Here is a 56,312-nt window from a genome sequence, read left to right as displayed (position 1 = left end):
AAAACTGGCGCTCAAGAAATGGCAGGCGTGGCAGGACAGCCATGTGACCGGCGCTTTTCTGATGGTGCGCGCCGCTGTGCCGCTCCTGCGCCAGCGTAACGGAGCGATCGTCATCATGGCGTCGACCCGCGCGATCCAGTCGGAACCCGATACGGAGGCCTATGCTGCGGCCAAGGGCGCGCTCTGCGCCCTGACCCATGCGCTGGCGATCAGCCTTGGCCCCGCCATCCGCGTCAACGCCGTTTTGCCCGGCTGGATTGAAACCCGTCCCTGGGCAAAAGCACAGGTGCGCGAAGCGGTGGAACATCGCGCTATTGATCGGGAGCAGCATCCGTTGGGCCGGGTCGGCGAACCGTCCGACATCGCGGCCACCGTCCTGTTTCTGGCGTCCGAAGGTGCGGGCTTCATCACGGGCCAGCAGATCACCGTCGATGGCGGCATGACCAGAAAAATGATCTACGCGCATTGACGGGTCGCTATATCCGGCGGCTTCGATCTCGTGCGTCGGCGCGCTGGATGTCAGTCATGCGGGCGGCATCCTCAGGCGTCCCAAGGATCAATGGACGACGCCATTGCGCGATCTGCGCCAATTGGTCGCCAAAGCTGGCGAATGGCGACCAATTTCCATCTTCCTTCTGAAACACCGAAGCGCCAGATGCGTGCGCAAGGGCTATTCCCCCGGCGACATCCCAGATGTTGGGTGTCGCGAACCTGGCGACTTGTAGCAGGCCTGCGGCCACGAACGCACATTCGATCGCAGCCGATCCTGTCTTGCGCCCATCCCATGGCCCGACGCCAGACTGGCCATGCGGGTCGCCCGCGAGCCGTTTGCGAACGGCGGGGTTGGGCATGCGTGAGACCTGTTCGCCTTCGAACCGCAAACCCGCGCCGCCGCCGCTATGATAGACGCCAGGCGTCAGCAAATGACTGGTGCTGCACCATAAGGCGCCCACGACCGGAACCCCCCGGTACAGGACGCCGACGGATGATGCGAATAAGGGGAAGCCGTTGATGAAGTTGCTTGTTCCATCGATCGGATCGACCGCCCAGACGAAATCACTGTCCAGCCCCGGCTGGACGGCCATTTCTTCACCGATGATGCCATGGTCGGGAAAATGATTTACCAGATGACTACGGATCATCGCTTCGACCCGGCTGTCGACTTCGCTCACCGGATCGCGCATCAAGGCGATGGCGTCGTCATCCCCCTTATATTGCACGGCCATAAGGCTGCCCAGCGTAGCCAGGATTTCTCGGCCGCCGATCGTGGCCAGTTCCACCGCAACAGCTTCCATGCGGGCAAGTAAATCCGGTGTTGGCATCGGCTTAGCAGGTGTCATCGTCATGTCCCGTCATGCTGCTCGGCACCAATATCGTCACCGGCTCGTCGTCCAGCCGTACTTCTACCGTCCATGCGTCGTCGGGCATGTCGATGGGGCGGTCGTCGATCCGGGGGCAAAGCCCGCTGGCTTGAAGTGTGACGACGCAGCCGGTTTCCAATCGGGCCGGTGGCGGGCCGGAGAAATGTTCGGCCCACCCGACCATGGCGTCGCGATCAACCTCGCCAACGAGCAGGATGTCGAGCAGCTTATCCTGTGTGTCCGCCCTTGGCGCGAAGGGGAGCCGTGGGCCGATTGCGCCGATGTTGAGTATTTCTACAAGCAGCCATGGCCCGTCGAAACGGCGTCCATCGATATCAACGACGCACGCGATCGGCTTGGCCGTGCGCAACGTCTCCCGAAATGCCGCGCGGCCGTTTTCGCGCTTCTCCTCCGGGGTGTCGGGCGATTCATCGACAAGTTCGATGGATTGATTGAGCGCGCCAATACCTACCGCTTCCAGAAAGCCTTTCCGCCCGAACGGCCCCGTGACGCTGCCTACGGTCAGCTTCTTTTCGCGCGCACTGTCGAGACCAGCAATGACCGCTTCGGTCGATTGACGAATGCCCAGCGCCCTTGCGACATTATTGGACCCGCCTATCGGCAGGATCGCAATGGGTACAGATCGGTCGGGTATCTCGGTGGCGACCGAAGCTACGGTCCCATCACCGCCAGCGGCGATCGCCATTTCCATGCCGTTCATCCCGGATCGAATATCGTCCTGGCCATGTTCGCAATAGTGGATGGCAAAGCCAGCCTCTTCCAATTGACCCATGAGCGACCGGATCGGCCCGGGCTTTGTTCCCGCATTGGGGCTATAGACCAAGAGCGCCTTCACGCGAAATATCTGCCATTCAGCCCATATCGCGTCTCCGACATACCAATCATAGCTGCGCCCCAAACTCTTCCAAAGCAGTTGTCACGACTTCGATCTTTGCATCATCCTGCAAATCGATCGAAACCATGATGCCGCCAGCAAGAGGGACATCGTCCCTTTCCTCCTGATCGACCATTTCGCTATCTGCGCCTCCGGTTCGGTTGCCTGCGCTGTTGTCTGGTCCGGATGCCGCCACGAAAATATCGGTGCGTTCGATGCCGATTTCCTGGACCAGCCGTTCCACGGCCATGTCCGCCTGGTCCCGGCTATCGAATGTGCCTGTCAATGTGGTGCTCATGGTGATCCTTTCGTCAGGGCTTGGAATCGGCGCGATCGGCCTCTGGATAATCTTCCGGTTTTACCGTGCCGACGGAGGGACGATCCTCGACATCCTCCTGCGACTTGCCGCCGCTTGTGCGGGGATCGGGATCATCCTCATTGGGTTGCACGTCACCGACAGACCCACGACGGGGCAGCTCGTCCGATTGACCCTGTTCAGGGTTGAGACCATTCTCGTTTCCAGGCATCAGCTTGATCCTTCCTTTCCATACCCCATAGCCGGAGGCTATCCACGGCTTTGGTATGAAGCGCCGATCGAGCGATCGGTTGCATTCCTTCTCCAACCTTATTGCAGGAACCACATGCTGCGTGGACGGTTGTATCTGAACATATCAAGAACAATAAAGCTGTCATGACCGACCATTCCCGTAATCCCAAACTCGACGAGCACCCGGCTTCGAACGCTGAGAATGATCCAGCAGATTGGGTGTCGGGCAATGAACCCATCACCGGCGCGCAGGCGTCCTATCTAGCGACCTTATGCGAAGAAGCGGGTGTGGAACTGCCAACCGGAGATCTGAAGAAAGCAGATGCATCGCGTCAGATCGATGAGATGAAAGCAAAGCTTGGGCGCGTCTGACGGACTTGTAGTTCGAACCATTTGTGATGGTTCATGCCGGGAATCGCACCACATGATCTAATTTTGATGGAGGGGGCCGGGCCTGCCACAGCGTCACGTCCAATCCTCAAACTGATGTCGATCAGATAGATTTTCCAACCGACCGTGGGACCCATCCGACATCCAGGCGTTGTCCGCTCATACCGAAACGCAGCCCCCGAACGATCGGACTGCTCCGTGCGGACATTATAAGAATAGCTGGAGAAAATCCATGACGATGGCGACAGACGACGCTCCACCGACGACATCGAAATTGAACGAAGAGCGTGCGAGCGCCATCGAGGCCGTGACGCGACCCAAGGGTGACGACCCGATCGGGCGCGCGGTCACGATCAACCGACCTCGCGACGAACTCTTCGCCTATTGGCGCGATTTTGCCAATCTGCCGTCGTTCATGGACAATGTCGAACGCATCGACATCCTGTCCGCCACGACCTCGCATTGGGTGGTGAAGGCGCCGGCTGGACGCATCGTGGAATGGGACGCGACCATTACGGAGGAGAAGGCTGGCGAATTGATTGCCTGGACCTCTGCCGAAGGCGCCGATGTCCCCAATAGCGGCCGCATCGAATTTCGCGATGCCGGCGATCGCGGGACGATCGTTACGGCAACCATCGCCTATGATCCGCCCGCAGGCGTGGTGGGCAAGGTGATCGCCAAGCTCTTCCAACGGGAACCCGCCATCCAAGCGCGACGCGATCTGCGCCGGTTCAAGCAATTGATGGAAACGGGCGAGATCGCAACCGCAGCCTGGACCCAAAAGCAACGTGACGAGGAGAAAGCCTGATGCGCGCGCTCACATGGCACGGCAAGCATGACGTCCGCGTCGATACCGTCGACGATCCCGAAATCCTCAACCCGCGCGATGCGATCATCAAAATCACGTCGACAGCGATCTGTGGGTCCGACCTCCATCTGTATGACGGCTATATTCCGACCATGCAGGCGGGCGACATATTGGGCCATGAGTTCATGGGCGAAGTGGTCGAAACCGGTCCCAAATCCACATTGCAAAAGGGACAGCGCGTCGTGGTGCCCTTCACCATTGCCTGCGGCAGTTGCTATCATTGCGGCAAGCATCAATATTCCGCCTGCGACAATGGCAACCCGGCCGACAATCAGGACATCGGGCAGGAGATGTACGGCCAGCCGATGTCCGGGCTGTTTGGCTACAGCCATCTGACCGGCGGCTATGCAGGCGGCCAAGCTGAATATGTCCGCGTGCCGTTCAGCGATGTGGGACCGATCGTGGTGCCGGATGGGCTCGAAGATGACGAAGTGCTGTTCCTATCCGACATCCTGCCGACCGGCTGGCAGGCGGCAGAGAATGCGGATATCGAACCGGGCGACACGGTGGCGGTGTGGGGTTGCGGGCCGGTCGGACTGTTTGCAGTCCAATCCGCTTTCCTGATGGGCGCGCATCGCGTCATCGCGATCGACCATTTTCCGCATCGGCTGGAACTGGCGAAAAAATTCGGCGCGGAGACGATCAATTTCGAGGAATCCAAAACCTACGAAGCGTTGATGGAGATGACCGGCGGCATCGGGCCTGATGCGGTGATCGACGCGGTGGGCCTAGAAGCCCATGGTTTCTTCGTCGACAATGTGGTGGATCAGATCAAGGCGTCACTGTTCCTGGGGACCGATCGCACCCATTCGATCCGGCAGGCGATCCATGCCTGTCGTAAGGGTGGGCGTGTGTCGATGCCGGCCGTCTATGGCGGCTTCGTGGACAAGTTTCCCTTGGGTGCTTTCATGGAGAAGGGGCTGACACTCAAGACTGGCCAGACAAGTGTGCAGCATTATATGCCCGCCCTGCTCAATGCCATTCTGGAGGGCAAGATCGATACGACCTTCCTGATCTCCCATCGCATGGGGCTGGAAGACGCGCCCAAGGGCTACAAGATGTTCCACGACAATCAGAATGAAGTGACCAAGATCGTGCTGAAGCCCGGTCTTGCCGCCGCCGCGCAATAGGAGAGACAGACATGGCCAATAAATTCGCGATCGTCACCGGCGCCTCCACCGGCATCGGCTTTGAACTCGCCTCCATCGCCGCGGAAAATGGGTATGACTTGCTAGTCGTGGCCGACGAACCGCTGATCGACGCCGCAGCGCAGGATTTCAAGCAGCATGGCGTCGAAGTTATCTCGGTCGAGGCCGATCTTTCGACATTACAAGGCGTGGACACGCTCCTCGCCGCGGCCAATGGTCGACAGGTCGATCTGCTATGCGCCAATGCCGGGCGCGGGCTTGGCCACGCTTTTCTCGATCAGGACGTGAGCGACTGGCGGCGCGTCGTAGACACGAACATTACTGGCACCCTGTATCTGCTGCAACAGGTCCTGAAGGCCATGGTGGCGCGTAACGACGGCAAGGTGTTGATCACCGGATCAATCGCAGGCTTCATTCCAGGCAGCTTCCAGGCTGTCTATAATGGCAGCAAGGCGTTCGTGGACAGCTTTGCCGATGCGATCCGTAACGAGATCAAAGACAGCCAGGGCGTCACCGTCACGACCCTGATGCCAGGTCCGGTCGAGACGGAATTTTTCGATCGCGCCGACATGCTCGACACTAGCGTGGGATCATCCGACAGCAAGAGCGATCCTACCGACGTGGCGCGCGATGGCTGGGATGCGCTTATGAAGGGCGAAGCGCATATCGTATCCGGGTGGAAGAACAAGGTGCAAGTGGCCGTCGCGCATGTCACCCCGGCCTCGGTGCTGGCGGAGCAGCATCGTAAGATGGCGGAACCGGGGTCGGCCCACAAAGGCTAGAGCCCTGTGCAAACCTATCACTTTTGCTCGGTAGACGACCGGGATTGGAAGCTGCGCTCCCTTTTTCGCTGAAGAAAATCGATCTACCAAATTATCGAATTTGCCAAGATGGGTAGGCGGGCTTGGAGGGAGGCTGGCCATCCTCATCTTTGCTCACATACTGTTTTAGAAGAGATTCGTTGGTACAGCTCAAATCGATGGAGCCTGCAAACGTCGAATTACGGTAACCAGCCTTCGCACCACCGCATCGAAACAAGGTATTTCGGTGGATTGCCACCAGAACCGGACGTTCCGCAGCCGGGATACAAAAATCCGCTCCTGAATGTCGGATTTGGGTCGATTTCACCCGGGGCTAACGCTGCGTCGTGGGACAATTCTGCCGTTCCCGCGCGGAATGTGCAGCGGCAGGTTCAGTGCCAAAACCCGACAGTCGATCGTCGGCTCGCTTCGCCTGACGGGCTACCGAAAAGGGGGTAGCAGCGCACTGGCGCCGCGTAGATGCGCTAATGAAAACGGCTGGCATTCGTTTAGCAAGTTCTGCTACAAAACGTAAACAAGTCAAACGCTCAAGTCCTCGCTACGATACTGTGTGTGAACCGTGCCGGTTGTCGTTCTCGACGTACGGCGCGCTGCGGCCAGTGAATTTTATTCCACAATGATTTGGTGACACTGCAGCTAAAAGCCATGATACGCCTCGTTCATGGACGAATCCAAAACAGAGCTTGCGAAGGATCGCACTGATCTGGCCGAAGATCGTACTCTTCTCGCAAACGAGCGGACCTTCGGCGGCTGGGCGCGGACTGCAATGGCCTCGATCGGCATCGGCATCGGCTTTAATGCACTGTTTAAGCCCGTCGAGCCAACATGGGTCGCCAAGGCGATCGCTACCTTGTTCATCGTCCTCGCCGTGTTTCTTGTCGTATCCGCCGAGCGGCGCGCATGCCGCGTGCAGGCTCGTCTCAGCGCCCACAGTGTCACAGACGTGGCCACGACCAATTTCAAAGTCATGGCGATTGCAATCTCAGTTGGCGCCGCCAGTTTGATCGTGGCGATCTGGTGGCTCAGCTAATATTTGTCTTCGCCGAGCTCAACAGCTGACGCCTTATGCTTATCCTGTTCTGACGCCAGCTTCCGCTCTAACGCAATCGGCAGGGCTTCCTTGAAGGTCAACGTTCGATATGGATAAGGGATCTCCATCCCCGCATCGTCTAAGGCCCGCTTGATGCTACGAAGAACTGCATCACGGCTGGCGTGCGCCTCGTAAGGTTTCGAGCCCGCCCACCATCGTACAAGAAAATTAACTGAACTGTCGCCAAACTCCTTGGCGAATATGTCGATGCGTTGCTCACTATCGACTCCATCAGCACGACGCACCGCTGCCTCGATCACACCGTGCGCTTCGTCCAGATCGACGTCGTAGCCGACGCCCACCTCGACTTGATGCCGGCGCGTCGACGAGTCAGTCAGGATCTTCACGGGGTTTTTGAACAGGTATGCGTTGGGCACGAGCACTAGCTCGTTGCTGAGATGCCGCAGATAGGTGTCGCGCAGCGTTATGTGTTCGACCTTGCCCGAGACATCCTCGCACTCGATCATGTCACCAATGCGCATCTTTCGCCTCAGCATTATGAGTATGCCGGCGAGGAAATTCTCAAAAATGTCCTTAAACGCAAATCCGACCGCGACCGAACCTAGTCCGACCAGTGCAAGCAGGTTGGCGGGCGTCACCCCCGGTAGGACAATTGAGCTGGCGATCATCAGACCAATCAGCCAGATGATCACGCCCGTGACCGTCTCGAACAGGTTGATCAACGTTCCCCGGATATCGGTGTGGCGAAGTAGCCGCTCAGCAATGCGGCGCGCGAACTTGGCGGCCAGCCAGGTCAGCATCAGCACGACCAGCGCGATGCCGAGTTGCGGCAGCACGCGAATGAAATCGGCTAACATCTGCTGCAGGCGATTTACCAGAATTTCGACGAGGTCCATGCTGATATCTTTCGGATATTCTCAATTGGCCGTCAGTAGAGGCCGTATCGATACACTAGCAGCGCAGAGAGGGTAACAATCATCAAGCCAACTAGTGGCAAGCCGGTTCGGGTATAATCGCCAAACTTATAGTCGCCTGCCGACATGATCAGCATATTGGTTTGATAGGCGACCGGAGTGGCGTAGCACAGATTGCAGCCGAACAGGACCGCGAGCACGAGCGGCTCAACGGGGATATTCAGTTGCTGCCCCAGACTGAAGGCGATTGGCGTACCGACCGCTGCAGCGGTGGTGTTCGACGCAAAATTCGTCAGCAAGGTGACGAAGAGCATCACAGCTGCCAAAACTCCTGCTGGCGGTAGAAACTGTAATCCCAACGCGAGCAATTCGCTCAGCCAAGTAGCCGCGCCGGTTTCTAGCACGACGCGGCCGATCGCGATGCTCGCGGCGACCAGCACGATCACCTTGGCCGACAGTGCGCGTCCAATTCGATCAAATCTCACGCAGCCAGTCACCAACATTGCGATGGCGCCCCCCAGCGCCGAGATCGCAATCGGTACGATCCCCATGCTGGCCGGTATCACCGCACACGCCATGATCGCCAGCGCCAGCGTGGCCTTTGCGGTGCGGGGCATCTCCTTTGCACCGTCGAGTATTAGCACGTTCTCAGCTAATGACATTTTACGGATGTTGGCGCGCGTTCCGGTGACCAGCAGGATATCACCTTCATCGAAAGCAGTTTCGGATATAACGTCAGTCGATGGCTCCGCCAACCACGACCGGTGGGCGCGATGTACACCCAGAATGGCGGTATTATAGCGTTCCGCGACGTTGGCCGATGCGACGCCTCTGCCGATGAGTCCCGAATCCTTCGGTATCGACAATTCGACGACAGTGAGATCTTCGCCGGTCCGGGCGTAACCACCGCGTAGCCGCTCCATCAACCATGCTGGGGCCGCAGTGGCGCCGAGCACGCGCATCGTTTCCTCTAGTGCCACATGCGTTGCTCGCACCAGCATCCGGCCATCGCCGCCTGGCTCGCTCAGAATCTCAACTCCCGTCGGCAGCAGTGCGTCCAGTCGGCTGCGCGGCACATCCCAGGCAACAGAACTGCCCCCGAGACGCAGCAGCGCGGTAAACTGGCGCGGCGCGTGCCCGGCCACGACCGAGTTGTCGGGTAGCAATCGTGGCATCACCAGCCAGATGAACGGCAATGCCACCACTGCCGCCATCATTACGATCGGCGTGAAATGGAACACCGTCATCGCCGGCAATCCCATATCGCCAGCGATCGACACCACCAGCAGGTTAGTTGAAGTGCCGATAGTGGTCGACATGCCGCCGATCAAAACTGCGCTATTGATCGGAATCAGCGTGCGCGATGCAGGCATTCCACCGTTGGCTGCGATCGCCGCCATGATAGGCAGCATCAACACGAGCACCGGTGTGTCATTGACCATCATGCTCATACCGAGCGCCAAAACCAAAGTAACAAGCAGGCCGATTTGTTGGTTAAACCGCCAAACCCGTGTCAACAGACGAGAGACAGGCTCTAGCGCTCCAGTCGTCACCAGCCCGCGCCCCAGCACCATCAGTGCGCAGATTGTGACGAGGGCATAATGGCCGAACCCCTCAAACGCGAGCTTTAGCCCTTCCGTGGGCGCCCGACCGGGTAGTGGGAACGAATAGAGGCCGAGGGCGATAGCGCTGATCGTGAGCAGCGAGATGATCTCGACGCGAGCACGGCCCGATATAAAGCCGTAGAACATGGCGCCGGTCAGCAGCATTGCTCCAACGGCATGGAAGGAAGGCGCGTTTATCATCACTCTGCATAACCGGTGCCGTTTGGATTGGCGATATTAAATGGAAGGCAGCATTCGGGATTTCGATCCGGCGTCTCGAATGGCAGCGAAAGGACGCTTTGCTGACTGTTGGCATTGCCCGGGATTGACCTCTGTGGATGGCTCCCGCGTTGCAAGCACAAAATCGATAATCTGGCGGTTGGTCGGGTGCAGACTTCTGTCTGGCCTGTTGGTGCAGTCGTCAGAAAGACTGCTGGCCCTGATGGTATCCGCGAACTGGGTCCCACACTGCTTTGCAGGCTATAGCGCCTTCGTCATTCGCTGGGTTGTCCCGGTTCCCGGTCTGACCGGTTCGCCATCATCTCGCTTTGCTCTCACAACTCCTTGAGCTGTCTCCTCAGCTAACTCATCGTTCTATGCCGTTAGCGCTGGCACGTGATGCTCTTTGTAGACCTCACCCCGCACCATGACCGCCCAGACGATCCGGGCGGTCTTGTTCGCCATTGCGACGGTCGCCACTCGCATCGGCTTTCGTGCCAGCAGAGTGACGAGACGTGGATCTACCGCCCGGGGCTGATTTTTAGCTCGCCGCACCAGCGACGTCATGCCCACGACGAGCAACTTGCGAAGATATTTGTCGCCCATTTTGGTGATGCGTCCAAGCCGTTCCTTACCGCCGCTCGAGCTCTGCAGAGGCGTCAGGCCCAGCCAAGCGGCGAACTGTTGCGCAGAGCGGAACTGGTGCGGATCAGTGACTGACGCCGCCAGCGCTGTCGCTCCGATAGGGCCGATGCCCGGTATCGTCAGGAGACGAGTTGCGAGGTCGCTTTTGCGTTGCCAGGCGAGCAGGTCGCGCTCGATTTCTCGAAGCTGGGCATGAGCGTCCAGCGCTTGTTGCGATAGCCGAGCAACGACCTTTACGGCGTCGGGCGGCACGTCTGGAGCCTCTCCCTCGACGATCGCGCGTGCCATCTCCAATGCGCGGTGAAGACCTTGTGGAATATCGATGCCGAACTCGGCTAGAACTCCGCGCATCATGTTGACCAGTTGCGTGCGCTGCTTGACGAGCAAATCTCGACTCCGGTGCATCGACAACGCTGCCTGCTGCTCCGGTGATTTGACTGGCACGAACCGCATTGTTGGACGGGTGACCGCCTCGCATATCGCTTCTGCATCCGCCGCGTCAGTCTTGCCGCGCTTCACATACGGTTTGACATAAGCCGGCGGCATTAGGCGAACGTCATGCCCGAGCTTGATTAGCTCACGCGCCCAGTGATGCGACGTGCCGCACGCCTCGATGCCGACGAGACAGGGCGACAGCTTCTCGAAAAACGGTAGCACCTGCGCTCGACGCAATGCCTTGCGGACGACGGCCTTGCCCGCCGCATCAACACCGTGAACTTGGAAAACGGTCTTGGCCAAATCAAGGCCGATCGTCATAATCTCCATCGGGTGGCTCCCATATGCTCGTGAATGCCTGATAGCCTTCACACCTTGGCACTTAGATGCCGTGAGCGGGAGCCATCCAACCCATCTGCTTTCGGCTAAAGACGACTTCCGACTGCGGATGTGAGCGACCGGGTCTGGTGGGCAGTCGCTCCGAGACCATCCTGCTTATCCCACGCCAAAGCGTTCTCCGGACGGCCACCCTGGCCATCGGAGAATGATCATGGAGATGCCTGAAACTGAACCCGCCACCACCAAACGCCCCGTTTGGAATGCGGGAAGAACCGTCGGCGCGAAACGCGCGCTGAAACCGAAGCAAATCTGGGAGATCCGATTCTACCTCAATCAGCGCCGCCGCTTGCGAGATCGGGCACTATTTGACCTGGCGATCGACAGCAAACTTCGGGGCTGCGATTTGGTGCAGATGAAGATCGGCGACATCGTCAGCGGCGGGCAGATCCGAACGCGTGCGATCGTCATGCAGCAGAAAACAGGTCGACCCGTTCAGTTCGAACTGCTGCCAGACGCACGGGCTAGCCTGCTGGCTTGGCTCGATCGGCGGGGCGGCACGGTCAATGACTATGTCTTTCCAAGCCGGGTTGACCAAAACGGGCATCTTAGCACCCGCCAGTACGCCCGGCTCGTTGATGAGTGGGTGACAGGCGTCGGCCTGATGCGAAGCGAATATGGCACGCACTCGCTTCGCCGGACGAAGGCATCGATTATCTACAGGGCGACCGGCAACCTTCGTGCCGTCCAAATCCTTCTCGGTCATAGCAAGATCGAGAACACGGTACGCTATCTCGGGATCGACGTAGAAGACGCGCTTGCCCTTGCCGAGAATACGGAAATCTGACCCGTCGGCTCCTCGCCTCCGGCGAGGGGCCGCTTAACCGCGCTTGGGACAAAGGGGCCATTCGCTGCGCCTCCCGCGAACGGCAGCTCAACAACCAAAACCTGATTTTCAAACGGCGCGGGAAGCATGGGCTCGGCTATGCCATGACTGGTCAGAAGTTGAGCGCCCGGTTTTGAATGAGCGCACCGGCAAACCGCCATTTTACTCTTTACGATTGCGGTCGGACGGCATCACTGCGACGAGCACTACCAGCATCACGTCGTGCAAGCTCGATGCCTCGATCACCGCAGAGAGATCGTCGGCAAGCGCGTCATAGTCGTAACCGCCCCCATCGGTCGGCCGACCATGACCCCTGCGATCATAGGCGATGGCCCGCAGGCTCGCAGCGTTCAGCCGCAGCATCGTCTCGCCCCAGATGCGCGAGTCCATCGCCCAACCGGCTAGGAGAAGCACCGGCGGACCGCAGCCCCAGTCGCGCACGAACAGGCCGTGGCCATCGCCGCGTGCAACGAACGCCGAGCTCATGCCGCGCCTCCGTCGAGAAAGCCGATGACCTCCCCGATGCGGCCGTCCGCATCCAGCCGCACGACATCGGTGCCCGCTGCGACGGTCGCGCCGCCGTCAGGGGCGAGCGTCCAGGAAAAGCGCACGAAATCGCCGTGACCGTCGGGCGTGCCAGCCAAAGTGAAGCTGTGCCCGGGAAACTGCACGCGCGCGCCGTCGATCATCGCGGCAATGCCGTCGTGGCCGGTGCCCTGCATCATCGGATCGGCATAGCGGGCATTCGCACTCCAGCCCTTTGACAGGCGGTCGCGGCGCGACGCATCATCGGCGTCGTTCCACAAGGCGATATACGCGCGGGCGATGGAATGTGGGTCGGTCATGGTTGGTCTCCTCTGCTGTCCATCGGCTATGTGGCGCGCCACGTGGAGCGATGCGATTACCTGTCGGGTAATGGCATCGACACAGCCGGATGATAGGAGACGGCCCCATGGCAACGCGGCTTGAAAATGTTGGGGACATATTGCGCGACTGGCGGGGGCGGCGTCAGCTGAGCCAGCTCGACCTCGCCGGGGAGGCGCAGGTCTCCACCCGGCACCTCAGTTTCGTCGAGAGCGGCCGCGCCGCGCCGAGCCGCGACCTGTTGCTCCGCCTTGCCGAGCCGCGGGCGCTACCGCTGCGCGAGCGGAACAGACTGCTGCTGGCGGGCGGATACGCGCCGATCTATTCGGAGCGTTCGATCAACGAGCCCGACATGGCGGTGGCACGGCAGGCCGTCGATGCCGTGCTGCGCGGGCACATGCCGTATCCGGCACTGGCAGTCGACCGGCACTGGAACCTCGTACTGGCGAACGAAGCCGCCGGCTCGTTGCTGACGGATGTAGCGCCCACCCTTCTCGATCCGCCGGTGAACGTGCTGCGCGCCAGCCTTCATCCCGGGGGACTGGCCCCCCGCATCGTCAACCTGCCGGAGTGGCGGCATCATGTACTGACCCGGCTGCGCGACGAGGCTGAGCGCGCCGGCGATCCGGTGCTGGCCGCGCTCCACGCCGAACTTCGCGCCTTGCCCACCCCGGCAAGCCGCCATCCTCCCGGGCCTGGCGGACGCATCGCGGTGCCTCTGATTCTGCGTGGTGCCGATAGTAACCAGAACCTCAGCTTTATCTCCACGACGACTGTCTTCGGGAGCGCCACCGACGTAACGCTCGCCGAATTGACGCTCGAATGCTTCTATCCTGCGGACAACGCGACCCGACTGGCGTTGTCGCCGACAGGTGAGCGGGCATGACCGCTTTGATCCGATGCGGTTGGTCTGCGATCGTGCCTTGCACGGCTTAAATTGGTCGCGTGCTGTCGAAAGGGGAAGCAAGGGCATGCTCCCCCTCTTACGATCCTATGGCTTCGCGGCGACCGGCAGGCGAAATGGCGCGCCGAGGCGATTGAACGCGTTCATTGCTGCGATCACTAGCGTGAGATCGACCAAGTCCTTTTCAGCAAAAACGGCCGCGGCGGCGGCATAGGCTTCGTCCGAAGTATGGGTCGTGCTAACATTCGTCACTTCCTCCGCCCAGGCCAACGCTGCTCGATACTGGTCAGAAAACAGGTGCGGCACCTCCGCCCAGACGGGGACGAGGGTAACCTTGTCGATCGCCATGGTCTTGAGCAGGTCGCGCGTATGCATATCGATGCAATGGGCGCAGCCGTTGATTTGCGACACTCGTAGAAACACCAGATGGATCAGCTCTTCAGGAAGGGCTGTCTTCCTGGTCACATAATGATGGATACCGAACAGAGCCTTGGCGCCCTCGGGCGCGATTTCCGACCAGTTCAAACGCTTCATCTCGGTCATGCTGCTTTCCTCGTAATCGGCGCCGAGCATCGGCGCTCGCTGACTTGACGAGGTACGCCGGTGCATCGTGACATTATGGCGCAGATATTTTTCGTTCCCGCCGTCGTTTCATGTCACACCGGAGGCGGCCATCTCGTCATGCAGGCAGACACTTGCATCGGAGACAGTGACATGAAGATCGTTATTATCGGCGGCACCGGACTGATCGGTCGACCCCTCGTCGGACTGCTGCGGGCCGAGGGTCATGAGGTAGTCGCCGCTTCACCGAGCACCGGCATCGACGTGCTGACCGGCGCCGGCCTGGCACAAGCGCTGAATGATGCCGCCGTCGTGGTCGATGTCAGTAATGCCCCGTCCTTCGAGGACGAGGCTGCTCTCGCCTTCTTTCGTGGCACGACAACCAACTTGCTGAAAGCAGCGCGCGACACGGGAGTGCGTCACGTCATCGCACTTTCGGTCGTGGGGACCGATCGCCTTCAGGCATCGGGTTATTTTCGCGCCAAGCTGGCACAGGAGCACCTGATTGCCGGCAGCGGCATGCCGTACACGATCGTGCGCGCCACGCAGTTCTTCGAGTTCCTATCCACCATCGCGGATGGCTACACACGGGACAATATAGTGTACCTGCCGGGCATCGCGCTCCAGCCGGTCGCCGCAGCGGATGTCTCGGCCCTTCTTGCCGAGATCGCCACAGCCGCCCCGGTCGGCGGCATCATCGAAGTGGCAGGACCGGAGCGCGCGCCGCTGGCCGAGTTTACCGCCAGCTGGCTCGGGGCACGCGACGATCCGCGCCGGATCAGCGTCACCGCCGATCATGACTATTTCGGCGTGGCCGCCGACGACCGCTCGCTGGTTCCGGACGAAAATCCAAGGATCGCGCCAACGCACTTCGATCAGTGGCTTGCCGCTCAAGCGCAGGAGAGCCTCGTATGAGCCGGCACCTTCCGCTGACACTTGCCACAGTCCTTGGTCTCGCATCCGCTGTAAACGGCGCGTTTATGCTGATCTCACCAGCAAACCGGTATTTCGCCGTGCCCGGGGTCACCACCACCGGTCCGTTCAACCAGCATTTTGTGCGCGACATAGGCCTGATCTTCTTGCTCGTCGCAATCGCGATGCTCGCGGGTGTCTTCCGGCCCGTGGCACGCGTTTCTCTGTGGTCCGCCGCCGCGCTCTGGCTTGCGGGACATGCGCTGTTCCATTTCTGGGAAGTGGCGGTCGGCATCTGCGGTCCTAATGCATTGGCCCAGGATTTTCCTGCGGTGACATTACCGGCTATATTGACGACCGTTCTTGCCCTCTGGGCGTGGCGCGACGCCAAGCGCAGTCGCCGAACACATTCGGCGGGGAACAGTCTTGCTGCACAGTGACGAACGTCTCGCCGATTTTGAAACTGAGCGACCAAGGCTGTTGCGTCTTGGCTATCGAATGCTTGGTTCACTCAGCGAGGCGGAAGATATCTTGCAGGACGCGTGGCTGCGTTGGGCGACAACGACGCAGAGCGTTGACACGCCGGCAGCCTATCTGACTCGCATCGTCACTCGGCTTTGCCTCGATCAGCTCAAGTCCGCCCGCGTGCGTCGGGAGACTTATGTCGGTGCCTGGCTGCCTGAACCGTTGATGGGGACGACTGAGGAAGGGGAGACGATCGCCGACGACGTGACGCTCACACTGATGCTCGCGATGGAGCGCCTGTCTCCCCTGGAGCGTGCCGCTTTCCTGCTTCACGATGTGTTCGACATGGCGCTCACCGACGTCGCGACGACATTGGGCCGCGAGCCTGCCGCCGTCCGGCAGCTTGCCTCGCGCGCACGCAGGCACGTCCAGCATGCGCGACCGCGTTTCACGGTTGAGGCAACTGAGGCCGATAGGATCGCGCGCGCCTTCTTCGCTGCTGCCCGCGACGGTGACATAGTCGCATTGTCTGCACTGCTGACACGGGATGTCGAAATTCATTCCGATGGCGGCGGTAAGGTGATTGCCTTCCGCAATGTGGTGCGTGGCATCGAGCGAGCGCTTCGCCTGTTCGCCGGGCTGCATCGGAAATACAGTTCAGCGCCCACGCTCCTGCGGACAGCCACGATCAACGGCCTGCCCGGCTACATCAGTATCGATCGTGGCGACGTGCTGCAGACCACCGCGCTCGACGTGCGCGATGGCCGCATCGCAGCGATCTATATAGTTCGTAATCCCGACAAGCTCCGTCATCTGGTGGGAGCTTTCGGCACAGACGGTCCTCCACAGCACGGCCACTAAAGGTCGTGAACTGGTCGCGACCTGCCGAAAACGGGCTGTCGGCACCCAGGAAGCAAAGTCGACTTTTGGATAGCTTCTAAGGGTCGAAATTTCCGGATGCCGCTGAAGCATCTGCAAATTAGCGAAGCGCGGCGCGCACGGCGCCGCGCTCTATTCGTTCACGCCTTCCCAGCTACGGCTTGCCTCAATTCGCCACTTTCCGTGACGGGCGCAGTGCTTGCTTGCACGGCCGGCACCGCCGGTTTCGGTTTTGCCGCTTTCGTGGCCACCTTCTGTGAGCTTGGAGCTTTCCTGGTCCTCTTTGGCTTGATCGTTTCAGCCTCTTCCCCTGGTGAAACCGTTTCAGCTTTCCTGCCAGCTTTGGGCGCTGGCGCTTGCTTATCGTCCGTTGGTGTAGCCATCGACAAACGGTTTCGCGATGTTTTCTTGACTGCCGATGGTTCCATTTTTCCCGGCTTGGCCGAGGCAGTCTCCGGAGCAGCCATCTTCGTCGTCTTTGATGCCGTCTTTGCCCCAGCTGACTTACCTGCCTTTGCGCCTACACCGACCGTTTCAGCAGCGTCCTTCATGCCAGAGGGAACTGAGTTGATCTTCGAAGCCGCGTCCTTCGGCAAAGCGCCATCGGCGCCGTTCTTGGCAATCTTCGCGGGCTTTCTACCCAGACCAAGCTTTTCTGCGACGGCTCGCCGAGCATCAGAATAGGCCGGGGCGACCATAGGATAGGACCTGGGCAGATTGAACCGATCGCGATACTGGTCAGGCGTCAAACCATGATGAGCCAGATGCCGCTTCAATGTCTTATAGGGCTTTCCGTCGATCAGGCTCAGAATGAAATCGCGCGAAGCAATGCTTCTACGGATCGACACGGCGGGCACAGAGACTATTGCTTCCGGCTCGGCCTCGCTCGCGACTAAATTGGCGGCCAATGCCGCACGGGTCGACTTGATCAAATCAGCCAGACCGTCGGCGGGAACCGTATTGTTGGAGACAAAGGCACTCAGTAGCTGGACGGTGAGTGTTGTAAATTCATTGGGTGTTTCATCGACCATTTATGCGAACCTGTGATCTGTAAGAACGAAAACAGATACTGCGCGTGCAGGAAGAAATTGTAAATGCCCTGTCCTCACCGACGGGCTTGGCGTCTTATCAAGGTTGGCCGGGCATCGCCACATTCCCCGCCCGTTGGGTCAGTGGACACCCAGGCGGTGGACGATGGCCTTGCCCGCAAGATCAAGGTCAATTGTCATGTCTCCGCCTGTTCCGCGCCGCCGCAACGGTGGAAATGGCGACGCGAAGAGTATTGTGCACTCGGCTGCGGGTTATCCCGAATCGACGGGCGATCTTGCCGGGCGGAACATGGTGATGCGCTCAGAGGATCAAAACGCCCCCGGGGAGAGTATCCATTTTACCTATCGCGCGAAAGGCAGCGGGTAAACCAGGCGTTGGTTCCCCAAGGTCCGGCGCGCGAGACCTGACCCTATAGCTGGAAGCGGGATGCTGGGCCGGGTCGCTACAACTGAAAACAAGTCTGCTCAGAGCTACGATCGGAAGAATCGCAGGATGGCTCGGGGAGATTCGCCATATATAAGCCTGCATCTTCTTTGCCAAAACCACTTCCCGATTATGGAAGAGACGGCACACTGGGATACTGGCAATCTGCCAGAGCAAACGGCGTGGATTCGGCCATGGTTATGATCCATTCCGAAAGGAGGGAAAAATTGCGTCAGAAAAGCGCCACCTATGCTTCCCCCTCCTCTCCTATCGCTCCAGCTTGGCAGGACAGACAGGAGGCCTCGTCGTTAGCCGCCTGAGCAAGCATGATCCCTCAACTCGTTGCCGAAATGTCACTCTCCGCCGCAGACACTTGGGCAGCAGTTGCTTTCACATTTCAATTTGAAGACACTAGTTTCTCATCGCAACGGGTTGACCGTCCCACCTGTAAGTATGCCTCGACGGTCCGCCATGGTGAAGGGTCGCATCACCGTGCCAGAGCAAAACATCCCCGCTGAACTGGAGCCCTATCGCGCCGCCGTCGCACAACTGACTGATCGGCAGCGTGAATGCATGGCCCTCGTCGCTGAAAACCTCACTTCCAAGAAGATCGGTAAGGAGCTGGGAATCGCGCCCAATACAGTGGACAAACATGTGAAGACGGTTCGGGCCATGTTCGGGGACATGGACAGGTTCGATGTCGCCAGGATCATTCGCTCGGTTGATGAGGCCGTAGCGGCTGCCGGATTACCCCCCCAAAATTTGGGTAGTCAATCAATCGGACTGTCTCCACGTTCCGTAATTGCGCCATCTGGGCCTAGCGACAACGATGCGGACGCACAGTCTGAAATGGATCGGAGCACCACTCTGGGAAAGCGGGTTCAACTGCTCACCAGCGAGATGCCAACCCTGCTCAACCTGCTGCCTCTCCGCACTTCCAGGAGGCAGAGCAATGACCTGAACCGATATTATCTTTTGATCGCCTTTGCGGTTCTGAGCGCCTGGTCCTTGGTTTCCGTTGGCTCGGCCGCTTCGCTTCTGTCGTCGCTGGGCAGCTTAGCCCGCGACTAGAGAGCATTCCACATTCCGGATCATTCGACCATGCGGCCCCTCAGGGGACGCAGGAAAGGAACACTCATGCCCAAACACCGTCTCGCCATAGCCCATTCCATCGCACAGCGCCTCTACGCTGCCGAGGAAGCACTGGATCTGGCCGCCGCGCGGATTGCAGAACTGAACGCCGCCTTGCCCCTGGCTCGGCTCGATGGCCGGCTCGCGGCTTCGATCGGCCAGGATGCCTTTCGAACATCGGCAGATGCGATCGTCCTGGTCGCAAAGACGCGCAACAAGATCGTCATCACGCACGACATGCTCAAGCAGGTCAGCGACGATATCGGCCTTGGCCAGCAGGCCTATGGCGACGTGTTCAAAGTCGCCGAGAACCGCCAGAGCGTCGCCGACGTTCACCGTCTCGCGGCCTGATCGTCGTCGCTAATTTATTGACGAAACGAAACATGTTCTGTTTCAGTGGGTGATGACCAGGCAAATGATCTTCGTGTGTCTTTTGATCCTGAGCACGCTCTATGCCGTTACACGGGGTGGCCGGCCTGAACAGATCGCGGCGGCCACCCTTGTTCTCGGCGTCATGGCGAGCGTCGCCAGTGCCCATCATGCACCGCTGCGCTTTCACGAATTCGAAGCCGGTATATTGGCGGTGGATCTGGTCATGGTCGGCATTTTTCTGGCTTTGTCGTTTCGCAGCACCCGATTCTGGCCGATTTGGATTGCAGGCATTCTTGGGGCGGAGACGATCGTTCACATCACGCGAGCGATGGTTCCCCATGTCGTACCGCAAGCCTATGTCGATGCTGCTGGTCTGTGGAGTTGGGCAATCCAGACGATTTTGATTGCGGCGACGTGGCGACATCGGAACCGCCTGCGGCGAAATGGTACCGATGCGGCTTGGCGAGTAGATTGACCATCGCTTGTCGATGGCCAGATTAGCCGTCGCCGAGTAATTGAGCCGCGACCGGGCCAGCAGATTTTATGACCCAAGGCGCGAAAGGGCGCGCACATCTGTCGAGGCGTCTTGCATCCATCGGTTTTGGTCCAAGGCCTCCATGACTCGATGCGAGGGTGACATTGCCACGCCCTGGAGCAAACGCGTCAGGATCGCCGGAGCCAGGATGCGTCTTCGAACTTTGACGATAGGAGTAAGATCGATGCCGCAACTGACGCGCACTCGTTTGGAGATGTGCCACAGACTGATCGCGTGCCGCAAAATCGTGGGCGATCGGCTGGGCTATGGCATGTGTCCCAGCCCTATCCTTGACATGCTGCTGGAGCTGTTCGTCACCACGCATGAACGGCGACCTGTCTATTCATGGTCGCTCTGCATGTTCGCGCACGTCCCGATTTCCACAGCTCTTCGCAAGATGGAAACGATGGAACAGGAAGGAATGGTAATCCGCGAAAAAACCGGCCGGGACCGGCGCCGAATTCAGGTGTGCCTAACGCCTGAAGGCCGCGCGGCAGTCGAAGGGCTGCTCGATCGACTGGCGCAGATTTACGCCGGTGAACCGCTTTCAGCGTCGGTCCCGCCGGGACCCCGGCATCTTCCTGCGAGCGGCGCTCTGTCTTCCCAAGATTAGCTGTTGCGCTCCGTGCACCTTGGCCTGAACAGCTCCGATTGGGCACACCACACAGAGTGTGCTGTTGTGTTTATGGAAAAAATCTTGCAATGGGTGCTCGATTAGCACTTGTGTCTCGCGGCTACCATTGCCCTGAGCCGATTTTTGGCGGGCAAGCGCTCTCATGCGGATGCCTACCCACTGGCTCAGCCCGCATGTGCACCCGCGTTGTTGAGTACAAAGGCAAAGACGTCGGCGAACTGGGCATCGACTTGCTGACGTGTAGAGCCGACACCATGGCCCGCATCGAAGTCGACGCGCAGAAGGACGGGACCGCCTGTCGACGCCTTTTGCAATCGTGCAGCGAATTTGGCGACATGCCAAGGGGCCACGCGCGGATCCGTAATACCCGTCATCGCCAGCACGGCCGGGTAGCGGACCCCGTCCTTGATCTTCGACATCGCATCCATGGCAACGAGGCCACGATACTCAACTTCGTCGGAGGGATCGCCAAATTCCGGGAAATTCGGCGCGGAGTTTTGCTCCACGCCCGCTCGCGCGGTATTGGTCCAGCCGACATTGTCAATCGCACCTGCAAACAGGTCAGGCCGCTCGGCCATGGCATTGCCGACAGCGATGCCGCCTGCGGACGTGCCCATGATCGTCAGTTTGGCAGAAGACGTCCAACCGTTGCGAATCACCGCTTCGCAGCCGTCAATGAAGTCTCGCCATGTGTTGGGCTTATTGGCCTTCTGTCCAGCTCGCCACCACGGCGCGCCGAACTCGCCGCCGCCGCGCGCGTGCACCTCGAACATCACGCCTCCCTTTTCGAGAAACGCGAGGTAGCGCGGCGAAAATACTGGCGCTGCTGATATACCATAGCTGGAATAGCATTGGCCAAGCGCCGGTGCCGACCCGTCCCGGCGCAAACCTTTCTTAGCGATGATGGACACTGGCACCTGGGTGCCGTCGCGTGAGGTCGCCATGATCTGCGTCGATTCATAGTCGGCCGTGGAGAAGGCAGGCCTTGGGCTTAATCCGGTGTCGACAAGTGCGCGACCGGCGTTTGACCTATAGATGCCGAACGGCTGCACCCAACCCGCCATGCGCACATCCACGCCGTCTGCTTCGGTAGAACCGAACAATCCGTAGATGCCCGCGCCGAACGGCATTGTGATATTCGTGACATTGCCTTGCGGATCCAGCCGGTGAAGCGTCATAGGGCCGCCATTCTGCCGTGCGAAATACACGCCGTCTTTCGTGGCGACGAGCCCAGTATCGGCCGTCTCGATAGGAGTCTTGCCTTCGGGCACCACTATCTGCGGTAGGATCAAGTCCGGATTTGTGGCATTCACCTTCACGATCTGGCCAAGCGGCGCACCCTTCTCCTGCACCAGGTAGACGTCTTTCCCGCGCAATGCGAAGCTGGTGACCTGATCCTCCATGCGCGCCACCGTCTGCCACTTGGCGTTCCCAGTCATGACCTGCGCCAGTGGCGCTGCGAACAGAGCATTTTCGCGGCGCACGCCGCCGTAGGGAAGGAGCAGCGCGATATCCGACCCCGGCGTGGTGACGATGAACGGAAAATCGATCGGCAATATGGTGTAGCCGTCCACTACGTCACCACCCGCCGCGATGCGTACATCTTGCTTGAGATCGGTGCCCAGCTTGTGAAGCCATGCGACGGCGTTGGCGAAATAGTCCGCAGAGCCCTTCACCGCACCTTCGCGCAAGCGCACGTAGAAGAAGCCGGAACCATCGGGCAGCCAATTGGGATTGCCGAACCGGGCGCGATCGATCGTTTCAGGAAAATGCGACGTATCGGAAACGCGCATAATCCGCATCACCGATTCTTCGGAGCCAGCTGGCGAGATGCCATAAGCGATCAGCGACCCATCATCAGAGACGCTCCACCAGTCGAGGCTGGTATGGGCGCCGCTGGCATCCTTGATCGCTTCGGGATCGATCAACAGGCGTTGCTCCCCTCCCGGTCTTTCGAGCAAATAGAGCTTTGCAACGTTCGCCCCGCTGGGGCGGAACTCTAAAAATGTTCGTTCTCCTGAGCGCTTGACGCGGCTGGCGACCGGGAGGTCCCCGGTAAGCTCGCCTATGCGACGGGCAAGCGCGTCCCGTCCTGGCATGGCGTCGAGCATCCGCCGCGCGTAAGCGGCATGCGCCTTCATCCAAGGCAGCCAGTCAGGATCGGTGGGATTTTCCATCCAGCGATACGGATCGGGAATGATCGTGCCGAAGCGACCGTCAGCAATGTTGACGATTTTGGCGAGCGGCGGCCGGTCGGCTTGGGCCCATGCCATCTTTGAAGTTCCAGCAGCAAGAAGTGCAGCGGTTGCGCCCAAAAAATGACGACGGTCCATCCATACCTCCTTGCGTGGTTGAGCCATAGAGCGACTCAGCTATTGAGGATGCGACCATCTTGTTCGCAACGTGATGACACGCGGTGATGACGCTGTCGAGTACGCCTACGAAAAAGCATCGTTGTGAATCGGCAAGTGCCAGGGTTCTGTTGATTGGCGCTGAGCAGTGATGGAGTGGCTGCCCCCTCCCGACGGCATCGACTGTGCCAAAATGATGTTTCCAAACATCATAGCAGAAGAGAAGGCGTCCATGGGCGAAGTTAGTATCATCGGTCTAGCGGCAGGCCAGGCTCCAACACATGGGCGTCAAATATCGCGACAGTCAGCCATTCAATGGGCCACTCGACCTGGGCAACATTGCTCTTGCAGCGGACAATGCCGGTGCCGTCGTGCGCCACCTTCCAGCGACACTGCATGGCTTGATCATAATAGCCCATGAGCAAGCTGCTGTCGCTTTAGACCCCCTAAAAACCGCTCATCGTCATAGGGTGCCGTCAGCATGGTCTCGACATCGTCAGCAACCTGAAGGCGTACGCTATCTGGAAAAGGAGTGAGGGAACCGGACATCACAAAAATTTCTCTTTCCTACATGGGAACATATAGCGAACATATAGGTCAGGAAAGGAGTCGGCAGTGATGATAATCGACGGATCATTTCTTCTTGGGATCGCAGCGGTGCTGACGAGCATCGCGACTTTGTGGCGCAGCCTGAAGGGGCGGAGATAAGGATCAGGGGCGGTACGATTTTGCCGCTCGACGACGAGACCGGACCGTCGCCGGTGCAGGCTGTCTTATTTGGCGTGCCTGTCGCCGGACGATCTGGGTTCGAGCGCAACCGCCCCGTCACCGGCGCGTTAAATCCATTCGAGGAGAGAATATATGACATATCGGCTTTCCGTGCCCCCAGGTAGCAGGGCACCCTATCCCGCACACCCGGCGCCGCATGCCGAAGGCATACAGGCAGATCATCCAACAACCGGTTCGAGCGAAGGCGAACAGGATGTGCACCTATCTGGCCCGGCGAAGTTTTTGGGTGCCGCAGTCGGGATAGGGTCAGCCGCTATTGTCGCAGCGCTTCTTTACGCGCGGCAACGACGCATCTGAATATGAACATGACGGCTGGCTGCGCTATGGCGCGAGTCAGGCCGTTTGATCGGGCTTCTTGTCGAGCAGCAGTCGCTCGCCCTGTTGTTGAGTGATCGCCTTGATCGGTGCTGACATGAGGCTGAGCAAGGCCGGCAATTGCACGGTGACGTGCAGGGAAGTTTCGTGCGCATGAACCGTGCAGGGCACTTCGACGCCCATTGTCGCGACGGTCAGCGATAATTGATCCTGGCTGGGCCAGCTATGGGTGACGGTCGCCGCGCCGCCGGGAATGTGGGAGGCGAGCTTGCCTATCCCTGTCGCCATGCGGCGCCTTGCTTCTTCACGGCCGAGATCATGCGGAATTTCAATGATCGTTAGTCCTGCCATTTTTGGTCGACGCGCCGCCCGCTTGGTGGTTCCGCTTTGCCTTCCGAAATCGTCAGTGATGACCCAAGCTCAATAGGCAAATTTTGGTCGATAGGCGAACGTCGGGTTCTGGTGCTGGCTCGTTCGCGCGGCGTCAGACCGCAACTAACGTCGGTCATTCACTTTGTCTTTGGCAGTCGACGGCCCGCCTTGTTGAGCAACCTCTAATCGGACCGTTCAAAGCGCACGATCAGCAGATTTTGTTTTTCTGGTCGTTCAGCCCAACCCGGCCCAGCCCTCAAAACCCTTGATCGTTTATCTGACCCACTGCGACGAAGGGCTGCTTTAAATGCCAAAGCTCTGAACAAGCCACTATTAGGCTCAGGACCCATTGATTGGCTGAGAGCGATGTGATTCAGGCTCCGCGAGGAGATTGAGCATGAGCGACCTGTATTGGCTGACGGACGAGCAGATGGCGCGCCTTTTGCCATATTTTCCCAAGAGCCACGGCAAGCCCCGGGTCGACGACAAACCGGTACTGAGCGGGATCATCTTCGTCAACCGGAACGGGCTGCGCTGGCGGGATGCGCCCAGGGAATATGGGCCACACAAGACATTGTATAACCGCTGGAAACGGTGGGGCGAAATGGGCATGTTCACGCGGATGATGGAAGGCCTGTCCGCCCAGAGGGCCGAGCCGCAGACCGTCATGATCGACGCAACCTATCTCAAGGCCCACCGCACGGCTTCCAGCCTTGGGGTAAAAAAGGGGATCTCGGGCGTCTGATCGGACGGACCAAAGGCGGCATGAATACGAAATTGCACGCCGTCACCGATTCCAACGGCCGACCTTTGAGCTTCTTCATCACGGCCGGCCAAGTCAGCGATTACACCGGTGCAGCGGCCTTGCTCGACGATTTGCCCAAGGCCAAGTGGATGCTGGCCGACCGTGGCTATGACGCTGACTGGTTCAGGGATGCGCTGGAGCAAAAGGGCATCAAACCGTGCATTCCGGGCCGCAAATCTCGCTCTTTGCCCGTCAAATACGACAAGCGGCGGTACAAACGGCGGAACCGCATCGAGATCATGTTCGGCCGTCTGAAGGACTGGCGCCGCGTGGCAACGCGATATGACCGTTGCCCAACCGTCTACTTCTCCGCACTCGCACTGGCCGCCACCGTGCTCTTCTGGCTGTGATCAGTGAGTCCTGAGCCTAATCTGGAACCTTCACAAGTCCCGCCCGTTCCCTTTCATCGTCGGAAGGATTAGAACCGCGTTCGCGCCAACATCTCCAGCACGGGCCCTCGGGCCATGCCTGGCCCTTCGCGCCAAAAATGACTTTCGTCGACAGGAATGTATAGCAGTGCTGCTGACACTTAGTTGATGGGATCGGGCTTTCGCTCCGGACAGCGCTGCTGACCACGCCTCTAACGCGTAAGAAGGGCAGCACATGACTAGACCACGCTCCTGGCCAGCGTCGATCCTAGGATCACTGATTGGTCTGATCGGATTAGTTCTCGCTGTCGGTGGCATCTGGCTCGCTGTTCTGGGCGGTTCACTCTATTATTTTCTAACCGGCGTGGCGATGCTCGTGGCCGGTGTTCTTCTTTTCAGAGGGCGAGTGACAGGCGCATGGCTGTATATCGCCATATTCGCTGTCACCTTGCTTTGGGCATTCTGGGAAGTCGGAGGGAATGCCTGGGCACTCGTGCCGCGGGTTGTGGCACCGCTAGTGCTGCTGATCGCAACGATCCTCATCATTCCGACGTTGACGCAGACGCGATATCGCTGGCGCTTTGCAGGGGTTGGCGCGTTTGGTGCCGTGGTTCTCGCGGCTATATTGTTTACATTTCTGGGCACGCGGCCGCGATCGGTCGCCATGCTTCCAGCGGCCAGCAGCAATGCGATGGCCGATCCATCGGGGCAGGCAACTGGTGCCGACTGGCCATCCTATGGCGGTACGGGCGCAGCGCGGCGCTATTCGGCGCTCAGCCAGATCAACCCCGCCAATGTCGGCAAACTCGAACGCGCCTGGCTTTTCCATACCGGCGATTTGCCTTCGGCGCGCGCAGAGGGAACCTATGGCGCAGAGACGACGCCGCTCAAGGTCGGCAACACCCTGTATCTGTGCACCCCCAAAAATATCATGATAGCACTGGACCCTGTAACCGGCAAGGAACGCTGGAGGTTCGATCCTCAAGTTCCCGACGAAGCCATCCCCTATACTGCAGCATGCCGCGGTGTGGTTTACGCCACCACGACGGGCGCGTCATCCAACGCCGCATGCGCAGCGCGCGTTATCGAAGGTACGCTGGACGCCCGCTTGATCGCCGTCGACGCACGGACCGGAAAACCCTGTAGCGATTTCGGAACGAACGGCCAGACCGACACCAAGATCGGCATGGGTAAAACGCCTCCGGGTTATGTCTCGATCACTTCGCCTCCGACGCTCGTCAAGGGCGTTCTCGTTGTCGGGCATCAGATTCTGGATGGGCAGAACCGTTGGGCACCCTCTGGCGTAATCCAGGGATTCGACGTTGTTACGGGCAAGCTGCGCTGGGCGTGGGACATGATGCATCCCGAGTGGGACGGCTATCCGCCCGCCGGCCAGGAATGGGCACGTGGCACACCCAATATGTGGACGATGGCGAGTGGGGACGAGCAGCTTGGACTGGTCTATCTGCCCATGGGCAATGCGTCTGCCGACTATTTCTCCGGCTCGCGTAGGCCTCAGGAAAATCAGTTCGCTACTTCACTGGTTGCGCTTGACGTCACCACGGGCAAGCCCCGCTGGCGCTTCCAAGCGGTGCGGAAGGACGTGTGGGACTATGACTTCGGGGCGCAGGCCACGCTGGTTGATTATAAGGGCGTGCCCGCCCTTGTTTTGCCTTCCAAACAGGGCGACATCTATATCCTCAATCGGGCAACCGGCCGACCACTGACTCCCGTGGGGACCATCAAGGCGCCAGGAGGCGGCGTCGAGCCCGCTGAGCGTGCGAAGACACAGTCCGTGTCGCTATGGCATACATTGCGGCAACCCGACCTGACGGAGCGGGATATGTGGGGCATGTCCCCGATCGATCAGATGATATGCCGCATCCAGTTCCGCAGTGCCAGTTACAAGGGATTCTTCACGCCCCCAACCAGCGAGAGGCATTCGATCGAATATCCCGGTTATAATGGCGGCACCGATTGGGGTGGCGTTGCGGTAGACCCCGCGCGCGGCGTCATTGTCGCCAATTATAACGACATGCCGAACTATGTCCGGCTCGTTCCCCGCGCCGAAGCCAACAAGCGTGGATGGGCGCCGCGTGATCAGGCGCGTGGCAAGATCGGCGGCGCCGAAGGGGCCGGTGATCCGCAAGCCAACACACCCTATGCGATCAACGTCAATGCCGGGTGGCGGCTGCCATTCACCGGCATGCTGTGCAAGCAACCTCCTTACGGTGGGATTCGCGCAATCGACATGGCAACGGGCAAAACCATCTGGGACCGACCGCTAGGTACCGCGCGCACCAATGGGCCGTTCGGCATACCTTCCATGCTACCACTGACGATCGGCACGCCCAACAATGGTGGATCGGTCGTGACGGCAGGTGGCGTTATCTTCATCGCGGCCGCGACCGATAATCTCATCCGCGCGATCGACATGCGCACGGGCAAGACCTTGTGGCAGGACGTGTTGCCGGGTGGCGGTCAGGCTACGCCGATGGTCTATCAGGGGGCTGATGGGCGCGAATATCTGGTCATCATGGCTGGCGGTCATCATTTCATGGAGACGCCGGTTAGCGATGCCCTTGTCGCCTACGCGCTTCCGCGATGATCAATTTGCGATGCTATAGTCCGAGGAAAGGAGCGGCATGATGTCATACACGCGCTTCGCCGCGATGATCGCGGTCTCGACGCTCGTGATGTTCGGTTTGATGTACTTGAACACCTATGTGTTCGGGCACGTCCTGTTCAGTCAGACCCGCATGTGGATGGCTCTGCTGATGGGGTCCGTGATGGCCGTCCTGATGATCGCATTCATGTGGGGGATGTATCCCAATCGACGCTTCAACATCGGGATCGTCATTGGCAGCGTGATCGTGGCCCTAGCATCGCTCTGGCTGGTTCGCAGCCAGGAGACCGTGTCTGACGTCGCCTATATGAAGGCGATGATCCCGCATCATTCCATTGCGATCATGACCAGCGAACGGGCTCACATCAAGGATCCGCAAGTGCGACGTCTCGCCGATGGCATCATCGATGCACAGATCCGCGAAATCGCCGAAATGAAACAGATGATCGCGAGATTGGAGGCACAACCGGCCGGAGCTGGAGCAAACGACCTGCCGTCCTACCGGGATCGTGATGTCCCACCCCCTCCGCCACAAACGGACGCCAGCACGGGGATCGACACGCTAGCACCGATCCAGTGATGCCTAAATGACCGAAAGGGCAAGCGAAACAGGCGTGCGCAGCAGCATTCGGGCCAACATCGTGCTGATTTGCGCGCTTGTTGCAAATGTCGGCATCGCGATCGCGAAGTTCCTCGCTGCGGGAATTACCGGATCCTCGTCAATGCTCTCCGAAGGTGTTCACTCTCTCGTCGACAGCGGCAATCAGATACTCCTGCTCTACGGCCAGCATCGCGCCAAGCGGCCGTCGGACATGCGGCATCCGTTCGGCTATGGGCGGGAGCTTTATTTCTGGGCGTTCGTGGTCGCGATCCTCATTTTCGCGCTTGGCGCGGGCATTTCGGTCTATGAAGGCTGGCAGCATATTCGCGCGCCCGAGCCGCTTAGCGATCCCACCGTCAACTATGTCGTTTTGGCCATCGCGATGCTGCTCGAGGGCACATCGTGGACCGTTGCAGTCAAGGAATTTGCCAGCGTCAAGGGCGATTTAGGTTGTGGGAGGCGGTGAAGCAATTGAAGGACCCGGCAGCGTTCATCGTCCTGTTCGAAGATTCGGCGGCTCTCGCTGGCTTGTTAGTGGCGGCTGCCGGTGTGTGGGCGAGCCATGCCTGGCGCGATCCGCGGATCGATGGCGTTGCATCCATTGTGATAGGGGTCATTCTCGCTGCTGTTGCCGTGCTGTTGGCGCGAGAAGCCAAGGGTCTTCTTATGGGGGAACGCGCGGACCCGCAGGTCGTTGAACGGGTGCGAACGCTCGTTGCAGGTAGCGCCGGGTTGACAGCAGTGAACCATGTCCGCACGATCCACACAGCCCCGGATTCCGTGTTCGTCGCGATTAGCGCTGATTTCGACGATGCGCTTACAATGGGTGAGGGCGAAGCGCTGATTGAGCGGATCGAGGCGCGCCTTCGCGAAGAATTCACGGAATTATCTTCGATATACATAAGGCCGGAAAGATCGGAGGATGCGCTGGCTGCAAGGGCGAACAGGAAAGCCAGCGCACAGGAGTCGACCCGGTACACTGTGGGTTCATCCGAATCCGACAAGAATCGCGGAGCCGGACGATGATGACGTTGGCGCGCAGAATTGCGGCATCTGGCCCGCTTCTCGCCCTTGGTGGTTGCGCCGCGTTTAAGCTCGGCGCGATGAATGCGGCAGGACCCATCGCCGAAGCAGAATGGAATCTCTATACGGTGGTCGCCATCGTGCTGATATTCGTCGGCGGGCCGGTGCTGCTACTCGCCCCGATCATCGCATGGCATTATCGCCGTTCCAACACAGAAAGCGCGTTCAGGCCCGAGTGGAATTTTGCCTGGCCGCTCGAATTTTTGATCTGGATTCCGCCCACCGCAATCGTGGCCGGACTTGGGATGTTGCTGTGGCGATCGACCCACCGGCTGGATCCCTATCGGGCCATTTCATCCTCCCAATCGCCCATGATTATCCAGGCAGTCGCGCTCGACTGGAAATGGCTATTCATCTACCCCGACGCGCATATCGCGACAATCAACCGCATGCCGATACCGGCAGGGCGGCCGATCCGCATTGAGCTGACCAGCGGCACCGTCATGCAATCGCTGTTCGTTCCAAGGCTCGCCGGCCAAGTGTATGCGATGGCGGGGATGCGGACCGAACTCAACCTCGCGGCGAGCAAGCCCGGCGTCTACCGGGGTGAGAACTCGCAATATAATGGCCAAGGCTTTGCGCGACAGAAGTTCGACGTCGTGGCTTTGCCGCCAGCAGACTATCAGCATTGGGTAGAGCGCATGCAAACGCAGGCCAGCGCATTTGATGGAGCAGTCTATGACCACTTGTTCAAGCCGTCGATGCTTCCCAAGTCAGCCTATTATTCCGCAGTCCCAGATGGCGTGTTCGGTCGCATCCTTGACCGCAGCCGGATGTCGATAGCGGCGGCGCGGAGATGACAGGCGGAATCCGGCCCGCTCTGCTCGGCGGTCTCGACTGGCAGTCGCTGGCGTTTGTGCGCGCCTGGCAGAATCCGTCGCTCAGCGAATTCATTGGTGCGGGTGCGGCGGCGTTGGTGGTGGTCGGCGCGGTGGCGGTCGTGGCGATGATCACCGTGCTCGAAAAGTGGCGATATCTGTGGCGCGAGTGGTTCACCAGCCTCGATCACAAGAAGATCGGAATTATGTATGTGCTACTATCCTTTGTGATGCTGTCACGTGCGCTTGCCGAAGCCGTGCTTATGCGCGTTCAGCAGGCGACGGCCATACAAGCTCCCGGCGTCGTTGATCCTGAGCACTTCGCCCAATTGTTCAGCACGCACGGCACCATCATGATCTTTTTCATGGCGATGCCGTTCCTGACCGGCATCATCAATTATGTTCTTCCGCTCCAGATCGGCGCGCGCGACGTATCCTTTCCGCTGCTCAATTCAATCAGCCTGTGGCTGACTGGCGGTGCTGCTGCACTGATGATGGCGTCACTAGTCGTTGGCCGTTTCTCGACCGGCGGGTGGAGCGGCTATCCGCCCTTCACCGAGCTCGCCTTCAATCCAGGCGTTGGTCCCGATTACTGGATTTGGGCAATCACGCTCGGCTCGATAGGATCGACGCTGACCGGGCTCAACTCCGTCACGACCATCTACAAAAAACGCTGTCCGGGTATGACCGCGATGCGGATGCCGTTGTTCGTGTGGACGTCGCTGTGCACCAGCATCCTGATGATCTTCTCGATGCCGGCACTGACCGTGGCGACTGCGCTGCTCGCGCTCGACCGCTATCTGGGGTTTCATTTCTTCACAAATGACCTTGGTGGCAACATGATGAATTACGCCAACCTGTTCTGGCTGTTCGGGCACCCCGAGGTCTATGTCCTGATCCTGCCGGCATTCGGCATTTATTCGGAAGTGGTCTCGACCTTTTCGTCCAAAGAGCTGTACGGCTACACGTCCCTCGCGATCGCCACGATCGCAATTTCAGTGCTGTCGTTCACGGTCTGGGTCCATCATTTCTTCACCATGGGGCAGAGTGCGAACGTCAACGCTGTCTTCGGCATCGCGACCATGGCCATCGGCGTGCCGACGGGCGTCAAAATCTACAACTGGATATGGACGATGTTCCGGGGCGAGGTGCGCTTTACCGTGCCGATGCTCTATGCGCTGGCGTTCATGATGACCTTCGTACTCGGCGGATTGACCGGCATCATCCTGGCGTTCCCACCACTCGACTATCTCGTCCACAACACACTGTTTCTGGTCGCACACTTTCACAACATGCTGATCCCGGGACTGCTGTATGGCCTGCTCGCGGGCTACCACTACTGGTTCCCCAAAGCATTCGGCTTCCGGCTCGACGAACGCTGGGGCCGGGTGTCGTTCGGATGCTGGGTGGCAGGTTTTTATCTGGCGTTCATGCCGCTTTACGTGCTCGGGGCAGCTGGCATGACGCGGCGCGCAAGCGAAGTGCTGGAGCCCGCATTCCGGCCGTGGCTCTATGTCGCTGGAGTCGGCGCGCTGATGTTGCTTGCCGCTTTGGTCACGTTGTTTGTGCAGCTTTGGGTGAGCGTGCGGCAGCGGGACGCGAACAGCGTGCCGGTGGGTGATCCGTGGGACGGGCGCGGGCTCGAATGGTCGGTATCAGCGCCGCCGCCGGAGTATAATTTTGCGGTGATACCCCATGTCGCCGGGCGCGATCCGTTCTTCGACGGAAAGCGCAAGGATCACCCCTATTTCGCGCCAGGGCCTTATAAATCCATCGAGATGCCCCGAAACAGCGCCGTGGGTCCGATATTGGGCGGCCTCGGCGCTGCGACAGCCTTTGCCCTCGTCTGGCATATCTGGTGGCTTGCCGTGGTGGGGTCGATCGCGGTGGTCGCGACGGTAATCGCGCGCAGCTTCATCCGCGACGTAAACCGCATAATCCCAGCCGAAGCAGTCGCGCGGATCGAGACGGATTGGCACGACACATTGGCAGGGGTTGCGTCATGCCCGCGCGAGCTCGAAACGATGTCGGTCAACCGCGGCCTGGCGCACATTCCGGCATGAGCGCGCGGCGGGCCGGCCATCCCGGACTTAATCTCGGCGAGACCGACGCATCGACGCACGCGCAGGCCGGGCATGACGTTTTCGGCTTCTGGATATTCCTGATGAGTGACGCAGTGATCTTTGCGTTGCTGTTTGCGACATATGGCGTGATGCTAGCTGGAACCTCCTGGGGCCCGGAACCTGCCGACGTCTATAAGATCGTTCCAGCCTTTATCGAAACGGTCATCCTGCTCACCAGCAGCCTCACCTTCGGCATGGCGTCGATTACGCTGAAACATTCGCGCGGGGTCCGTCCGCTCATGGCGTTGCTTGCAGTAACGCTGGCCCTCGGCCTCGTTTTTCTCGCAATGGAGCTCCATGATTTTGCGACCATGATTGCCAACGGCGCAGTGCCAAGCCGGAGTGGGTTTCTATCGTCCTTCTTTGCGCTGGTATCGCTGCACGGCGTGCACGTCCTGGCCGGGTGCCTTTGGATCGTGGTGATGATGGTGCAAATTCCTGCCTTCGGTCGCGATCCACGGATAAAGATCAACATGCTGCGCCTGGGTCTGTTTTGGCACTTCCTCGACATTGTCTGGATCGCGATATTCTCGCTGGTCTATCTTCAGGGGCTGGCACGATGAGCGATCCCAACAGCGGCCCGGCTGCCGAGATTGTCACTTATGGCATCGGTTACGTCACCGCGCTCGTGCTGACAGTGTGCTCCTTCGCTCTTGTACACTGGGCACCGTTCAATGCCGCCACGACGCTCGGCACCATCCTTGGTCTCGCACTGCTGCAAGTCGTGGTCCATTTCCGCTGCTTCCTGCATGTCAGCCTGCGGAAATCTGCACGCGAAGACCTTCAGCTGATTATGTTCTCAACGCTGATCATCGCGCTGATGGTCGCGGGTACTTCGGTCGTGCTGCTTAATCTACGCCACCGGATGATGTGATTCACATCTCGCCATCGCGCCGTGGTGAAACCTGATCGACTGTGAAGCGCCGTTCGCCGGTGCCAAAAAAACGGGAAAGACCATGACACGCCAGCTGCCCGAAATCGCTGTTATCACCGAACGCATACGCCCCTGGGATGCAGTGAGGCCATCGCGCCATGAGTGAGGTCGCGACGCACGTCACGGGGATGGCCTTGCGCTGGCGCTGGGTAGCACGACTGCTGCTCCGCCGGATATGGTTTCGCGCAGCCCTGTTCTCTCTATCCTCGGTCGCGTTGGCATTGTTGGCGGCATTCGTTGCGCCTTTTATTCCTTATGACATCAGCACCAAGATCGGCTCCGACGCAGTCGACAACATCCTGGGCATTCTTGCTTCGTCGATGCTGGCGGTAATGACCTTTTCGCTTACAGCTATGGTTTCCGCCTACTCTGCCGCCCGTGGCGCCATTACTCCGCGCGCGACCCAGCTCTTGGTCGAGGATTCGACTGCGCAAAATGCCCTGTCGACATTCATCGGGGCGTTTCTGTTCTCCATCGTTGGCATCTGCGCGCTATCGACAGGTATTCATGGGAAATCGGGCCGGGTCATCTTGTTCATCGGCACGATCCTGGTCATCGTCATCATCACGCTACTGCGCTGGATTGGGCACCTTTCCAGCTTTGGTCAGGTTGGCAACACGATAGACCGCGTCGAAAAGGTGGCAAAGGCTTCGATAGAGCGATCCGGTTTTGGAGTCGCCGCTGTACCGCGAACAGCAATCCGTACCGCTCGCACGCGGGCGGTTTTCGCCAATGAAACCGGCTATGTCACCCATATCGACATGAAGGCACTCGACGAAATTGCCTGCCGTCTCGATTGCGCGATCGAGATGCGCTTAATGCCAGGAGCATTCGTATCCGCCAGCCGGGAGATCGTCCGGCTGGATCACGAGGATTCGGATTGCGATCATGACATCCGTGCAGCATTTACCCTGTATCATCGTCGCCAGTTCGATCACGATCCACAACTGGGCCTCGTCGTGCTATCGGAGATTGCGTCACGGGCATTGTCGCCTGCTGTGAACGACCCGGGAACAGGTATCGCCGTTCTGGGGTCGGGCGTCGGGGTAATGACTGCATTGCTGAGCGGCGGCACGGCGGAAGTGTTGGGCCGTGATCTCGTGCGGCTGCCGGACCTCAGCATTGCCGACCTTCTCGATGACCTATTCCGCCCCATTGCTCGCGATGGCGCAGGAGTCGTAGAGGTAGCCATCAGGCTTCAAAAGTCCCTGGCCGAAATCGCTGCCGCAGCGCCGGCGGCGTTCGGCTTGCTGGCAGTCCGCGCGGCAGATGCGCTGAGCCGCTGCGAGGCCGCGATGACGTCAAGCGCTGATCTGGAAAGCGTGCGAGCATCGTATCTTGCGCACTGGGTTGATCGAAGATCGTCGGCAGGGAAACCTGATCGCGCCCCAGAGGTTATCGGCTGATGGAGGCAGGCACTTTCTCGCCCATCCATATCTCCTGGGCCGAAGCGCTGCTTCGTATCGGCGCGTCGGTTCTCTTGCCATTGCTGATCGGTCTTGACCGCTTCCTTCGACGAAAGCCGATTGATTTTCGTCCATTCATGATCGTTGCTCTAGCTGCTTGTTCGCTTTCGTTGTCCATCATGGAACTTGCTGCGCGAACCTCCGGGCCGGATGTCGACCTGGGGCTGAGCCGTGTGTTCTCGGGCGTGATCACAGGCATCGGCTTCCTCGGTGCCGGCGCGATGTTCCGTGAAGACAGCTATGTGAAGGGTGCGGGCTCGGCTGCTTCGATATGGGCCGCGGGCGCGATCGGCCTCATATGCGGTGTCGGCTTGCTGTGGCTGGCAGCTGTGTTGGCCGCCGGAGTGCTGATGGTACTGATCGTGAGCGCTCCCTTCACCGGCAAGTATGACGCGGAGTAAAGGGAAACCGAAGGCGTCCGGCGACGTTCACCTATCATGTTTTTCGAGGATCTTTATGGGCTGCTCCGCGTAGCGACGGTCTCGCTTCTGGCTTATCCCGCTCTTATCATCATCTTGCGAGTTGCGGGCAAAAGATCGCTTGCCAAGCTCAACGCGTTCGATCTGGTCGTAACCGTCGCGCTCGGGTCTACTTTAGCGACCGTGCTTCTCAGCAAGGACGTCAAACTGGCAGAGGGGGTTTTGGCTTTCAGCATGCTTGCTGGACTGCAATGGATGGTCGCGCGTGTTTCAATATCGAGCCGCTGGTTCCGGGGACTGATCCGCGCCGAACCCCGCTTATTATTTAGAAACGGCGAATATTTGCACAGCGCCATGGCACAGGAGCGCGTGACTGCCGATGAGGTCGATGCGGCGGTGCGCAATGCGGGACACGGGCGTCTCGATGCCGTGGCAGCAGTCGTCCTTGAGACGGATGGCAGCATGAGTGTGATCACCGGCAATGACGATAAGCTAACCGCCCTTCACTCCGTACAAAGCTAAGTTCGTTCGAACGGCGGGTTCTGGCGAAGCACGTCGTTCATCGTAACTTTCGCGAAAGGTTGAAAAGTCCCAGACTTTGCCCATAAAAAACGACCCTTCTTTGCCGTTCAGCGTCGAAATGAGCGATCCCGCGTGCGGAAGGTCCGCTCATTAACGGGCCGACAGCTTAGCGCCGTGTCTGTCTCTCGCTATCGTGAACAGCGAGAATAGAGTTTGGCGACTTGCCCTGACCATTCAAACTCTCTATCGCGAATCACTATCATTAGCGAAGCCGATAAGGGGGTTATCTTGTCCATATTCCGCGCGGCGCTGTTTGTGTCTGTTTCCTTCTGCGCGTCGGTGGCTTCTGCGCAGGACGCCCCCGCGTCGGCGCCGGATGTGGGCACGGCCGAGAGCGATCAGATCATCGTAACCGGCCGCGCCCAGCGCCTCTACCGCACAGAAACCACCACCGTCGGAAAAAGCGCCGAAGATCCGCTCGACATTCCGCAGGCCTTGCAGGTGATCAACAAGGATCTGTTTGCCGATCAGGGCGCGCGCGACGCGACCGACATCTATCGCAATATTTCTGGCGTCAGTTTCTTCAGCTATGCAGGGGTCACCTTTCGCGGATTTCGCCAGGACCAGTCCTTCTACGACGGGATGCGTGGCAATCCGTTCATCGGCTTTTCCGTGCCGCAGCTGTTCAATATCGAACGGGTAGAGGTGCTGAAGGGACCGGCTGGGCTTTTCTTTGGTCCCGGTTCGCCCGGCGGCATCATCAATTATGTGTCGAAGGTGCCCGGCGACACTAGCGCCATGCGTCTGGTGGCGACGGCGGGCAATTATGATCGTCGCGGTATATCGGCTGAAGCGACCGGCCCGATCGACAAAGACGGAATCGTCACTTACCGCCTCGGCGGCTTTTACGAGGCGATGAATCCCTATCGGCGCAATACGAAGAATGTATCGCTGATCGGCGATGGCGGCCTTGCCATCAAGACCAACGACGGCGGCAAGCTGACGCTTCAGGCCACGGTCTATGACAATGATCTTCAGGCCAACCGTCTGCGCGGCATATTGACCGATAATGACGGCAATTTTCTGACCGATATTCGCTGGAATGCCAACGAACCCACCGACTTTCTCCACCTCAAGTCGCAGGCCTATCAGGCGCGGTATGCGACCGCGATCAGCGACCGGGTCACGTTCGACGCAGGTGTCCGCTATTTCAAAGCGACCGAGACGCAGCAATATCATGAGCCGCGCGGACTGGTGGCGGGTAGCGACGATCTGGTCGCGCGCGAGTTTCGCGACCAGATCCGCAATGTCGATGGCCTGTCCTTTTCCGCCAATCTGACGGCGCGGGTCGATCTGCTCGGGATGGAGCATAAATTCCAGACCGGGGCGGACTGGTATGACGAAACGAGCGTGCTTAATTCGCGTATCCTGCGGGCGGGCGTGACGCCGCTCAGCCTCAGCAATCCTGTCTACACCAACAGCGCGCGCGATGTCGCGAGGGCCGCTTTGCTGCCCTTCACCGTCACGGATACGCGCACGAAGCGCCAGGGCGCTTATCTGCAGGACCAGATCAGCCTGAGCGAAGCCTTCATGCTGGTCGGTGGCGTGCGCTACGACAAGTTCGAGGACGCGGTTGTCAACGCTGCTTCTTATGAGGATGAGGATATCACCTTCCGCGCCGGCGCGATCTACAAGCCGCGCAAGGATGTGTCCGTCTATCTGAGCTGGTCGCAAAGTTTCGAGCCACAGACGGCCGCTAGCCAGAATGGCGATGTCGGTGGTCCCTTCGCGCCTGTTACCGGCGACCAGTTCGAAGGCGGCATCAAGACCGACCTGTTAGACGGCAGGCTCCAGGCCAATCTGGCGGCCTACCGCATCGTGCGCAAGAATATCCTCCAGGCCGATACCAGCCTGCCGCCCGTCAACGGCCAGGACCAGTTGCGCCCGATCGGCGAGGTGACGAGCAAGGGGTTCGAGATCGACCTGTCGACCGACATAACCGCCAATTGGGTGGCGCTGGTCAATTATGGCTATAACGACACGAAGATCACCGGCACGATTGCGGGCCAGGCGATCACCAATGCCGTCGGCAATCGCTTCGCCAATGCGCCCAAGCATAAAGTGGGCTTCTGGACCCGCTACCAGGTGCCGGCGATCGACGCCGCCTTTGCGGTGGGCGGTGAACATGTGTCGAAGCGGATCAGCCTGTCGGGGCAGACCGTCAAGCCCTACACGATCTTTGACGCATCGATCATCAAGGGGCTTGGCTTTGCCGAACTGATGCTGCGCGTCGATAATATATTCGACAAAGTCTATGCGGCATCGGGCTTTTCTGCGCAGAGCGGGCACTTTCCCGGCGAGCCGCGGACATTCCTGGCCGAACTGCGCTTTCAGTTCTGACCATGGATCAGCTGCGCGTGAAAAAGGGCCGATCGCTGTGGTGGGTGGTGCATAGCTGGATTGGCCTCAAACTGTCGATCTTGCTGACCTTCATTCTGGCGACGGGCACCTTCGCCGTGTTCGCGCATGAAATCGACTGGCTGGCGACGCCCGCCATGCGGGTATCGCCCCGGTCTGAACCCGTCGCGTCCTGGGGGGCGTTGGCGCAGGCGGCGGCCCGCGCCGCGCCCGACGCCCGGCTACAGACGCTCTATGCGCCGATCGACCCCTGGTTCGCGGTCGAGGCCTGGGTCAGTCGTGGCAAGGGCGCGCCGGAGCGGGTCTATGTCGATCCGTGGACAGCAAAGGTTACAGGCCGGCATGGCTGGGCCAATGTCCATCGCTTCCTGCGGCAGGCCCATCGCCACCTGATGCTGCCGACGAAGATCGGCATACCGATCGTCTGTTCGCTGGCCCTCCTGCTGGCGGTATCTTTGGTGTCGGGCATGGTCACCTACAAGAAATGGTGGCGCGGCTTCTTCCGAGCGCCGCGCGGCGGCGATGGGCGGCGGATGACGGGCGACCTGCATCGCCTGATGGGTTTGTGGAGCCTGTGGTTCGTGGCGCTGATCACGCTGACGGGCCTATGGTATCTGGTGGAGACATTGGGCGGGAACGCCAGAGTGCCCAAAGTGCCGGACGTCGAGGCAAGTCCCATGCCGACCGGCGTTGCGCTGGACCGGCTGGTTGCCATAGCGCGCAGAGCTGATCCTGCGCTCGACGTTCGGGAAGTCTGCTTCACGCCCGACAATGGCGTAAACTTCCTGGGCCAGTCATCCGCCTGGCTGGTGCGCGATCGCGCCAATGCAGTGGTCGTCGATCCCGCGACGTCGCGCGTCGTTGCGCAGCTGGACGGACGCACGCTAAGCGCGCATCAGCGCATTTCCGAAATGGCCGATCCGCTGCATTTCGGCACCTTCGGTGGCCTGTGGACCAAAGTCATCTGGTTCCTGTTCGGCGCGTTGCTGACGGCGATGGCCGTCACCGGCACGATGATCTACGCAATGCGGCTGGCCAGATCGTCGCGATCCGACGTCGGCAGCCTGAAGATTGCCTGGCATGGCATGGGTGCCTGGGGATATGTCGGCGTTGCCCTCATTCTCCTCACCCTGATCCTGACGCCGGGGGCGATTGGGGGAGCGAGTTGAAGGAAGCGACCCTTCCCTGACCTTTAAGGAAAGGTTTTGCTCATCCAGGAGCGGACCAACAGCTTTCCCTTAAATCACTGCTGATGCCGATCCACTCCGTTTACTTGTTAATGCTGGCTACCGGTTTGCAAAGAGCCAGCCAGTGCTAAATTTCCGTACCTTCCGCCAAGGTCAGAGCATCCTCCACATCCACGCCAAGATATCGGACCATGCTTTCGATCTTCGTATGCCCGAGCAGTATCTGAACAGCACGAAGGTTCCCGGTCGCTTTGTAGATGATTGATGCCTTCGTGCGCCTTAGCGAATGGGTGCCGTAGTCCTCGCTAGGCAAGCCAATTCCCGCGACCCATTCATCGACTAGGCGGGCGTATTGGCGTGTGCTTATATGGGCGGCATGGTCGGTGCGGCTAGGAAAGGCATAGTCCTCAAGCGAGCCACCTCGCAATTCAAGCCATTTGAGGAGGCTGGCGCGAGCATCGTCCATCAGCTCAAACTGGACAGGCCTACCGGCCTTTTGCTGGACGACAGTGGCCCTCGTCCGGATTTTTCGATCGCAAACAATGTCGCTGATCCGGATTTTCACCAGGTCGCAACCGCGCAGTTTGCTATCGATAGCCAGTTCAAAAAGCGCTCGATCTCGAAGCCGCCGGTGTTGATCAAGAAAGAAACGTACTGCCCAAATCTGACGAGGTTTGAGCGCTCGCTTTGCGCCAACCTTGCGTCCAGCATTCCACGAAACTCGCTCGCGAGCCGCAGGATCAAATTCCGATAATCCCATGACACTTCTCCTATGGCCAGGATGGCCGACGGACGAACGTTTGAGAGCCATGTTGATTGCGCATCAGATGCGATTCTCGGCAGATGCATGGCGTCGATACGTTCAGCGGCGCAAAGCAAGCCTTCATCGTTCTGTAAAATAGAAAAGTAGGGACAGATTTATCCTACTGTTTCGATGCAATGCCGGGCCTTAAAGCTTCTTCCACGGCCGGAGCAACCCGGTGCTGCCCTTCAAAACGGAGACATGTCATGACCCTCACCGCCACACCGACCCCCGGCAAGTCGCTGATTTCCGGCAATGATCATACGCTGATCATGATCGACTTCCAGTCGCAAATGGCTTTTGCCACCAAGTCCATCTCCACCGAACTGCTGCGCAACAACGCCGCGCTGGTCGCCAACGCCGCTGCGGGCTTCAAGGTCTCCACCATCCTGACCACCGTCGCTGTCGACAGCTTTTCCGGCCCGATGTTCAGCGAGATTACTGACGCCTTCTCCGGCCAGACGCTGCTCGATCGCACGTCGATGAATACGTGGGAGGACGCTGCCGTCATCGACGAGGTCAACCGCATCGGCAAAGAGCGCTTGATCTTCGCAGGCCTGTGGACATCGGTCTGCATCGTCGGCCCTGTCGCTTCGGCCATTGACCAGGGCTTCGACGTCTATTTCATCGCCGACGCCTGTGGCGATATCTCTGAAGAAGCGCATGAGCGCGCGGTCGAGCGGATGATCCAGCTGGGCGCCAAGCCAATGACCTCGCTCCAGTATCTGCTCGAACTGCAACGCGACTGGGCGCGGACCGAAACCTATGACATGACCACCGGTATCGCGAAGAAGTGGGGCGGCGCCTACGGGCTGGGGATCACCTATGCCAAGACGATGTTCAACGCATCCGAAGCATACTGATCCAGTCTGGACGGCCGGGACCAATCCGGGCCGTCCCTTTCCCAATGTCTGCAAAGGAATTTTCCATGAGCAACTTCGTGACCACCGCCGACGGCGTCGACATCTTCTACAAGGACTGGGGCAGAAAGGACGCCCAGCCCATCATGTTCCACCATGGCTGGCCGCTCTCGTCGGACGACTGGGACGCGCAAATGTTGTTCTTCCTGTCGAAAGGCTATCGCGTCGTTGCGCATGATCGCCGCGGGCATGGCCGCTCAGCCCAAGTCGATTTCGGCCATGACATGGCCCATTATGCAGCCGACGCCGATGTAGTTGCGCAGCATCTGAACCTGCGCAACGCCATCCATATCGGCCATTCGACCGGTGGCGGCGAAGTAGCCGCCTATGTCGCCCGTCACGGCTTGCCGCAGGGCCGCGTCGCCAGGGCAGTGCTGGTAAGCGCGGTGCCCCCGATCATGCTGAAGACCGAGCGCTATCCCGGCGGCCTGCCGATGGATGTGTTCGACGGCCTGCGCGCCGGCCTCGCCGCCAATCGCGCTCAATTCTTCCGCGATGTCGCCGCCGGTCCCTTCTACGGCTTCAACCGCGAAGGCGCAGACGTGAAGCCTGCTATCATCGACAATTGGTGGCGTCAGGGGATGATGGGCAGCGCGCTTGCCCATTATGAAGGGATCAAGGCCTTCTCCGAGACCGACCAGACCGATGATCTGAAGGCGATCACCGTGCCGACGCTGGTCCTGCATGGCGATGACGATCAGGTCGTGCCTTATCGGAACGCCGGAGTGCTGCAGGCCGAAATCCTGCCGAACGCAACGCTCAAAATCTACCAGGGCTATTCGCATGGCATGTTGACCGTGAATGCAGACGTGCTGAACGCTGACATCCTCGCCTTCATCCAGTCCTGAGCCAAGACCAGGGAGAAAGGACATGAAAGCCTATTGTCTTGCGCTGGGCGCCGGGCTGATCGTCGGCATCGTCTATAGCCTGATGGGGGTCCGTTCTCCCGCTCCGCCGGTTATCGCGCTGGTCGGACTGGCAGGGATATTGCTGGGCGAACAGCTGATCCCGATCGGAAAGCGCCTCGCCAGCCTGCCCGAACTGACCCGCTTTGTGGCGACCGACTGCGCCCGTCATGTGCTGGGCGATCTGCCCGACAATCGGAGCCGCGATGCATGATGACCCGCAGACAAGCGCTTGCCAGCGCCGCCAGCCTCCCCGTCCTCACTGTCACCGAAAGTTTTGCTATGACCCCGACCGACCTCATCCTCATCAACGCCAAGGTCACGACCCTCGACCGCGAAAATCCGATGGCCGAGGCTGTCGCCATCAGGGGCGGCAAGTTCCTGGCGGTGGGGAGCGAGCAAGAGGTTCGCGCCGCTGCGGCCGCCGGAGCGACCGTCATCGATGCGAAGGGCCGCCGCCTCATCCCTGGCCTGATCGACAGCCACATCCACGTCATCCGCGGCGGTTTGAATTACAATATGGAGCTGCGCTGGGAAGGCGTGCCGAGCCTGTCCGAGGCGATGGCGATGCTCAAGCGCCAGGCGGAAAATACCCCACCGCCCCAGTGGGTCCGCGTCGTCGGCGGTTTTACCGAACATCAGTTCGCCGAAAAGCGCCTGCCCACCATCGCCGAGATCAACGCCGCCGCGCCCGACACGCCGGTGTTCATTCTCCACCTCTATGATCGCGCGCTGCTGAACGCCGCTGCGTTGCGCGCCGTCGGCTATACCAAGGACACACCCAACCCGCCGGGCGGCGAGATCGTCCGCGACGCGCAGGGCAATCCTACCGCGCTGCTGCTGGCCCAGCCCAATGCGACGATCCTCTATTCCACGCTCGCCAAAGGTCCGAAGCTGCCGCAGGATTATCAGCTCAACAGCACCAGGCATTTCATGCGCGAGTTGAATTCACTTGGCGTGACCAGCGTCATCGATGCGGGCGGCGGGTCGCAAAATTATCCCGACGATTATGAAGTCATCGACAAGCTGCACAAGGATGGCGAACTTACCCTGCGCATCGCCTACAACCTCTTCACCCAGAAGCCCAAGGAAGAGCTGAAGGATTTTGCCAGCTGGTCGACGCAGATCAAGCCGGGTGACGGCGACGACAGCTATCGTCACAATGGCGCGGGCGAGATGCTGGTCTATTCCGCTGCCGATTTCGAGGATTTCCGCGTCGCCCGGCCGGACATGGCCCCGGAGATGGAGGGCGATCTGGAGCCGGTCATCCGACTGCTGGCCGAGCGCCGCTGGCCATGGCGGCTGCACGCCACCTATGACCAGACGATATCCCGCGCGCTCGACGTGTTCGAGAAGGTGAACAAGGATATTCCGCTCGCAGGTCTCAACTGGTTCTTCGATCATGCCGAAACGATCAGCGATCGCAATATCGACCGGATCGCAGTCTTGGGCGGCGGCATCGCGGTGCAGCACCGCATGGCGTTCCAGGGCGAATATTTCGTCGAACGCTATGGCGCGAAAGCGGCCGAGGCCACCCCGCCGATCAGGAAGATGATGGCAGCGGGCGTACTCGTGGGCGCCGGCACCGACGCAACCCGCGTTGCGAGCTATAATCCATGGGTCTCTCTGTCCTGGCTGGTAACGTCGAAAACGGTCGGCGGCCTTACCCTCTATCCTGTCCGCAACCGGCTAGACCGCGAAACGGCCCTGCGGCTGTGGACGGAACGCAACACATGGTTCTCCAACGAGGTGGGCAAGAAGGGGCAGATCAAGACCGGGCAACTGGCCGACCTCGCGCTGCTGTCCGACGATTATTTCAGCGTGGCGGAGGACGAAATTGCGCATCTGCGTTCAGTCCTGACCGTGCTGGGTGGCAAGATCGTCTATGGCGAAGGCGATTTTGGCCCGTTGGCCCCGGTTGCGCCCAAGGCGATGCCCGACTGGTCGCCGGTCGCGACCTTTCGCGGCCATTATCGCCGCGACGAAACGGCGCAGAAGCTGGCATCGGCTTGCGGTTGCGCCTCGTCGTGCCATGTCCATGGCCACGACCATGCCGCCGCATTGGGTGCGAACCTCCCAGCCGCCGACGTCCAGAGCTTCTGGGGATCGCTCGGCTGCGGTTGCTGGGCCGTATGAACGCCTGAACGCGCCCCTCCCCGGAATGGGAGGGGCCAGGAAGCCAACCCATTCCAGTCAACGCGCGGTGATCGACACCGCGCGAATGGAGGAGAATTGCCATGTCCCTCGACAATCCCCGCTTCGTCGCCTTCATGCTCGACTGGCCCGGCACGGCCTTCCTCGCCCGCCTTGCGCTGACTGGCCCTTATCTGCTCGGCGGCATCATGAAGGTCACCGACTGGCAGGGCGCGGTTGCGGAGCAGGCGCATTTCGGGATGCAACCCGCAGCACTCTTCGCCGCCGCAACGATCGCCGTGGAACTGGTCGGCCCAGTCCTCATCCTCGCCGATCGGCTAGCGTGGCTGGGTGCCGGGATGCTGGGCGTGTTCACACTGCTGGCGGCGATGGTCGCCAACGCCTTCTGGGGGATGGACGGGCAGGATCGCTTCATGGCGACCAATGCCTTTTTCGAACATCTGGGGCTGATCGGCGGGTTCGTGCTGGTCGCCATCCTCTCGCCCCGGCGGCGGCGTGCGCGTGCGTAGTCTGCTGTTCCTGCTGGCCTGCGTCGCGATGCCCGCGATCGCGCAAAGCGGAGAACCGTGGCAGCCGCCCACGCTCACCAATACCCGCTATGAGGAGGATTGGGGCAGACTGGCCGATCCCGCCAACCGCGACGGACGCTGGACCGAGGCTTTCAAATATATCCCGCTGGGCGGCGATGCCTGGCTCTCCACTGGCATCGAACTGCGCGCCCGCAGCGAAAGCTATCGCGACAATTTATGGGGTGGGGCAGATGCGCCGAACAACAGCTATCTCTGGCTGCGCGCCATGCCCTATGCCGACCTGCATGTCGGCAAACTCCGGGCCTTCGTTCAGCCGATCGCAGCTTATGCCGTCGGCGTGGACCCTCCGCCGGCCCGATCGACCAGAGCCGCGTCGATTTGCTACAGGGATTTGCGGAGGCGCAGATCGGCCCGGTCACGTTGCGGGCCGGACGGCAGATGCTTTCGCTCGGCACGGAAAGGATCGTGGGCACACGTTACGGTCCCAACGTCCCGCTCGCCTTCGATGGTGCGCGCGCCGATGTGCGGATCGGCCGGGTGATTATCAGCCTGATGACGGTGAGGCCGGTTCAGCCCGGCCTCGCCAGTTTCGATGATGCCACCTCCAGAAAGAAGGCCTTGAGGGGCGCTTATGCCGCGCTCCCTGGATTGGACGTTTACTATCTGGACTATCGCAATCGGGTAGCCGGTTTTGGTGGGACAAGCGGGCACGAGCGTCGGCACAGCATCGGCCTGCGTTCTCACGGCAAGCGCGGCAACTGGCGCTGGAATGTCGAGGGTGTCTATCAGTTCGGTGCATATGACGGGCAGCCTATTGCCGCCTGGACGGTTGGCACCGAGATCGGTCGTGACTTCCCGACACTTCCGCTCTCGCCGGCCGCCACCCTGCGCTTCAACATTGTCAGCGGCGACCGCGATCCGGCGGATGGTCATCTCGGCACCTTCAACGCGCTGTTCCCCAAGGGCAAATATTTCGGCGAACTATCGCCGGTCGGTCCGACCAACATCGTCAGCGTCAATCCGCGTGTCGGCTTCGATCTGGGCGGCGGCGTGTGCGCTAGCGTCGCGGCCATGGCCTATTGGCGCTACAGCCGGGGCGATGGCGTTTACGATATACCCGGCAACCTGATCCGTGCGGCAGGGGACAGGGACGCGCGCTTCATCGGCAAGGAGGCCGAAGCAACACTGGCCTGGCAAGCCAGCCCGGAATGGGAATTGTCCACGTCGGTTTCCGCCTTCGCGCCGGGTGCCTTCATCGGGCAGACCGGCCCAGCGCGCACGATCCTGATGCTGGGGCTGGAAAGCAATTTCCGCTTCTGATCTTTTCCGATTTATCGAACATATCGAGCGACCTTATCCGACTGACACAGCAGCTTCCGGTCCGTTACGCCCCTCTCAACCGAATATCTGTTGCAGGAGACCGCCATGACCCCGTCCAAGCCCACCGTCTCCCCCTTGCCCTGGCTGCTGCTTTTGCTCTCCGTCACCACCGGCCTTGTCGATGCCATTTCGGTGCTTGGCCTTGGCAAGGTGTTCACCGCCAATATGACCGGCAATATCGTGTTCCTGGGCTTCGCTGCGGCGGGCACGGCAGGCTTCCGCGTTGCTCCCTATCTGGCCGCGATCGCTTCCTTCATGATCGGCGCGCTGGTGGCCGGGCGCGTGGGCAAGCATCATGCCGGACTGCCGCTGCGCCGCTGGCTGATGGTCGCCGCGCTGGTGGAAGCGGCGCTACTGTGGATCGCAGCCGGTGTCGCTGTCGGCTTTGATGTCGCCAGCCAGTCGCCGGGCTACAAGGTCTTTGCGATTATTGCCCTGACCGGCCTAGCCATGGGCTTTCGCAACGCGACCATCCGGCAGTTGAAGGTCCCAGACCTGACGACCACAGTCCTGACGCTGACGATCACCGGCCTTGCCGCCGATTCCAGTCTGGCGGGCGGCGCGAACCCCAATTGGGCGCGGCGCGTCGGCAGCATCACGGCGATCTTCCTGGGCGCGGCCATCGGCGCGTGGCTTGTCACCCATGGCGGCCTCGTCCTGCCGCTGCTGCTGGCTGGCTTCCTTGTCCTCGCGGGAACGCTGGCCTGCATGATGCATCCCGCCGCGAGCGAAAGCGCTGCCACCTAATCGCCCAAAGCGCGCTCGATCCGCCGGTCGGGCGCAAGCCAGGGTAGCAGGACGATGATGTAGAGCGCAATCGCCACCGGCCGCGCGAAAAAGGCGGCCGGTACGGCAACGGCGTAAAGGGCGAGCGTGATCTTGCCTTTGCGATCCGACCCCACCGCGCGCGCCAGCGCCGATTGCGCGCCGTTGCAAGCGATGATCGCCCGCTCGGTCATTTCGTATCCGATCGCCGCCATTGCCAGCACTACGCCATAGGAGGCCGTGGCCATCGCGGAAAAGCCGCTCGCATCGAGCCAGCGAATGACGAAGGGAACGAGGCTGAGCCAGAACAGCAGGAACAGATTTGCCCACAGCACCTTGCCATCGATCCGGTCGGCCGCGTGCAGCAGATGGTGATGGTTGTTCCAGTAAAGTCCGACATTGATGAAGGAGAGGATATAGGCGAGCAGGATCGGCAGACTGTCTGACAGCGCGGCCAGACTGCCATCGCGCGGCACCTTCAGTTCCAGCACCATGATCGTGATGATGATGGCGACGACGCCGTCGGTGAAGGCCTCCAGCCGACCGGACGACATACCGCCACCGCTGCGCGGCTCAGACATCGCCCATACCCTCCAGCGCTTTGTCATTCTCTCCCAGCGCAACGAACTGGTCGAGCAGCCAGGAAGCGGCTGGCCCCGGCGGCGTATCCCGACGCCACACGCCTGCAAACCGATACATGCCGCCCGTGTGATCGGGCATGGCGAGCCTTGTCAGCGATCCGTCGATCAGGTCCGGTTCGATCATCGGCAGCGGCATGTTGCCCCAACCAATCCCCTCGCGCAGCAGTGCGTGCTTGGCACCCAAATCCGCCAGACGCCACGTTTTGGGGCTCATCACTGAATAATCCTGTCCCTCGGTAAAGCGGGAACGGTCGGTCAGCACCAGTTGCGTGTATTCGCGTCCCGCGCCGGGGGGTATCCGCTCGATCCGGCCTAGCGGATGATCGGGTGCTGCGACCGGCACCATCGGCACGGACCCAGCCGCGACGCATTCCACACCTTCGACACCGGCCGCCAAAGGCCCCGATATGCCGACGACCGCCTGCCGGTCCAGCACCATCGCCGTAATCGCGCCCAGCGCCTCGACATGCAGGCGCAACTGCACAGTCGGGAATTCGGCGGCGAAGGCGCGCAGCACCTTGCCAAGCCGCTCGGACGGCAGCATCACGTCGACGGCAAGATCGACCTCCGCCTCCAGCCCATCGAGCAAGCCTTTCACCTTCGCCCGCAGCCCGTCCATGCCGTGCGATATGCTGCGTGCTTCCGCCAGCAACGCCCGGCCAGCGACCGTCAGTACGGGCTTGCGCGTGCCCTCCCGCTCGAACAGCATCAGGCCAAGCTGCGCCTCCAGATTGGCGATGCCATAGCTGATGACCGACACGGCGCGGTTAAGCCGCCGCCCGGCAGCGGCAAAACTACCCGTATCCACGATCGTCAGAAATATGCGCAGTTGGTCGAAGGTTGGCGTGCCTGGCCTGTTCACTTTTCGATTTCCTCGAACGTTTCGTCGGCTTTTATCCCTCTGAGCAGGCAGGCACGCAAGCGATAAAAGCATCTCCAAGAGGGCGGCCGTTGCCACCCATATTGGAGATATCGACATGATCGAACTACGCCCCTTTGACAGCCTTGGCGGTGCCAATCATGGCTGGCTCGACGCCAAGCATCATTTCTCGTTCGCGGGTTATCACGACCCTGCCCGGATGCACTGGGGCAATCTGCGCGTGTGGAACGACGACACGATTGCGCCCCAGACCGGCTTTCCCCCGCACCCCCATCGTGACATGGAAATCATCACCTATGTCCGCGAAGGCGCGATCACTCATGAGGATAGCCTGGGCAATAAGGGCCGGACCGAAGCCGGTGACGTGCAGGTCATGAGCACGGGCACCGGTGTGCGCCATAGTGAATATAATCTGGAGGACGTGACCACCAGGATCTTCCAGATCTGGATTGTCCCCACCCGCGCTGGTGAAGCACCCAGCTGGGGTGCCAAACCCTTCCCCAAAGACGAACGATCTGGCCATTTCGTGACGCTTGCGTCAGGCTATGAGAAGGATAACGACGCCCTGCCGATCCGCACCGATGCCCGCATCGTCGCGGCGACATTGAAGGCCGGTGAAAGCGCCGAATATCCGCTGGGCCGGGACCGCAAAGCCTATCTGGTGCCCGCCACCGGCGCGATCATGATCGATGACGTCCGCGTCAACGCCCGCGATGGCGCTGCGATCAGCGACCTCGACATGCTCTGCGTGACAGCGATCGAAGACAGCGAAATCATACTAGTCGACGCTGCGTAATGAAAGGACGGCGTCAGCGTGCCTTGCCTGCGCGCTGACGCCAGACGCGCATTTCACTGCAACCCTTAAGCGTGCAAGGTCAAGATCGATGAAACTCTGCCGCCCGGGGGGCGCGTTACCGCGCCTTACCGGGCGCAGGTCATGGCTCTGACATTTGATCCTGACGCGACAAGGGATGCGGTGACAAGCTCACTTATCGCTGCGCTCAATGTCGCAGCGCCATAGGGTTTTGACAAAACACGCAGATGCGCTTGTCCTTCGCCAACAAGCTGTTCACTATGTCCTGTGGCGAGGAGGACCGGCAGCCCGGGCATCCGAATGTGCAATTGTCGCGCAAGATCGATGCCGCTCAGTCCCGGCATGACGATATCGGTAAAGACAAGATCGAACGATTGTTCCTGAAGAAGCGCAAGTGCTTCCGTCGCGCCACGCGCGCACACCGTCTGGCAACCCAGATCGTCCAGCAACTGTTCTGCGAAGTGGAGGACCTGGATATTGTCTTCGACCAGAAGGACCCTGATGCCTGGAGGTATGGAGGCCGGCTCGCCTTTCTGCTGGATCGCCGCTGGCGTCTTGTCGACCTTGGGAAGTATGATCGTAAGGGTGGTGCCCGATCCCAATCGTGAATCAATCCGGGCAACGCCGCCGGCCTGGGCCGCAAAGCCATGGATCTGGGATAATCCCAGCCCCGTTCCTGCCCCGACAGGTTTGGTCGTGAAGAAGGGTTCAAAGACGCGGGCGAGCGTTTCCCTCGTCATACCAGTGCCGCTATCTGTGACGTCTATGGCTACCGCGACATGCCCTTCGTATACAGTGTCCCGGGTTTCGATGAGGAGATCCCCACCCTCCGGCATCGCGTCGCGGGCATTCACCGCAGCGTTCAGGACCGCTGTTTCCAATTCGGTAGGGTCCACTTCCACTCGGGCGTCTTTCGCCGATGTCTTCACCGCCAGGACGATACCGCTGCCAAGAGACCGGGATAGAATATCAGCCCAGGCATCGAGATGGACGTTGAGGTCGATAACCTCCGGACGGATGGCACGGCGCCGGCTGAATGCAAGAAGGTGGGCGGTGAGGGTAGACGCCCGCTCAACCGTTGTAGCAATATTATCGATATAGCGCGCTCGTTTCTCCTCTGGCAGATCGACTTTTCGGAGCATCTCGGCCGCACCGCCGATGACCGTCAAAAGATTATTGAAATCATGGGCAACCCCGCCAGTCAGTTCACCAATCGCCTGGAGCTTTTGTGCCTGAAGCAGCGCGCTGCGGGTTTCTTCCAGCTCCTCCTGTGCCTGGCGTTTGTCGGTCGCGTCACGGGTGATCTTGGCGAAGCCGACATGGTTTCCCTCTTCGTCATAAATCGGATCGACCAGCACATTTGCCCAAAACAGCGTGCCGTCCTTGCGAACGCGCCAGGCCTCTGTCTCATATTTTCCCTCCGCGAGGGCCGTCGCCAACGCTCGTTCGGGTGCGCCCGCGTCCCGGTCATCCTGGGTGTAGAAAATGGAGAAATGCTTGCCCACTACCTCGTGGGAAACGTAGCCCTTGATCGCTGCGGCGCCGGTGTTCCAGTTGGTGATGATACCGTCGGTATCCAGCATGTAGATCGCGCAATCCTTGACCCCCTGAAGAAGAAGTCGAAAGCGCTGTTCCGCCTGAAACAGAGCAAGTTCTCTCTCGCGGCGTTCGGTGATGTCGCGACTGATTTTGGCAAAGCCGATCAATTCGCCGGCATCATTCCTGATAGGATCGATTACTGAATTGGCAAAGAAGCGGCTGCCGTCCTTCCTGACCCTCCAGCCCTCAGCTTCGAAACGCCCCTCTTGCGCTGCTACGCGCAACGCCTGCTCTGGCAGACCGGAATTGCGATCCTCCTGAGTGAAGAAGCAGGAAAAATGCTGCCCTATGATTTCGTCAGCACTGTAGCCCTTGGCTTTTTGCGCACCGCTGTTCCATGTCGTAATCCGACCTTCCGGATCCAGCATGTAGAGGGCGTAGTCCATAACTGCGTCGACGAGCAATTTGAATTTTGCGTCGGCTTCGCCCGGCATATAAGAATTCGTCAAGCGACATCCTCACCAAGCCCCCCGGCTGGTACCCCGGACTTAAGTCCATATCGGATAATCGCAGGGTTTGGCAAGGCAATTCAAAGCCGCTTGCTCCAGGTTAAAGGCCTGCCTCTATGGCTATCCTGATCGCCTCTGTGGACGTCTGAACACCCAGGCGCTGCACCAGGGCACCACGGTGCATCTTGACGGTCTTGATGGAAAGACAAAGGCTTTTTGCGATCTCGGCATGACGCATGCCGCGCGCCATTTGTTCAAGGACCTTCAGCTGCTGGGGGGTTAAGTCGGCTGACCTGGCCCTGGCGATGCCTGAATCTTGGACTTCGCCATCTACCTTCAATTGGGTTCCAATGAAAAAGGCGAGGCACCCGCTCTCGTCATAAACAGGCGCAATCATCACGGCATTGTGGAATGCTTGACCATCTTTACGGTAGTTGATCAGAGTGACAAGTGCCGGACGTCCCGCTTCGATAGCCTGGCGCAACAAGGCCCGGGATGTAGGGCAGGTCCCCGCCCCGGAGAGCAAACGGCAGTTCTGTCCGATTATGTCGGACTCTGCATAGCCGCTCAACCGCTCGAAGGCATCATTGACCGCAATGATGGCGTTTCCAGCTGGACACCCGCAAAAACCGGCTAAATGAAGGGAGGGTTGCGCTGATGGCGCAATGACCAAGGTGCAGCGTGCTTTACTTGGCCCTTTTGGTCATCGGATGGGCCATTTTACGGGCGTCTACGGGTTTCAGGGCAGACTCATGCTGTGACGGCACGTCGTTCGTGGAAGATCAGGCGGTCGAAGTTGTAGGCGAGATTGGCCAAAGTGAGTTTCGCCTCAGCGCGCTTGATGCCGATGGTACGGATGAACAGCCCGAACCGGTTTTTCTGATGCGCAAACACATGCTCGACCCTGGCCCGGATCGCAGACTTTGCCGCATTGGCGCGAGCGGTGGCCTTGGGCATCGGCTTTCCCTTTGGCTTGCGACGGTGGATGCGACTGGTCAGCATGCGATCAGCCAGCCATGTTTCGTTGGCCTTGGAGCGGTATGCTGTGTCGGCCCAGACCTCGCTGCTGCTATTTTCCGCGATCACATGGCGCAACATGCGCCCATCGGCATGGGCCGCCGAAGTGACCTCACCGGCACGAATGAACCCATAGCGGCGATCTATGCTGATATGGCTTTTATAGCCGAATACCGGCAAGGCGATCATCGGTAGCGGCTTACCATCCTTGTAGCGGACCTTCCCGCCGATCTTGAGTGTCCAGCGCGCATCTGTGTCCTTCTGTGCCGCCTTGGCCGGGTCGTCGGGCCAGATATCCTGTGCCGATTTGCCATCCTTGATGGCCTGCCGCTCATCATCGGTATTGCGCTGCTTGGGCGCGGGCACCAGGCTGGCATCAATGATCTGGCCGGACATGGGGATGTAGCCCTTCTTGTGCAGTTGCCAGTCGAAGGCCTTCATCACCCGTTTGAGCGTTCCGGTTTCCGTCATCCGGTTGCGAAAATGTCGGATGGTGCTTTCGTCGGGGGTGCGATCGCCGAGTGCAAAACCCAGAAACCGCATCCAACTCAGCCGGTCGCGGATCATATACTCCATCCGCGCATCCGACAGATTGTGCTGGGCCTGCAAAATCAGGATCTTGAACATGGCGACAGGATCAAACGGCGGACGGCCACCCTTGCCCCCATCGCCATAACCCAGCCCCTCGACCAGCCAGTCCCGAAAATACTCAAAATCTACCGTCCGTTCCAGCATCTCAAGCGGATCACCGTGACGGCTCAGCATCTCAAGGTGGTCGTTCAGACTGAAAAGGGACTTCGGATCCATCACAGATCGCCTCCAATGGCTACCCGCTCAATGAATCATCAATGCACCAAATCCGCCAGAGTTTTTGCGGGTGTCCAGATGGCAACCGCGGCGCGCACGATATCCATCGCCACCAGAAAGGCGCGGCGCGGCAGGCGATCGGCAAAAGCGCCGACAATGGGCGCTACGCCGATATAGGCGATCATCTTGATCGCGAGCGCCGTCCCCAACACCGCCCCGGCATTGCCGCCGGCTATGTCATAGGCCAGCAGACCGAGCGCCACGGTCGCAAGGCCGGTTCCCACCAATGCGATGACCTGCGCACAGAAAAGATGGCGATAGGTGCGATTGGCGAGCACGGAAAGCAAGGGCGACTCCAGCGAATCCATATCCTCCAGGGGGGATATGCAGATCGTTGCAATATCCTCCCCAGGGGGATAGGTAAAGGCTGTGACGCTGAGGAATTTTCACGAGTGACCATCGAGCATCGGCATGACAGCCATCCCGCGATCGTAAAGCGGCTGAACCGTGCGGGTGGCCATCTGCGCAGCATCGACGAGATGATCGAAAGCGGACGCCCCTGTGCAGACATTGCCCAGCAACTCCAGGCAGTCGAAAAGGCGATCGTCAGCGCCAAGAAGGCACTGATCCACGATCATCTCGACCATTGCCTCAGCCACACTCAGGCGACGGAAGGCATGGGTTCGGCCGTCGAAGAATTTCGCACGATCTCGAAATATCTTTAAACGCTGCCGACCTCAGCTGGCCCCGACCGCTATCGCCTGCGCATAGCGCCGGTCGGCCGCCTGCCAGTCGAGATTACGGAACCAGGCGTCGAGATATTTGGCGGCTTGCGTGCCATAATCCATGTGAAAACTATGCTCGTACATGTCGAGGGCAAGGATCGGGACGCCGGCGGCCGCACCATGCATATGGTCCCAGGCCCAATGATTGTGCAGCGAGCGGGTATGCAGATTATAGGCGAGGATCACCCAGCCTGAGCCACCGGCCAGCGACAGGCCCGTGCGCCGGAAATCCTTCTCCCATATCTCGAACGACCCCCAGGCTTTGGCGAGCGCGGCGCGAATGGAGCCAGCGGCCTGGCCGTTGCCGCCAAGCCCATCGAAATATATCTCATGGAGAATGACCGATCCGGTCCGATGCAACTCCTCGCGCTTGAGGCCACCATAGAGGACCGGCGGCATGTCGGCATCGGTCAGCGCGGCGGCGATCCGGGTTTCCACCATGTTGAGGGTCTTTACCGACCCGATATAATTATTCTCCCAATGCGACCGGATGAGGCGCTCCGACAGCCCGTCCAGCTTCGCCGGATCGAAGCGCAGCGGCTTGGGCTGGTGCGTGCCGGCAAAGGCTGGCGGCAAGGCGGCGGGCGGCGCGGCGACTTGCCCGCTTGCCGTATCGGTGGTGGCCATGGCCAAAGCGCCTGCTCCCAGGGTTTGAAAGGCGGTACGACGAGAGACATCAACCATGTTTGCAGATCCTTTCAGAAAGTGAGGGTGTAGATCGCACCAAGCGTCGCGCAGCCCGCGAGAACCGGCAACACGCCCAACTTGAACCTGAAGATGGCCACCGCCGCGGCGAGCGCCAGCACCACGGCGGCAACATTGATCGAGGCTGGAACAGGCACATCGAAGCTGCCAGTCGGCGAGCGGACCGCCATCGTCTGGCCAAACAAGGTGTGGATCGCGAACCAGATGGCGAGGTTGAAGATGACCCCCACGACCGCCGCGGTGATGGCGGTCAGGGCTGCCGACAGCGCCTTGTTGCCCCGCAGCCGCTCGATGAAGGGCGCACCTGCGAAGATCCACAGAAAGCAGGGCACGAACGTCACCCAGGTCGTGAGGATCGCGCCCAGCGTCGCCGCCAGCAGGGGCGCCATCGTGCCCGCATCGCGAAAGGCGGCCAGAAATCCGACGAACTGCGTCACCATGATGAGCGGTCCTGGCGTCGTTTCCGCCATGCCCAGGCCATCGAGCATTTCGCCGGGGCGCAGCCAGCCGAAAGTGCCGACCGCTTCCTGCGCGACATAGGCAAGAACGGCATAGGCGCCGCCAAACGTCACGACCGCCATCTGGCTGAAGAAAGTGGCGATGTGGGTGAACACATGGTCCGGCCCCAGGATTAGGAACAACCCGGCCACGGGCGCCAGCCAGAGGAACGACAGGATGGCGCATATCCGCACCGACCACCCCAGATTGGGTCGCGCATGGTCGGGCAAGGCTTCACCCAGCGCGGTGTCCCGGTCATGGACGATATCGCCCCCGGCAGGACCATGACCGCCGCCGCCCTTGAATTGGGGCAGGCCACTTCGTCCGCCGATATAGCCGCCCACGCCCGCCGCCAGAACAATCAAGGGAAAGGGTGCATCGAGAAAGAAGATCGCGACAAAGGCCGCGACGGCAATACCTCGCATGACATTGTTCTTGAGTGCGCGTGATCCCACGCGCACCACCGCCTGAACCACAACGGCCAGCACAGCGGCCTTCAACCCGAAGAATATGCCCTCGATCAGCGGCAACTGGCCCAGCAGCACATAGAGGTAGCTCAAGGCCAATATGGCGAGAAAACCGGGCAGGACGAAGAGCGCTCCGGCGATCAGCCC

The 56,312-nt window shown here is 60.1% G+C and carries 58 protein-coding genes and 2 pseudogenes (2 of these 60 cut by a window edge); 38 read left to right on the top strand and 22 right to left on the bottom strand.

All coding sequences use genetic code 11. The features are described 5' to 3' along the window. Positions 1-469, top strand: partial view of an SDR family oxidoreductase gene (locus tag IWY39_RS18295; RefSeq protein WP_107126010.1) — the 3' portion only. 302 nt of this gene lie to the left of the window's left edge; only the last 469 of its 771 coding nucleotides appear in the window; its start codon lies off the left edge, out of view; its stop codon occupies positions 467-469. A 7-nt stretch (positions 470-476) separates the two neighbouring features. Here IWY39_RS18295 and IWY39_RS18290 read toward each other — a convergent pair whose 3' ends face one another. The 4 genes from IWY39_RS18290 to IWY39_RS18275 form a co-directional block, all read right to left on the bottom strand. Beyond that, on the bottom strand, positions 477-1,346 hold the full coding sequence (locus IWY39_RS18290; RefSeq protein WP_196871672.1) for an inositol monophosphatase family protein: 870 nt from the start codon (positions 1,344-1,346) through the stop codon (positions 477-479). Then, positions 1,327-2,217 (bottom strand): diacylglycerol/lipid kinase family protein, encoded by an 891-nt coding sequence (locus tag IWY39_RS18285; protein WP_181316834.1) that lies wholly within the window; start codon positions 2,215-2,217, stop codon positions 1,327-1,329. The genes IWY39_RS18290 and IWY39_RS18285 overlap by 20 nt, the downstream gene beginning before the upstream one ends. A 46-nt stretch (positions 2,218-2,263) precedes the next feature. Beyond that, entirely contained in the window at positions 2,264-2,506 is a 243-nt protein-coding gene (locus IWY39_RS18280; protein ID WP_229380757.1) for a hypothetical protein, read from the bottom strand. 61 nt (positions 2,507-2,567) lie between these two features. Further along, entirely contained in the window at positions 2,568-2,783 is a 216-nt protein-coding gene (locus IWY39_RS18275; protein WP_107126014.1) for a hypothetical protein, read from the bottom strand. 164 nt (positions 2,784-2,947) lie between these two features. Between IWY39_RS18275 and IWY39_RS18270 the strand changes: the two genes are divergently transcribed. The 5 genes from IWY39_RS18270 to IWY39_RS18250 all read left to right on the top strand — a co-directional run bounded on the left by IWY39_RS18270 (position 2,948) and on the right by IWY39_RS18250 (position 7,060). Beyond that, positions 2,948-3,175, top strand: coding sequence for a DUF3072 domain-containing protein (locus IWY39_RS18270; protein ID WP_107126015.1), 228 nt, complete (start codon positions 2,948-2,950; stop codon positions 3,173-3,175). A gap of 250 nt (positions 3,176-3,425) precedes the next feature. After that, the gene (locus IWY39_RS18265; protein WP_107126016.1) at positions 3,426-4,001 is read left to right on the top strand and encodes an SRPBCC family protein; all 576 of its coding nucleotides are present in this window, start codon (positions 3,426-3,428) and stop codon (positions 3,999-4,001) included. After that, the gene (locus IWY39_RS18260) at positions 4,001-5,191 is read left to right on the top strand and encodes a zinc-dependent alcohol dehydrogenase (RefSeq protein ID WP_107126017.1); all 1,191 of its coding nucleotides are present in this window, start codon (positions 4,001-4,003) and stop codon (positions 5,189-5,191) included. Before IWY39_RS18265 ends, IWY39_RS18260 begins: the two co-directional genes overlap by 1 nt. A gap of 11 nt (positions 5,192-5,202) precedes the next feature. Next, a complete protein-coding gene (locus IWY39_RS18255; RefSeq protein ID WP_107126018.1) occupies positions 5,203-5,991 on the top strand; it encodes an SDR family NAD(P)-dependent oxidoreductase in 789 nt (262 codons plus the stop codon). 700 nt (positions 5,992-6,691) lie between these two features. Then, complete coding sequence (locus IWY39_RS18250; protein ID WP_107126019.1) at positions 6,692-7,060, top strand: YidH family protein; 369 nt, start codon at positions 6,692-6,694, stop codon at positions 7,058-7,060. On the opposite strand, the gene IWY39_RS18245 is transcribed toward IWY39_RS18250, so the two are convergent. From IWY39_RS18245 to IWY39_RS18235, 3 genes are all read right to left on the bottom strand, one after another. Next, on the bottom strand, positions 7,057-7,977 hold the full coding sequence (locus IWY39_RS18245) for a mechanosensitive ion channel family protein (RefSeq protein ID WP_107126020.1): 921 nt from the start codon (positions 7,975-7,977) through the stop codon (positions 7,057-7,059). The genes IWY39_RS18250 and IWY39_RS18245 overlap by 4 nt on opposite strands. A 32-nt stretch (positions 7,978-8,009) precedes the next feature. After that, on the bottom strand, positions 8,010-9,764 hold the full coding sequence (locus IWY39_RS18240) for an SLC13 family permease (RefSeq protein ID WP_229380758.1): 1,755 nt from the start codon (positions 9,762-9,764) through the stop codon (positions 8,010-8,012). Positions 9,765-10,193: 429 nt separating this feature from the next. After that, positions 10,194-11,228: an IS110 family transposase gene (locus tag IWY39_RS18235; protein ID WP_107126022.1), complete on the bottom strand. Its 1,035-nt coding sequence runs from the start codon at positions 11,226-11,228 to the stop codon at positions 10,194-10,196. 220 nt (positions 11,229-11,448) lie between these two features. Between IWY39_RS18235 and IWY39_RS18230 the strand changes: the two genes are divergently transcribed. Then, positions 11,449-12,081 (top strand): tyrosine-type recombinase/integrase, encoded by a 633-nt coding sequence (locus tag IWY39_RS18230; RefSeq protein WP_107126051.1) that lies wholly within the window; start codon positions 11,449-11,451, stop codon positions 12,079-12,081. A gap of 201 nt (positions 12,082-12,282) precedes the next feature. Here IWY39_RS18230 and IWY39_RS18225 read toward each other — a convergent pair whose 3' ends face one another. Together IWY39_RS18225 and IWY39_RS18220 are read right to left on the bottom strand one after the other, a co-directional pair. Beyond that, positions 12,283-12,606, bottom strand: a complete 324-nt coding sequence (locus IWY39_RS18225) for an alpha/beta fold hydrolase (RefSeq protein ID WP_107126023.1) — start codon at positions 12,604-12,606, stop codon at positions 12,283-12,285. Further along, positions 12,603-12,965: a nuclear transport factor 2 family protein gene (locus IWY39_RS18220; RefSeq protein ID WP_107126024.1), complete on the bottom strand. Its 363-nt coding sequence runs from the start codon at positions 12,963-12,965 to the stop codon at positions 12,603-12,605. Before IWY39_RS18220 ends, IWY39_RS18225 begins: the two co-directional genes overlap by 4 nt. Positions 12,966-13,072: 107 nt before the next feature. Between IWY39_RS18220 and IWY39_RS18215 the strand changes: the two genes are divergently transcribed. Further along, a complete protein-coding gene (locus IWY39_RS18215; protein WP_107126025.1) occupies positions 13,073-13,870 on the top strand; it encodes a helix-turn-helix domain-containing protein in 798 nt (265 codons plus the stop codon). 105 nt (positions 13,871-13,975) lie between these two features. Here IWY39_RS18215 and IWY39_RS18210 read toward each other — a convergent pair whose 3' ends face one another. Then, positions 13,976-14,431: a carboxymuconolactone decarboxylase family protein gene (locus tag IWY39_RS18210; protein ID WP_229380759.1), complete on the bottom strand. Its 456-nt coding sequence runs from the start codon at positions 14,429-14,431 to the stop codon at positions 13,976-13,978. A 171-nt stretch (positions 14,432-14,602) separates the two neighbouring features. Here IWY39_RS18210 and IWY39_RS18205 point away from each other — a divergent pair, with 171 nt between their 5' ends. Genes IWY39_RS18205 through IWY39_RS18195 form a run of 3 tightly spaced genes read left to right on the top strand, consistent with a single transcriptional unit; the run spans position 14,603 to position 16,687 of the window. After that, positions 14,603-15,364 (top strand): SDR family oxidoreductase, encoded by a 762-nt coding sequence (locus IWY39_RS18205; protein ID WP_107126026.1) that lies wholly within the window; start codon positions 14,603-14,605, stop codon positions 15,362-15,364. Then, entirely contained in the window at positions 15,361-15,801 is a 441-nt protein-coding gene (locus IWY39_RS18200) for a hypothetical protein (RefSeq protein WP_107126027.1), read from the top strand. The genes IWY39_RS18205 and IWY39_RS18200 overlap by 4 nt, the downstream gene beginning before the upstream one ends. Then, positions 15,788-16,687 carry a sigma-70 family RNA polymerase sigma factor gene (locus IWY39_RS18195; protein ID WP_107126028.1) on the top strand — a complete coding sequence of 300 codons (900 nt, stop codon included), beginning with the start codon at positions 15,788-15,790 and terminating at the stop codon, positions 16,685-16,687. The genes IWY39_RS18200 and IWY39_RS18195 overlap by 14 nt, the downstream gene beginning before the upstream one ends. Before the next feature lie 158 nt (positions 16,688-16,845). On the opposite strand, the gene IWY39_RS18190 is transcribed toward IWY39_RS18195, so the two are convergent. After that, positions 16,846-17,736, bottom strand: coding sequence for a MucR family transcriptional regulator (locus tag IWY39_RS18190; RefSeq protein WP_107126029.1), 891 nt, complete (start codon positions 17,734-17,736; stop codon positions 16,846-16,848). 913 nt (positions 17,737-18,649) lie between these two features. Between IWY39_RS18190 and IWY39_RS18185 the strand changes: the two genes are divergently transcribed. From IWY39_RS18185 to IWY39_RS18170, 4 genes are all read left to right on the top strand, one after another. Continuing rightward, on the top strand, positions 18,650-19,249 hold the full coding sequence (locus IWY39_RS18185) for a helix-turn-helix transcriptional regulator (RefSeq protein WP_196871671.1): 600 nt from the start codon (positions 18,650-18,652) through the stop codon (positions 19,247-19,249). Positions 19,250-19,315: 66 nt separating this feature from the next. Continuing rightward, positions 19,316-19,660 (top strand): hypothetical protein, encoded by a 345-nt coding sequence (locus IWY39_RS18180; protein WP_107126031.1) that lies wholly within the window; start codon positions 19,316-19,318, stop codon positions 19,658-19,660. Between the two features lie 52 nt (positions 19,661-19,712). Next, on the top strand, positions 19,713-20,156 hold the full coding sequence (locus IWY39_RS18175; RefSeq protein ID WP_107126032.1) for a hypothetical protein: 444 nt from the start codon (positions 19,713-19,715) through the stop codon (positions 20,154-20,156). A gap of 244 nt (positions 20,157-20,400) precedes the next feature. After that, on the top strand, positions 20,401-20,829 hold the full coding sequence (locus tag IWY39_RS18170) for a MarR family transcriptional regulator (protein WP_107126033.1): 429 nt from the start codon (positions 20,401-20,403) through the stop codon (positions 20,827-20,829). A 185-nt stretch (positions 20,830-21,014) separates the two neighbouring features. Here the strand turns inward: IWY39_RS18170 and IWY39_RS18165 are convergent, their stop codons facing one another. Then, complete coding sequence (locus IWY39_RS18165) at positions 21,015-23,183, bottom strand: prolyl oligopeptidase family serine peptidase (RefSeq protein ID WP_181316835.1); 2,169 nt, start codon at positions 23,181-23,183, stop codon at positions 21,015-21,017. Between the two features lie 299 nt (positions 23,184-23,482). Here IWY39_RS18165 and IWY39_RS18160 point away from each other — a divergent pair, with 299 nt between their 5' ends. Further along, positions 23,483-23,737 (top strand): hypothetical protein, encoded by a 255-nt coding sequence (locus IWY39_RS18160; RefSeq protein WP_145223561.1) that lies wholly within the window; start codon positions 23,483-23,485, stop codon positions 23,735-23,737. Positions 23,738-24,323: 586 nt separating this feature from the next. On the opposite strand, the gene IWY39_RS18155 is transcribed toward IWY39_RS18160, so the two are convergent. After that, a complete protein-coding gene (locus tag IWY39_RS18155; RefSeq protein ID WP_107126035.1) occupies positions 24,324-24,656 on the bottom strand; it encodes a polyhydroxyalkanoic acid system family protein in 333 nt (110 codons plus the stop codon). Positions 24,657-25,074: 418 nt separating this feature from the next. Between IWY39_RS18155 and IWY39_RS18150 the strand changes: the two genes are divergently transcribed. From IWY39_RS18150 to IWY39_RS18090, 13 genes and pseudogenes are all read left to right on the top strand, one after another. After that, a protein-coding gene (locus IWY39_RS18150; protein WP_107126036.1) for an IS5 family transposase occupies positions 25,075-25,832 on the top strand; the annotation gives its coding sequence in 2 pieces (ribosomal slippage) (positions 25,075-25,408 and positions 25,408-25,832; 759 coding nt in all). 253 nt (positions 25,833-26,085) lie between these two features. After that, positions 26,086-28,458 (top strand): membrane-bound PQQ-dependent dehydrogenase, glucose/quinate/shikimate family, encoded by a 2,373-nt coding sequence (locus IWY39_RS18145; RefSeq protein WP_107126037.1) that lies wholly within the window; start codon positions 26,086-26,088, stop codon positions 28,456-28,458. A 37-nt stretch (positions 28,459-28,495) separates the two neighbouring features. Further along, a complete protein-coding gene (locus IWY39_RS18140) occupies positions 28,496-29,056 on the top strand; it encodes a DUF305 domain-containing protein (RefSeq protein WP_196871670.1) in 561 nt (186 codons plus the stop codon). A 7-nt stretch (positions 29,057-29,063) separates the two neighbouring features. Continuing rightward, a pseudogene (locus IWY39_RS18135) lies at positions 29,064-30,004 on the top strand (cation diffusion facilitator family transporter); the annotation flags it as partial. A gap of 95 nt (positions 30,005-30,099) precedes the next feature. Then, positions 30,100-30,960 carry a cytochrome ubiquinol oxidase subunit II gene (locus IWY39_RS18130; RefSeq protein ID WP_229380761.1) on the top strand — a complete coding sequence of 287 codons (861 nt, stop codon included), beginning with the start codon at positions 30,100-30,102 and terminating at the stop codon, positions 30,958-30,960. Beyond that, entirely contained in the window at positions 30,957-33,041 is a 2,085-nt protein-coding gene (locus IWY39_RS18125) for a cbb3-type cytochrome c oxidase subunit I (RefSeq protein ID WP_107126038.1), read from the top strand. The genes IWY39_RS18130 and IWY39_RS18125 overlap by 4 nt, the downstream gene beginning before the upstream one ends. Further along, positions 33,038-33,664 (top strand): cytochrome c oxidase subunit 3, encoded by a 627-nt coding sequence (locus tag IWY39_RS18120; RefSeq protein ID WP_107126039.1) that lies wholly within the window; start codon positions 33,038-33,040, stop codon positions 33,662-33,664. The genes IWY39_RS18125 and IWY39_RS18120 overlap by 4 nt, the downstream gene beginning before the upstream one ends. Beyond that, the gene (locus IWY39_RS18115; protein WP_107126040.1) at positions 33,661-33,975 is read left to right on the top strand and encodes a cytochrome o ubiquinol oxidase subunit IV; all 315 of its coding nucleotides are present in this window, start codon (positions 33,661-33,663) and stop codon (positions 33,973-33,975) included. The genes IWY39_RS18120 and IWY39_RS18115 overlap by 4 nt, the downstream gene beginning before the upstream one ends. 158 nt (positions 33,976-34,133) lie before the next feature. Continuing rightward, the gene (locus IWY39_RS18110; protein ID WP_229380762.1) at positions 34,134-35,441 is read left to right on the top strand and encodes a DUF2254 domain-containing protein; all 1,308 of its coding nucleotides are present in this window, start codon (positions 34,134-34,136) and stop codon (positions 35,439-35,441) included. Further along, positions 35,441-35,902, top strand: coding sequence for an MgtC/SapB family protein (locus IWY39_RS18105; protein WP_107126041.1), 462 nt, complete (start codon positions 35,441-35,443; stop codon positions 35,900-35,902). The genes IWY39_RS18110 and IWY39_RS18105 overlap by 1 nt, the downstream gene beginning before the upstream one ends. 36 nt (positions 35,903-35,938) lie before the next feature. Beyond that, on the top strand, positions 35,939-36,442 hold the full coding sequence (locus IWY39_RS18100; protein ID WP_107126042.1) for a DUF421 domain-containing protein: 504 nt from the start codon (positions 35,939-35,941) through the stop codon (positions 36,440-36,442). 288 nt (positions 36,443-36,730) lie between these two features. Then, positions 36,731-38,842, top strand: a complete 2,112-nt coding sequence (locus tag IWY39_RS18095; protein ID WP_107126043.1) for a TonB-dependent siderophore receptor — start codon at positions 36,731-36,733, stop codon at positions 38,840-38,842. Positions 38,843-38,859: 17 nt separating this feature from the next. Next, the gene (locus tag IWY39_RS18090) at positions 38,860-40,029 is read left to right on the top strand and encodes a PepSY-associated TM helix domain-containing protein (RefSeq protein ID WP_331274487.1); all 1,170 of its coding nucleotides are present in this window, start codon (positions 38,860-38,862) and stop codon (positions 40,027-40,029) included. Positions 40,030-40,174: 145 nt separating this feature from the next. Here IWY39_RS18090 and IWY39_RS18085 read toward each other — a convergent pair whose 3' ends face one another. Further along, positions 40,175-40,807: a tyrosine-type recombinase/integrase gene (locus tag IWY39_RS18085; protein WP_107125250.1), complete on the bottom strand. Its 633-nt coding sequence runs from the start codon at positions 40,805-40,807 to the stop codon at positions 40,175-40,177. A gap of 248 nt (positions 40,808-41,055) precedes the next feature. On the opposite strand from IWY39_RS18085, the gene IWY39_RS18080 reads away from it, so the two are divergent. The 7 genes and pseudogenes from IWY39_RS18080 (at position 41,056) to IWY39_RS18050 (ending at position 47,485) form a co-directional block, all read left to right on the top strand. Then, positions 41,056-41,712 carry an isochorismatase family protein gene (locus tag IWY39_RS18080; protein WP_107125251.1) on the top strand — a complete coding sequence of 219 codons (657 nt, stop codon included), beginning with the start codon at positions 41,056-41,058 and terminating at the stop codon, positions 41,710-41,712. A gap of 65 nt (positions 41,713-41,777) precedes the next feature. After that, positions 41,778-42,617 carry an alpha/beta fold hydrolase gene (locus tag IWY39_RS18075; RefSeq protein WP_107125285.1) on the top strand — a complete coding sequence of 280 codons (840 nt, stop codon included), beginning with the start codon at positions 41,778-41,780 and terminating at the stop codon, positions 42,615-42,617. Between the two features lie 22 nt (positions 42,618-42,639). Further along, positions 42,640-42,888: a DUF1427 family protein gene (locus tag IWY39_RS18070; RefSeq protein ID WP_107125252.1), complete on the top strand. Its 249-nt coding sequence runs from the start codon at positions 42,640-42,642 to the stop codon at positions 42,886-42,888. Continuing rightward, on the top strand, positions 42,885-44,810 hold the full coding sequence (locus IWY39_RS18065) for an amidohydrolase (RefSeq protein ID WP_107125253.1): 1,926 nt from the start codon (positions 42,885-42,887) through the stop codon (positions 44,808-44,810). The genes IWY39_RS18070 and IWY39_RS18065 overlap by 4 nt, the downstream gene beginning before the upstream one ends. Before the next feature lie 101 nt (positions 44,811-44,911). Continuing rightward, a complete protein-coding gene (locus IWY39_RS18060) occupies positions 44,912-45,337 on the top strand; it encodes a DoxX family protein (RefSeq protein ID WP_107125254.1) in 426 nt (141 codons plus the stop codon). Positions 45,338-45,365: 28 nt separating this feature from the next. Next, positions 45,366-46,678, top strand: a pseudogene (locus IWY39_RS18055) (alginate export family protein). Between the two features lie 105 nt (positions 46,679-46,783). Then, complete coding sequence (locus tag IWY39_RS18050) at positions 46,784-47,485, top strand: YoaK family protein (RefSeq protein WP_107125255.1); 702 nt, start codon at positions 46,784-46,786, stop codon at positions 47,483-47,485. Here IWY39_RS18050 and IWY39_RS18045 read toward each other — a convergent pair. Continuing rightward, positions 47,482-48,084, bottom strand: coding sequence for a TMEM175 family protein (locus IWY39_RS18045; protein WP_229380667.1), 603 nt, complete (start codon positions 48,082-48,084; stop codon positions 47,482-47,484). The genes IWY39_RS18050 and IWY39_RS18045 overlap by 4 nt on opposite strands. Next, positions 48,077-49,006, bottom strand: a complete 930-nt coding sequence (locus tag IWY39_RS18040; protein ID WP_107125257.1) for a LysR family transcriptional regulator — start codon at positions 49,004-49,006, stop codon at positions 48,077-48,079. Before IWY39_RS18040 ends, IWY39_RS18045 begins: the two co-directional genes overlap by 8 nt. Positions 49,007-49,121: 115 nt before the next feature. On the opposite strand from IWY39_RS18040, the gene IWY39_RS18035 reads away from it, so the two are divergent. Beyond that, positions 49,122-49,820, top strand: coding sequence for a pirin family protein (locus tag IWY39_RS18035; protein ID WP_107125258.1), 699 nt, complete (start codon positions 49,122-49,124; stop codon positions 49,818-49,820). Between the two features lie 125 nt (positions 49,821-49,945). Here the strand turns inward: IWY39_RS18035 and IWY39_RS18030 are convergent, their stop codons facing one another. The 4 genes from IWY39_RS18030 to IWY39_RS18015 form a co-directional block, all read right to left on the bottom strand. Next, positions 49,946-51,871 carry a hybrid sensor histidine kinase/response regulator gene (locus IWY39_RS18030; RefSeq protein ID WP_107125259.1) on the bottom strand — a complete coding sequence of 642 codons (1,926 nt, stop codon included), beginning with the start codon at positions 51,869-51,871 and terminating at the stop codon, positions 49,946-49,948. Positions 51,872-51,986: 115 nt separating this feature from the next. Continuing rightward, positions 51,987-52,559: a PAS domain-containing protein gene (locus IWY39_RS18025; RefSeq protein WP_107125260.1), complete on the bottom strand. Its 573-nt coding sequence runs from the start codon at positions 52,557-52,559 to the stop codon at positions 51,987-51,989. 77 nt (positions 52,560-52,636) lie between these two features. Then, positions 52,637-53,710 carry an IS5 family transposase gene (locus IWY39_RS18020; RefSeq protein WP_107125142.1) on the bottom strand — a complete coding sequence of 358 codons (1,074 nt, stop codon included), beginning with the start codon at positions 53,708-53,710 and terminating at the stop codon, positions 52,637-52,639. Between the two features lie 38 nt (positions 53,711-53,748). Continuing rightward, positions 53,749-54,078 (bottom strand): hypothetical protein, encoded by a 330-nt coding sequence (locus IWY39_RS18015; RefSeq protein WP_443020000.1) that lies wholly within the window; start codon positions 54,076-54,078, stop codon positions 53,749-53,751. A gap of 84 nt (positions 54,079-54,162) precedes the next feature. Here IWY39_RS18015 and IWY39_RS24145 point away from each other — a divergent pair, with 84 nt between their 5' ends. Next, a complete protein-coding gene (locus tag IWY39_RS24145) occupies positions 54,163-54,435 on the top strand; it encodes a metal-sensing transcriptional repressor (RefSeq protein ID WP_229380669.1) in 273 nt (90 codons plus the stop codon). A gap of 12 nt (positions 54,436-54,447) precedes the next feature. Here IWY39_RS24145 and IWY39_RS18005 read toward each other — a convergent pair whose 3' ends face one another. Together IWY39_RS18005 and chrA are read right to left on the bottom strand one after the other, a co-directional pair. Then, complete coding sequence (locus IWY39_RS18005) at positions 54,448-55,122, bottom strand: superoxide dismutase (protein WP_181316779.1); 675 nt, start codon at positions 55,120-55,122, stop codon at positions 54,448-54,450. A 71-nt stretch (positions 55,123-55,193) separates the two neighbouring features. Then, positions 55,194-56,312 carry the 3' portion of a chromate efflux transporter gene (gene chrA / locus IWY39_RS18000; protein ID WP_181316780.1) on the bottom strand. 285 nt of this gene lie beyond the right edge of the window, so the window shows 1,119 of its 1,404 coding nt (coding positions 286-1,404); its start codon lies beyond the right edge, outside the window — the gene reads right to left on this strand; its stop codon occupies positions 55,194-55,196.

Origin of the sequence: Sphingobium sp. JAI105 (assembly GCF_015752145.1) — a bacterium.
GTDB classification, from domain to species: Bacteria; Pseudomonadota; Alphaproteobacteria; order Sphingomonadales; family Sphingomonadaceae; genus Sphingobium; species Sphingobium xenophagum.
This window is presented reverse-complemented; position numbering and strand designations above follow the sequence as displayed.

Coding starts and splice junctions, on each gene's coding strand:
- IWY39_RS18290 (WP_196871672.1), bottom strand. CDS start 1,346: ATGACGATGACACCTGCTAAGCCGATGCCAACACCGGATTTACTTGCC.
- IWY39_RS18280 (WP_229380757.1), bottom strand. CDS start 2,506: ATGGCCGTGGAACGGCTGGTCCAGGAAATCGGCATCGAACGCACCGAT.
- IWY39_RS18275 (WP_107126014.1), bottom strand. CDS start 2,783: ATGCCTGGAAACGAGAATGGTCTCAACCCTGAACAGGGTCAATCGGAC.
- IWY39_RS18270 (WP_107126015.1), top strand. CDS start 2,948: ATGACCGACCATTCCCGTAATCCCAAACTCGACGAGCACCCGGCTTCG.
- IWY39_RS18265 (WP_107126016.1), top strand. CDS start 3,426: ATGACGATGGCGACAGACGACGCTCCACCGACGACATCGAAATTGAAC.
- IWY39_RS18260 (WP_107126017.1), top strand. CDS start 4,001: ATGCGCGCGCTCACATGGCACGGCAAGCATGACGTCCGCGTCGATACC.
- IWY39_RS18255 (WP_107126018.1), top strand. CDS start 5,203: ATGGCCAATAAATTCGCGATCGTCACCGGCGCCTCCACCGGCATCGGC.
- IWY39_RS18250 (WP_107126019.1), top strand. CDS start 6,692: ATGGACGAATCCAAAACAGAGCTTGCGAAGGATCGCACTGATCTGGCC.
- IWY39_RS18245 (WP_107126020.1), bottom strand. CDS start 7,977: ATGGACCTCGTCGAAATTCTGGTAAATCGCCTGCAGCAGATGTTAGCC.
- IWY39_RS18240 (WP_229380758.1), bottom strand. CDS start 9,764: ATGCTGCTGACCGGCGCCATGTTCTACGGCTTTATATCGGGCCGTGCT.
- IWY39_RS18235 (WP_107126022.1), bottom strand. CDS start 11,228: ATGGAGATTATGACGATCGGCCTTGATTTGGCCAAGACCGTTTTCCAA.
- IWY39_RS18230 (WP_107126051.1), top strand. CDS start 11,449: ATGGAGATGCCTGAAACTGAACCCGCCACCACCAAACGCCCCGTTTGG.
- IWY39_RS18225 (WP_107126023.1), bottom strand. CDS start 12,606: ATGAGCTCGGCGTTCGTTGCACGCGGCGATGGCCACGGCCTGTTCGTG.
- IWY39_RS18220 (WP_107126024.1), bottom strand. CDS start 12,965: ATGACCGACCCACATTCCATCGCCCGCGCGTATATCGCCTTGTGGAAC.
- IWY39_RS18215 (WP_107126025.1), top strand. CDS start 13,073: ATGGCAACGCGGCTTGAAAATGTTGGGGACATATTGCGCGACTGGCGG.
- IWY39_RS18210 (WP_229380759.1), bottom strand. CDS start 14,431: ATGACCGAGATGAAGCGTTTGAACTGGTCGGAAATCGCGCCCGAGGGC.
- IWY39_RS18205 (WP_107126026.1), top strand. CDS start 14,603: ATGAAGATCGTTATTATCGGCGGCACCGGACTGATCGGTCGACCCCTC.
- IWY39_RS18200 (WP_107126027.1), top strand. CDS start 15,361: ATGAGCCGGCACCTTCCGCTGACACTTGCCACAGTCCTTGGTCTCGCA.
- IWY39_RS18190 (WP_107126029.1), bottom strand. CDS start 17,736: ATGGTCGATGAAACACCCAATGAATTTACAACACTCACCGTCCAGCTA.
- IWY39_RS18185 (WP_196871671.1), top strand. CDS start 18,650: ATGGTGAAGGGTCGCATCACCGTGCCAGAGCAAAACATCCCCGCTGAA.
- IWY39_RS18180 (WP_107126031.1), top strand. CDS start 19,316: ATGCCCAAACACCGTCTCGCCATAGCCCATTCCATCGCACAGCGCCTC.
- IWY39_RS18175 (WP_107126032.1), top strand. CDS start 19,713: ATGACCAGGCAAATGATCTTCGTGTGTCTTTTGATCCTGAGCACGCTC.
- IWY39_RS18170 (WP_107126033.1), top strand. CDS start 20,401: ATGCCGCAACTGACGCGCACTCGTTTGGAGATGTGCCACAGACTGATC.
- IWY39_RS18165 (WP_181316835.1), bottom strand. CDS start 23,183: ATGGACCGTCGTCATTTTTTGGGCGCAACCGCTGCACTTCTTGCTGCT.
- IWY39_RS18160 (WP_145223561.1), top strand. CDS start 23,483: ATGGGCGTCAAATATCGCGACAGTCAGCCATTCAATGGGCCACTCGAC.
- IWY39_RS18155 (WP_107126035.1), bottom strand. CDS start 24,656: ATGGCAGGACTAACGATCATTGAAATTCCGCATGATCTCGGCCGTGAA.
- IWY39_RS18145 (WP_107126037.1), top strand. CDS start 26,086: ATGACTAGACCACGCTCCTGGCCAGCGTCGATCCTAGGATCACTGATT.
- IWY39_RS18140 (WP_196871670.1), top strand. CDS start 28,496: ATGATGTCATACACGCGCTTCGCCGCGATGATCGCGGTCTCGACGCTC.
- IWY39_RS18130 (WP_229380761.1), top strand. CDS start 30,100: ATGATGACGTTGGCGCGCAGAATTGCGGCATCTGGCCCGCTTCTCGCC.
- IWY39_RS18125 (WP_107126038.1), top strand. CDS start 30,957: ATGACAGGCGGAATCCGGCCCGCTCTGCTCGGCGGTCTCGACTGGCAG.
- IWY39_RS18120 (WP_107126039.1), top strand. CDS start 33,038: ATGAGCGCGCGGCGGGCCGGCCATCCCGGACTTAATCTCGGCGAGACC.
- IWY39_RS18115 (WP_107126040.1), top strand. CDS start 33,661: ATGAGCGATCCCAACAGCGGCCCGGCTGCCGAGATTGTCACTTATGGC.
- IWY39_RS18110 (WP_229380762.1), top strand. CDS start 34,134: ATGAGTGAGGTCGCGACGCACGTCACGGGGATGGCCTTGCGCTGGCGC.
- IWY39_RS18105 (WP_107126041.1), top strand. CDS start 35,441: ATGGAGGCAGGCACTTTCTCGCCCATCCATATCTCCTGGGCCGAAGCG.
- IWY39_RS18100 (WP_107126042.1), top strand. CDS start 35,939: ATGTTTTTCGAGGATCTTTATGGGCTGCTCCGCGTAGCGACGGTCTCG.
- IWY39_RS18085 (WP_107125250.1), bottom strand. CDS start 40,807: ATGGGATTATCGGAATTTGATCCTGCGGCTCGCGAGCGAGTTTCGTGG.
- IWY39_RS18080 (WP_107125251.1), top strand. CDS start 41,056: ATGACCCTCACCGCCACACCGACCCCCGGCAAGTCGCTGATTTCCGGC.
- IWY39_RS18075 (WP_107125285.1), top strand. CDS start 41,778: ATGAGCAACTTCGTGACCACCGCCGACGGCGTCGACATCTTCTACAAG.
- IWY39_RS18070 (WP_107125252.1), top strand. CDS start 42,640: ATGAAAGCCTATTGTCTTGCGCTGGGCGCCGGGCTGATCGTCGGCATC.
- IWY39_RS18065 (WP_107125253.1), top strand. CDS start 42,885: ATGATGACCCGCAGACAAGCGCTTGCCAGCGCCGCCAGCCTCCCCGTC.
- IWY39_RS18060 (WP_107125254.1), top strand. CDS start 44,912: ATGTCCCTCGACAATCCCCGCTTCGTCGCCTTCATGCTCGACTGGCCC.
- IWY39_RS18050 (WP_107125255.1), top strand. CDS start 46,784: ATGACCCCGTCCAAGCCCACCGTCTCCCCCTTGCCCTGGCTGCTGCTT.
- IWY39_RS18045 (WP_229380667.1), bottom strand. CDS start 48,084: ATGTCTGAGCCGCGCAGCGGTGGCGGTATGTCGTCCGGTCGGCTGGAG.
- IWY39_RS18035 (WP_107125258.1), top strand. CDS start 49,122: ATGATCGAACTACGCCCCTTTGACAGCCTTGGCGGTGCCAATCATGGC.
- IWY39_RS18030 (WP_107125259.1), bottom strand. CDS start 51,871: ATGCCGGGCGAAGCCGACGCAAAATTCAAATTGCTCGTCGACGCAGTT.
- IWY39_RS18020 (WP_107125142.1), bottom strand. CDS start 53,710: ATGGATCCGAAGTCCCTTTTCAGTCTGAACGACCACCTTGAGATGCTG.
- IWY39_RS18015 (WP_443020000.1), bottom strand. CDS start 54,078: ATGGATTCGCTGGAGTCGCCCTTGCTTTCCGTGCTCGCCAATCGCACC.
- IWY39_RS18005 (WP_181316779.1), bottom strand. CDS start 55,122: ATGGCCACCACCGATACGGCAAGCGGGCAAGTCGCCGCGCCGCCCGCC.